51 protein-coding genes, 1 tRNA gene, 2 pseudogenes and 1 other annotated feature (1 of these 55 cut by a window edge) are annotated in these 56,821 nt (G+C 66.0%); of the genes and pseudogenes, 18 read left to right on the top strand and 36 right to left on the bottom strand.

All coding sequences use genetic code 11. The features are described 5' to 3' along the window. Positions 1-1,090 carry the 5' portion of an IS21/IS408/IS1162 family transposase gene (locus ACPXYO_RS08205; RefSeq protein ID WP_423918867.1) on the bottom strand. The gene continues 395 nt to the left of window position 1, outside the view, so only the first 1,090 of its 1,485 coding nucleotides appear in the window; its start codon is at positions 1,088-1,090; its stop codon lies beyond the left edge, outside the window. A gap of 324 nt (positions 1,091-1,414) precedes the next feature. On the opposite strand from ACPXYO_RS08205, the gene ACPXYO_RS08200 reads away from it, so the two are divergent. Beyond that, positions 1,415-1,627 (top strand): hypothetical protein, encoded by a 213-nt coding sequence (locus ACPXYO_RS08200; RefSeq protein WP_423918865.1) that lies wholly within the window; start codon positions 1,415-1,417, stop codon positions 1,625-1,627. A gap of 39 nt (positions 1,628-1,666) precedes the next feature. On the opposite strand, the gene ACPXYO_RS08195 is transcribed toward ACPXYO_RS08200, so the two are convergent. Then, the gene (locus tag ACPXYO_RS08195) at positions 1,667-1,846 is read right to left on the bottom strand and encodes a hypothetical protein (RefSeq protein WP_423918862.1); all 180 of its coding nucleotides are present in this window, start codon (positions 1,844-1,846) and stop codon (positions 1,667-1,669) included. 325 nt (positions 1,847-2,171) lie between these two features. Then, positions 2,172-3,212 (bottom strand): hypothetical protein, encoded by a 1,041-nt coding sequence (locus ACPXYO_RS08190; protein ID WP_423918860.1) that lies wholly within the window; start codon positions 3,210-3,212, stop codon positions 2,172-2,174. A gap of 175 nt (positions 3,213-3,387) precedes the next feature. On the opposite strand from ACPXYO_RS08190, the gene ACPXYO_RS08185 reads away from it, so the two are divergent. Further along, the gene (locus tag ACPXYO_RS08185) at positions 3,388-3,879 is read left to right on the top strand and encodes a DUF4429 domain-containing protein (RefSeq protein ID WP_423918857.1); all 492 of its coding nucleotides are present in this window, start codon (positions 3,388-3,390) and stop codon (positions 3,877-3,879) included. Positions 3,880-4,102: 223 nt separating this feature from the next. Here ACPXYO_RS08185 and ACPXYO_RS08180 read toward each other — a convergent pair whose 3' ends face one another. From ACPXYO_RS08180 to ACPXYO_RS08160, 5 genes are all read right to left on the bottom strand, one after another. Continuing rightward, a complete protein-coding gene (locus ACPXYO_RS08180) occupies positions 4,103-5,029 on the bottom strand; it encodes a transposase (RefSeq protein WP_423918855.1) in 927 nt (308 codons plus the stop codon). 98 nt (positions 5,030-5,127) lie between these two features. After that, positions 5,128-5,499, bottom strand: a complete 372-nt coding sequence (locus ACPXYO_RS08175) for an integrase core domain-containing protein (RefSeq protein ID WP_423918852.1) — start codon at positions 5,497-5,499, stop codon at positions 5,128-5,130. Then, positions 5,483-6,829 carry an IS30 family transposase gene (locus ACPXYO_RS08170; protein ID WP_423918849.1) on the bottom strand — a complete coding sequence of 449 codons (1,347 nt, stop codon included), beginning with the start codon at positions 6,827-6,829 and terminating at the stop codon, positions 5,483-5,485. Before ACPXYO_RS08170 ends, ACPXYO_RS08175 begins: the two co-directional genes overlap by 17 nt. Beyond that, a complete protein-coding gene (locus ACPXYO_RS08165) occupies positions 6,789-7,538 on the bottom strand; it encodes an IS3 family transposase (RefSeq protein ID WP_423918846.1) in 750 nt (249 codons plus the stop codon). Before ACPXYO_RS08165 ends, ACPXYO_RS08170 begins: the two co-directional genes overlap by 41 nt. Then, positions 7,452-7,580 (bottom strand) — a sequence feature (AL1L pseudoknot). Its footprint overlaps the gene before it by 87 nt. Continuing rightward, on the bottom strand, positions 7,538-7,858 hold the full coding sequence (locus tag ACPXYO_RS08160) for a transposase (protein ID WP_423918569.1): 321 nt from the start codon (positions 7,856-7,858) through the stop codon (positions 7,538-7,540). It overlaps the preceding feature by 43 nt. Before ACPXYO_RS08160 ends, ACPXYO_RS08165 begins: the two co-directional genes overlap by 1 nt. A 978-nt stretch (positions 7,859-8,836) precedes the next feature. Between ACPXYO_RS08160 and ACPXYO_RS08155 the strand changes: the two genes are divergently transcribed. Beyond that, positions 8,837-9,163 carry a hypothetical protein gene (locus tag ACPXYO_RS08155; protein ID WP_423918144.1) on the top strand — a complete coding sequence of 109 codons (327 nt, stop codon included), beginning with the start codon at positions 8,837-8,839 and terminating at the stop codon, positions 9,161-9,163. 20 nt (positions 9,164-9,183) lie between these two features. Beyond that, on the top strand, positions 9,184-10,230 hold the full coding sequence (locus ACPXYO_RS08150; RefSeq protein WP_423918844.1) for an integrase core domain-containing protein: 1,047 nt from the start codon (positions 9,184-9,186) through the stop codon (positions 10,228-10,230). A 180-nt stretch (positions 10,231-10,410) separates the two neighbouring features. Here ACPXYO_RS08150 and ACPXYO_RS08145 read toward each other — a convergent pair. Continuing rightward, positions 10,411-10,487, bottom strand: a tRNA-Met gene (locus tag ACPXYO_RS08145). A 114-nt stretch (positions 10,488-10,601) separates the two neighbouring features. Between ACPXYO_RS08145 and ACPXYO_RS08140 the strand changes: the two genes are divergently transcribed. Beyond that, complete coding sequence (locus ACPXYO_RS08140) at positions 10,602-10,889, top strand: helix-turn-helix domain-containing protein (protein WP_423915757.1); 288 nt, start codon at positions 10,602-10,604, stop codon at positions 10,887-10,889. 38 nt (positions 10,890-10,927) lie between these two features. On the opposite strand, the gene ACPXYO_RS08135 is transcribed toward ACPXYO_RS08140, so the two are convergent. The 3 genes from ACPXYO_RS08135 to ACPXYO_RS08125 are packed head-to-tail and all read right to left on the bottom strand — an operon-like array spanning position 10,928 to position 14,591. Continuing rightward, a complete protein-coding gene (locus ACPXYO_RS08135) occupies positions 10,928-11,257 on the bottom strand; it encodes a type II toxin-antitoxin system RelE/ParE family toxin (RefSeq protein WP_423918841.1) in 330 nt (109 codons plus the stop codon). A 12-nt stretch (positions 11,258-11,269) separates the two neighbouring features. Then, the gene (locus ACPXYO_RS08130) at positions 11,270-11,551 is read right to left on the bottom strand and encodes a type II toxin-antitoxin system ParD family antitoxin (protein WP_423918839.1); all 282 of its coding nucleotides are present in this window, start codon (positions 11,549-11,551) and stop codon (positions 11,270-11,272) included. Positions 11,552-11,597: 46 nt separating this feature from the next. Next, positions 11,598-14,591, bottom strand: a complete 2,994-nt coding sequence (locus ACPXYO_RS08125; RefSeq protein ID WP_423915763.1) for a UPF0182 family protein — start codon at positions 14,589-14,591, stop codon at positions 11,598-11,600. Between the two features lie 83 nt (positions 14,592-14,674). Here ACPXYO_RS08125 and purN point away from each other — a divergent pair, with 83 nt between their 5' ends. Continuing rightward, positions 14,675-15,382: a phosphoribosylglycinamide formyltransferase gene (purN, locus tag ACPXYO_RS08120; RefSeq protein ID WP_423918836.1), complete on the top strand. Its 708-nt coding sequence runs from the start codon at positions 14,675-14,677 to the stop codon at positions 15,380-15,382. Positions 15,383-15,386: 4 nt separating this feature from the next. Next, positions 15,387-16,943, top strand: coding sequence for a bifunctional phosphoribosylaminoimidazolecarboxamide formyltransferase/IMP cyclohydrolase (gene purH, locus ACPXYO_RS08115; RefSeq protein WP_423918833.1), 1,557 nt, complete (start codon positions 15,387-15,389; stop codon positions 16,941-16,943). A gap of 78 nt (positions 16,944-17,021) precedes the next feature. Here purH and ACPXYO_RS08110 read toward each other — a convergent pair whose 3' ends face one another. Then, positions 17,022-18,497: a PucR family transcriptional regulator gene (locus tag ACPXYO_RS08110; protein WP_423918830.1), complete on the bottom strand. Its 1,476-nt coding sequence runs from the start codon at positions 18,495-18,497 to the stop codon at positions 17,022-17,024. A gap of 110 nt (positions 18,498-18,607) precedes the next feature. Between ACPXYO_RS08110 and ACPXYO_RS08105 the strand changes: the two are divergent. The 6 genes and pseudogenes from ACPXYO_RS08105 (at position 18,608) to ald (ending at position 26,253) form a co-directional block, all read left to right on the top strand. Next, positions 18,608-19,681, top strand: a pseudogene (locus ACPXYO_RS08105) (DUF917 domain-containing protein). Further along, on the top strand, positions 19,671-21,224 hold the full coding sequence (locus ACPXYO_RS08100) for a hydantoinase/oxoprolinase N-terminal domain-containing protein (RefSeq protein ID WP_423918828.1): 1,554 nt from the start codon (positions 19,671-19,673) through the stop codon (positions 21,222-21,224). Before ACPXYO_RS08105 ends, ACPXYO_RS08100 begins: the two are co-directional and overlap by 11 nt. Positions 21,225-21,366: 142 nt before the next feature. Further along, the gene (locus ACPXYO_RS08095; RefSeq protein ID WP_423918825.1) at positions 21,367-22,452 is read left to right on the top strand and encodes a sugar ABC transporter substrate-binding protein; all 1,086 of its coding nucleotides are present in this window, start codon (positions 21,367-21,369) and stop codon (positions 22,450-22,452) included. A gap of 118 nt (positions 22,453-22,570) precedes the next feature. Further along, a complete protein-coding gene (locus tag ACPXYO_RS08090; RefSeq protein WP_423918823.1) occupies positions 22,571-24,079 on the top strand; it encodes a sugar ABC transporter ATP-binding protein in 1,509 nt (502 codons plus the stop codon). Next, positions 24,076-25,074 carry an ABC transporter permease gene (locus ACPXYO_RS08085; RefSeq protein ID WP_423918820.1) on the top strand — a complete coding sequence of 333 codons (999 nt, stop codon included), beginning with the start codon at positions 24,076-24,078 and terminating at the stop codon, positions 25,072-25,074. Before ACPXYO_RS08090 ends, ACPXYO_RS08085 begins: the two co-directional genes overlap by 4 nt. Before the next feature lie 66 nt (positions 25,075-25,140). Next, positions 25,141-26,253 (top strand): alanine dehydrogenase, encoded by a 1,113-nt coding sequence (gene ald / locus ACPXYO_RS08080; protein ID WP_423918817.1) that lies wholly within the window; start codon positions 25,141-25,143, stop codon positions 26,251-26,253. A 40-nt stretch (positions 26,254-26,293) separates the two neighbouring features. Here the strand turns inward: ald and ACPXYO_RS08075 are convergent, their stop codons facing one another. From ACPXYO_RS08075 to ACPXYO_RS08035, 9 genes are all read right to left on the bottom strand, one after another. Then, on the bottom strand, positions 26,294-27,022 hold the full coding sequence (locus tag ACPXYO_RS08075) for an aspartate/glutamate racemase family protein (protein ID WP_423918814.1): 729 nt from the start codon (positions 27,020-27,022) through the stop codon (positions 26,294-26,296). Positions 27,023-27,057: 35 nt separating this feature from the next. After that, positions 27,058-28,035, bottom strand: a complete 978-nt coding sequence (locus ACPXYO_RS08070; RefSeq protein ID WP_423918811.1) for an ABC transporter permease — start codon at positions 28,033-28,035, stop codon at positions 27,058-27,060. Further along, complete coding sequence (locus tag ACPXYO_RS08065) at positions 28,035-29,576, bottom strand: sugar ABC transporter ATP-binding protein (protein ID WP_423918808.1); 1,542 nt, start codon at positions 29,574-29,576, stop codon at positions 28,035-28,037. Before ACPXYO_RS08065 ends, ACPXYO_RS08070 begins: the two co-directional genes overlap by 1 nt. Continuing rightward, complete coding sequence (locus ACPXYO_RS08060) at positions 29,573-30,754, bottom strand: sugar ABC transporter substrate-binding protein (protein ID WP_423918806.1); 1,182 nt, start codon at positions 30,752-30,754, stop codon at positions 29,573-29,575. Before ACPXYO_RS08060 ends, ACPXYO_RS08065 begins: the two co-directional genes overlap by 4 nt. A 129-nt stretch (positions 30,755-30,883) precedes the next feature. After that, positions 30,884-32,011, bottom strand: coding sequence for an NAD(P)/FAD-dependent oxidoreductase (locus ACPXYO_RS08055; protein WP_423918804.1), 1,128 nt, complete (start codon positions 32,009-32,011; stop codon positions 30,884-30,886). Positions 32,012-32,019: 8 nt separating this feature from the next. Then, positions 32,020-33,606, bottom strand: coding sequence for a helix-turn-helix domain-containing protein (locus ACPXYO_RS08050; RefSeq protein WP_423918801.1), 1,587 nt, complete (start codon positions 33,604-33,606; stop codon positions 32,020-32,022). 8 nt (positions 33,607-33,614) lie between these two features. Next, positions 33,615-34,673 (bottom strand): dipeptidase, encoded by a 1,059-nt coding sequence (locus ACPXYO_RS08045; RefSeq protein ID WP_423918799.1) that lies wholly within the window; start codon positions 34,671-34,673, stop codon positions 33,615-33,617. Continuing rightward, positions 34,670-36,226: a hydantoinase/oxoprolinase N-terminal domain-containing protein gene (locus ACPXYO_RS08040; RefSeq protein ID WP_423918796.1), complete on the bottom strand. Its 1,557-nt coding sequence runs from the start codon at positions 36,224-36,226 to the stop codon at positions 34,670-34,672. Before ACPXYO_RS08040 ends, ACPXYO_RS08045 begins: the two co-directional genes overlap by 4 nt. Continuing rightward, positions 36,223-37,305, bottom strand: coding sequence for a DUF917 domain-containing protein (locus tag ACPXYO_RS08035; protein ID WP_423918793.1), 1,083 nt, complete (start codon positions 37,303-37,305; stop codon positions 36,223-36,225). Before ACPXYO_RS08035 ends, ACPXYO_RS08040 begins: the two co-directional genes overlap by 4 nt. Before the next feature lie 303 nt (positions 37,306-37,608). On the opposite strand from ACPXYO_RS08035, the gene ACPXYO_RS08030 reads away from it, so the two are divergent. Beyond that, a complete protein-coding gene (locus ACPXYO_RS08030) occupies positions 37,609-37,833 on the top strand; it encodes a hypothetical protein (RefSeq protein ID WP_423918790.1) in 225 nt (74 codons plus the stop codon). Then, the gene (locus ACPXYO_RS08025; RefSeq protein WP_423918787.1) at positions 37,830-38,231 is read left to right on the top strand and encodes a type II toxin-antitoxin system VapC family toxin; all 402 of its coding nucleotides are present in this window, start codon (positions 37,830-37,832) and stop codon (positions 38,229-38,231) included. Before ACPXYO_RS08030 ends, ACPXYO_RS08025 begins: the two co-directional genes overlap by 4 nt. Positions 38,232-38,249: 18 nt before the next feature. Here the strand turns inward: ACPXYO_RS08025 and ACPXYO_RS08020 are convergent, their stop codons facing one another. The 3 genes from ACPXYO_RS08020 to ACPXYO_RS08010 all read right to left on the bottom strand — a co-directional run bounded on the left by ACPXYO_RS08020 (position 38,250) and on the right by ACPXYO_RS08010 (position 40,585). After that, positions 38,250-39,254, bottom strand: coding sequence for a malate dehydrogenase (locus ACPXYO_RS08020; protein WP_423918784.1), 1,005 nt, complete (start codon positions 39,252-39,254; stop codon positions 38,250-38,252). 132 nt (positions 39,255-39,386) lie between these two features. Further along, entirely contained in the window at positions 39,387-40,232 is an 846-nt protein-coding gene (locus ACPXYO_RS08015) for a bifunctional 5,10-methylenetetrahydrofolate dehydrogenase/5,10-methenyltetrahydrofolate cyclohydrolase (RefSeq protein WP_423918782.1), read from the bottom strand. Between the two features lie 83 nt (positions 40,233-40,315). Beyond that, on the bottom strand, positions 40,316-40,585 hold the full coding sequence (locus ACPXYO_RS08010) for a hypothetical protein (RefSeq protein WP_423918779.1): 270 nt from the start codon (positions 40,583-40,585) through the stop codon (positions 40,316-40,318). Between the two features lie 86 nt (positions 40,586-40,671). Between ACPXYO_RS08010 and ACPXYO_RS08005 the strand changes: the two genes are divergently transcribed. Further along, the gene (locus tag ACPXYO_RS08005; RefSeq protein ID WP_423918777.1) at positions 40,672-40,977 is read left to right on the top strand and encodes a hypothetical protein; all 306 of its coding nucleotides are present in this window, start codon (positions 40,672-40,674) and stop codon (positions 40,975-40,977) included. Here the strand turns inward: ACPXYO_RS08005 and ACPXYO_RS08000 are convergent. Beyond that, positions 40,970-42,229: a geranylgeranyl reductase family protein gene (locus tag ACPXYO_RS08000; protein ID WP_423915796.1), complete on the bottom strand. Its 1,260-nt coding sequence runs from the start codon at positions 42,227-42,229 to the stop codon at positions 40,970-40,972. The two genes, ACPXYO_RS08005 and ACPXYO_RS08000, sit on opposite strands and share 8 nt — an antisense overlap. A gap of 33 nt (positions 42,230-42,262) precedes the next feature. Continuing rightward, the gene (locus ACPXYO_RS07995; RefSeq protein ID WP_423915797.1) at positions 42,263-43,249 is read right to left on the bottom strand and encodes a lysylphosphatidylglycerol synthase transmembrane domain-containing protein; all 987 of its coding nucleotides are present in this window, start codon (positions 43,247-43,249) and stop codon (positions 42,263-42,265) included. Positions 43,250-43,376: 127 nt separating this feature from the next. On the opposite strand from ACPXYO_RS07995, the gene ACPXYO_RS07990 reads away from it, so the two are divergent. Next, positions 43,377-43,715 carry a hypothetical protein gene (locus ACPXYO_RS07990; RefSeq protein ID WP_423915799.1) on the top strand — a complete coding sequence of 113 codons (339 nt, stop codon included), beginning with the start codon at positions 43,377-43,379 and terminating at the stop codon, positions 43,713-43,715. Between the two features lie 95 nt (positions 43,716-43,810). After that, entirely contained in the window at positions 43,811-45,016 is a 1,206-nt protein-coding gene (locus ACPXYO_RS07985) for a glycosyltransferase family 4 protein (RefSeq protein WP_423915801.1), read from the top strand. 142 nt (positions 45,017-45,158) lie between these two features. On the opposite strand, the gene sucD is transcribed toward ACPXYO_RS07985, so the two are convergent. The 9 genes and pseudogenes from sucD to ACPXYO_RS07940 all read right to left on the bottom strand — a co-directional run. Then, on the bottom strand, positions 45,159-46,043 hold the full coding sequence (gene sucD / locus ACPXYO_RS07980) for a succinate--CoA ligase subunit alpha (protein ID WP_423915803.1): 885 nt from the start codon (positions 46,041-46,043) through the stop codon (positions 45,159-45,161). A 13-nt stretch (positions 46,044-46,056) separates the two neighbouring features. Continuing rightward, complete coding sequence (gene sucC / locus ACPXYO_RS07975) at positions 46,057-47,205, bottom strand: ADP-forming succinate--CoA ligase subunit beta (protein WP_423915805.1); 1,149 nt, start codon at positions 47,203-47,205, stop codon at positions 46,057-46,059. 111 nt (positions 47,206-47,316) lie between these two features. Further along, positions 47,317-49,680 (bottom strand): ATP-dependent helicase, encoded by a 2,364-nt coding sequence (locus ACPXYO_RS07970; RefSeq protein WP_423915807.1) that lies wholly within the window; start codon positions 49,678-49,680, stop codon positions 47,317-47,319. Between the two features lie 69 nt (positions 49,681-49,749). After that, positions 49,750-50,958: a bifunctional glutamate N-acetyltransferase/amino-acid acetyltransferase ArgJ gene (gene argJ, locus ACPXYO_RS07965; protein WP_423915808.1), complete on the bottom strand. Its 1,209-nt coding sequence runs from the start codon at positions 50,956-50,958 to the stop codon at positions 49,750-49,752. Between the two features lie 112 nt (positions 50,959-51,070). Next, a complete protein-coding gene (locus ACPXYO_RS07960; protein ID WP_423915810.1) occupies positions 51,071-52,714 on the bottom strand; it encodes a thiamine pyrophosphate-dependent enzyme in 1,644 nt (547 codons plus the stop codon). An 18-nt stretch (positions 52,715-52,732) separates the two neighbouring features. Beyond that, positions 52,733-54,310, bottom strand: a complete 1,578-nt coding sequence (gene guaA, locus ACPXYO_RS07955; RefSeq protein ID WP_423915811.1) for a glutamine-hydrolyzing GMP synthase — start codon at positions 54,308-54,310, stop codon at positions 52,733-52,735. Between the two features lie 150 nt (positions 54,311-54,460). Beyond that, positions 54,461-56,107, bottom strand: coding sequence for a chaperonin GroEL (gene groL, locus ACPXYO_RS07950; protein ID WP_423915813.1), 1,647 nt, complete (start codon positions 56,105-56,107; stop codon positions 54,461-54,463). Between the two features lie 34 nt (positions 56,108-56,141). Then, positions 56,142-56,432: a co-chaperone GroES gene (groES, locus tag ACPXYO_RS07945; RefSeq protein ID WP_419554702.1), complete on the bottom strand. Its 291-nt coding sequence runs from the start codon at positions 56,430-56,432 to the stop codon at positions 56,142-56,144. Positions 56,433-56,589: 157 nt separating this feature from the next. Beyond that, positions 56,590-56,821 (bottom strand): annotated as a pseudogene (locus ACPXYO_RS07940) (tRNA (adenosine(37)-N6)-threonylcarbamoyltransferase complex transferase subunit TsaD); the annotation flags it as partial.

Raw genomic sequence — 56,821 nt, 5'->3', positions numbered from 1 at the left:
GGTGGCGGGCAACCTCGATTGGGCCTGACGGTGCGCAGTGGGTGACGACGACCTGGTCACCGTCGACACGCACCCACACCGTCTCATCGGCCAACGTGTGCGGGACCGAGCAGGTCACCGCGCCGAAGCTGACCGTGGAGCTCCAAGAGACTTTCCGGGTCTCCCCGAGCGCCGCCGTGTATGGGCGTTCGGGCAGCGCATGCAGCCGATGCCGTTCCTCGGTGAGCATCTCGACCGGCGGCCGCCGGGTCACCCGATGGACCCGCTCGTTCACCTCAGCGGTGAACGCCTCACAGGCCTCGACCAGCTCGGCCCAGCCGGCGTAGTCGCCGCGCAGGTTCGCGTCGGTTGGCACCAAGTCGGCCTTGGCGACCCGCACCGTCGCCTCTGACCCGCCCTTGGACTCAGGGTCCGCCGGCACACACGTCGCCACCGTGATCCCGTAGTGGCCGCCGACCGCAACGATCTCCCGATGGCGCACAGCGATCCCAGCGACGTGATCGATCGTGACCGTGCGCTCGTTGTCGGTGAGCCAATACGTCGCAGCGCCGCCAAAGGCTCCCATCGCCCGATCCACACAGGCGATCACCGTGGGCAGGGTGCGGTCCCAGGTCGCGACCGGCACCCGGAACCTCGACCACGCCAGCCACGCGCAAAACAGATTCGTCCGCCGCCCGGCGATGACCGGGCCCGCGCCCCAGTCCCACTGCGCCCACATGCCCGGCTCGGGGATCCACGGCCGATACACCCGCCGCCGACCCGCCCCGAAGCTCTTCTTCGCCTCCGCCACCGCTCGGCGCACCGTCCGGTCCGAACCCTCGAACCCCAACGCCTTCAACTTGGCGTGGCAACAATCGGCGCGGATCCTGCCACAGGAGCGCTCCACCCACTCCTCAATCTTCGGCAGCCACGGATCGATGATCCGTTCCCGCCGCACCGGGCCCGCACCCCGCAGCCGACCCTCGTCGCGCTTGGCCACATACGCGGCGACGGTGTGATGCGAACAACCGGCCAACTCGCCGGCATCCCGGAACGACCCAGTCAGGTCGAACGCCTCCAACATGTTCATGATCTCCTCGCAAGACTTCACTCGGTCCCCCCTGCTCGACAGTCACCGTTGTGGTGACCGGCCATTCGAGCAGGAGGAGCACCCCGCCGCGGTGCACCCCGACGGGCGACGGACTTCAACGCGGGCAGTCCTGTTGGCTGCCGCCGGGCAGAACCGTCGGCCGCCAGCGGGCAACTACATGGCCGCCACCGGGCAGAATCTCATGGCCGCCGACAGTCGAACGACGATAGATGTTTGGACACCTGCTTCTCGCTCTCATTCCTTGAGCGGGGCCTAAGTGAGCAGACGAAATTCGTGGGCACCGGGGTTGCCCAGCCGTGACGCTGGCGGGTAGACGTACATCACATGGTCAAGATCGACATCATCGCCCTGAAGGACATCATCGAGCAGTTCGACTTTGTGGATGATCCTGATGCTGCGGAGCGAGCGAAGACGGACCCGGCATTGGCAGCGGCTCTGGATTGGATGCGTCCTCACAACTGGCACGGCAGCGGACTCACACCGGATCAGGTGCTGCCGATCGCCACCGAGGCCCAGGCACGCCGGCCCGTGCGATGAGAACGAGGCTGCGCGGCCCGGAGTCGCGCACATGCTCAGCTAGCCCCGCTGGAAAATTCCCGCTTCGTAGAGAACCTCGGGGTCGTAACCGCCCTTGCGCCAGTTGCGCCATGCCTCAGCATGACGCTGTGATTCCTCTCCGACAACCGGCGCGATCGGAAACCACTTCGAATCCTCAGACTCCGGCGGCTCGTCAGGAACTGTCACATCAAAAGACACTATCCGCACCCCCAGAATGCCGTTCCGTGCCGGTCGAGCGCTGGACAATGGTGCGAATCGCCCACCACCAGCGCCCACGGCACCAGTCGCTGTGCAGCGTCAGTAGATCAGCAGGCAATTTGTCTTGTTGACATCGGTGACAGCACTGCCAGTCGTCGCCGACTCGAAACGCCGCCCGCGGCAAGCGCCGGCAGATGGCTTCTTGGCCATGGTGACCTCCTGTGCACTTCAGCGGGCGCACGAACCGACAGCTCGGTGTCTCGCACCTGAGGGAATTCGAGTGCTGCGGGTTGTCCGGCGGCAGCCATGCGCAAATCCGGCGGGTTCATTGGGGGGTGAAGGCAATCGTCCATTTGGCGTTTCCACGCGGCAGCGCGCTGTTCGACCAGGCAGCGGACACATAGATTTCGAGGGGACTGGGGCACTGTGAACCTTCGAATTCGGCTAGCTGCCATGTGCCGGACGCGATCTTGGGCGGGCCGTCGCCGGGCCGTGTCTGTGGTGGCTGGTAGTAGCACTGACGCGGGTTGCGATCCGTTTCGGGGCATCCGTAGGGGTCACCGAATGCGCACACTCTGTCCGTCAGGCTCTTGACCTGCACGAAGAATCCCTCGGGTGCCCAGTATTGATAGGAGAGCTCGCACTGGGGCGGACTTGGGTGTGCAGGGGGTCTGGATGACATGCACTTCTCATTGCCGACGAGGGAGACATGCACGCTGTAGGTGGCGTCCTCGTCGGTGACGGCATCCCACTCGACGGTGTAGAGGCAATATCCCCATCCGTCGAGGATGAGCGTTGTCGGCGAATTGTCATCTGTGGACCACGCCCGGCAGCGGTTCTCGACATCCCACAGCTGCGGCGGAAACCGGATCGGCTCTTCCGATTCGGCTTGGGTTTGTCCGCAGCTGTAACCCACAGCGATGCGCCGAGCGCATGTCCCGACTGCGTTGGCGGTTTCCCAGCGGTCGGCACCGGCGAGGCGTGTCATCGCGTACCGGGAGATTTTTGTTTCGGGTACTGCTGCGACACCGCCGACTACGAAACCGCCCGTCGCAGCAGTTTCGAGGCGTGCGATCTGTTCAGCAGGCATGGGATCGTCGCGTGGTCCCGCCAAGACGATGCAGTCGGTCGCCACAACGCCCGCGAGCGTGATGGCGCTGTACAAGTCTGACTGCGCTGCCGTGTCGGAAGCAGACACGATTGGCACCGCATCAGTGCAGTCCGATGTCGTGTAGCTAACCGGCGGCAGCACGACCTCAGGTTCGCTAGCAGCAGCAGGACTGGGAAACCACAAAGCAGCAGCCGTCACGGCTGCTGCCCCCAGTGCGGCGAGCAGCTTGCGCTCAGAACCGAAAATGCCATCCATGAAGAACTCGTCTAGCACCTACGACGACCTGTCGTGGGGCGGCACACAGCACTCAGACGAGCCGAATCGCCGGCTATGAGACTCGTCGGGCCGATCAGCGGACGGGCGCCATCACAATTCTGCGCGATCTACGGGCTGATAGCTTGCGGCGTCACGCTCACGAGGAACAATCGTGATGGAAACCCCGGACAGCACCGAGATGAGCGCCCGCGGGCATAACGGCACCATGCTGTTCGATGGAGCCTTCGTGACGATCCAACGCAAGGGCTTCTTGGCGCGATCAACCGTAGGCAAGGGAAACAAGCGCATACCCGTCAGCTCGATCGCCGCGATTCAGGTCAAGCCGCCGGGAGCCATGGTCAACGGCTTCGTCCAGCTGACCGTCGCAGGCGGAAACGAACGGCGCAGCAAACTCGGACGGCAGACCATCGACGCGATGAGCGACGAGAACTCAATTGTCGTCACGAAGAAACAGTTCAAGAGCTTCGAGCCTCTCATCAACGCAATCGAGAGCGCCATCACCCAAAATCAACGCAGCTTCATCTCCAACGACGCTCCCAACGCAACGGCTTCAGCAGCCGATGAGATCAAGAAACTGGCAGAGCTGCGCGAATCCGGAGCCCTCAGCGAAACCGAGTTCGAGACACTCAAGGCGCGCCTGATCTGACACGACCCACAGGTCACAGCAGCGTCCGAAGCTCTGATTGGCGAATCTGGATGGATTGCCAGTTCTGTCGCGCGCTCAGGGCCTTTGAGTGCAGACCATTGATCTTGGCGCACATGTCATCGAGCGGGGCGTTCGGGTGGGGGCGCACTTCATCGATCAGGACAAGCGGGTTGATGTGAAACAGCCGAGGATGACCGTGGTTGTCCCGTGTCAAGTTTCTTGCTCAGATTTCGGGGGTCTTGGTTTGAGTGTCGGGGGTTTGCTGGTGTGCGTCGAGGGGGCGGGCCCAGTCGAGGCTCTCGTGGGGTCGGATGCGGTTGTATTCGTCGATGAAGTCGGTGATGTGGGTGGTGAGGTCGATGCCGGTGGCGATGTCGTGGCGGTAGAGCCGTTCGTATTTCAGCGCTTCGAACCAGCGCTCGATCACTCCGTTGGTGTGGGGCGACCGGTGCCGGGTCCGCACGTGCGCGATGTGAGGCCGGGCGGCGAACCAGCGGGCGACGGCTGCTGATTTGGTGGCCGGGCCGTTGTCGGTCACGATCACGATCGGGGTGATCTCGCCGGTGTCGCCGTCGGTGCAGTCCTCGACGAGCTGATGTCCCAGCAGCTCGCCGGCGCGGGCCTCGGCAGCGTCGAATGCGGCGCACAGGTCCCCAGCGGTCTGGGTCGCGGTCACCGGGCAGGCCAACACGAGCTTGGAGACGTAGTCGACCACGCCGCCGAGCTGGCGGGTGCCCTCGGTTCCGGTCTCGAACTCGGAGAAATCAGCCTGCCATACCCGGTTCGGTCTCGACGGGACGTCAGCGAAGACAGCTCTGCGGGCCTTGGCCAGCTGGCGACGCTCGGCCTGGCAGCGGACCGGCCCCAGCAGCCCCCGGCGGGCCATTGCCCGTCCGGCCGATGATTGGGACCCGAACTCCCAGCCGGCATGGCGGCCCATCGCCCATATCTTGCGATGCCCCCAAGCCGGCCACTCCGCGGCCAGCTTCGCGACCGCCGGCTCGATCCGGTCCACGACCGGCGCCGGCCACGGCCCCTTGGGCGGGTCACCGGCGCGATGCTTGGCCAACCGGTGCTGATAGGTCCGCCGGGGCACGCCGATGAGAGCCGCGAACCTCGTGATGGGCATGCCCGCGCCAGTGCGGATCATCTCGAGGTCCTCGACGGGGGGAGATACTCCGCCCCTTTCCTCCACACCCGCAACTCCACATGGGCTTCGCCCAAAGCGGCCTTGAGCTCCTCGTTGAATCACCCCGGGTTCAGTAGAGACTCGGGTTGTTGAGTCACGGCCGGGGTGGCTGTGACGGTTTGACGGTAGTAGGCGGTTTCGTGTTCGGCGGGGGTGGTGTAGCTGCCGCGGCCGGGCAGCAGGGCGCTGTGGCTGCGTCGGTGGTTGTACCAGTCGACGTATTCGAGGGTGGCGAACTCGACGTCGCGCAGTCCTTGCCACGGTCCCCGGGGGTAGACGAGCTCCCATTTGAACAGGCCGTTGAAGCTCTCGATCATGGCGTTGTCATAGGAATCGCCTCGGGTTCCGACCGAGGCGACGATGTCGTTGTCGTCGAGGCGCTGGCTGTAGCGAATGGAAAGATATTGACCGGATTCAATCGGTCGTCGCAACACTGGTTTGTTGGAGGGAGCGTAGGTGTTCGTTGAGGGTTTCGGCGGGTGTGCGCCAGCCGAGGTTCTTGCGTGGCCGGGAGTTGATGATCGCGGCTACTGCTTCGAGCTCTTCGCTGCTCCATCGGGAGAGGTCGGTGCCTTTGGGGAAGTACTGGCGCAGCAGTCCGTTGGTGTTCTCGTTGGTGCCGCGCTGCCAGGGGCTGTGGGGGTCGGCGAAGAACACGGCGAGGCCGGTGTCGATCGTGAGCTGGGCGTGCTGGGCGAGCTCTTTGCCGCGATCCCAGGTGAGCGACCGTCGCAGCTGATCGGGCATCGACGCGAAGCTCGTCGCTAGTGCCTCACGCATCGACTCGGCGCCGTAGCCGCCCAGAGCGGGCCCGTTCTTGACGGGTTCCTGGGTGCCCCAGCCCTCCTTGCGCGGCAGGTGCACGAGCACGGTGAATCTGGTCGTTCGCTCCACAACGGTGCCGATAGCGGACCTGCCGACGCCGATGATCAAGTCGCCTTCCCAATGCCCGGGCACGGCCCGATCGTCGGCTTCGGGCGGCCGCTCGCTGATCATGGCCTCATCGGTGACATGGCCGCTGGCGCGCTGTTGCGCGCGGGCACGAGGAACCCGCAGCGCACGCCCGGTGCGCAGGCAAGCCACCAGTTCGCGCTTGAGAGCGCCGCGGCTCTCGACATAGAGCGCCTGGTAGATCGCCTCGGGAGAGATCCTCATCGTCTCATCGGCGGGAAAGTCGACCCGCAGCCGGTTCGAGATCTGCTCTGGGCTCCACGCTGTAGCCCACACTCGGTCCTGCCGACGAGGCCGGTTGCGCCCCTTCCACGTCGCTGTCGGCGGACCGACCACCGCCCCATCGGCGCTGTGAACCACGCCAGCGAGCCGGTCCTGGACATAATCGCGGAGCCGTTCATCGGCGACCAGTTTCGCAGTCTTGGGACGCCGGGCGGCCAGCTCCGCTTTCCACTGAGCGACACCGGCCCGGTACTCGAGCTTGCCGCCGCGGGTGGCTGCGTTGCGGCGCAGCTCACGAGAGACCGTCGACGGCGACCGTCCGATCACGCGTGCGATCGACCGAACCCCGCGGCCTTGCGCGCGCAGCACAGCGATCTCCTCGCGTTCCTGAAACGACAGATACCGGCCCGACGACGGACCCAGATCGATGCTCGGCATGCCACCACGCTCGCGGAACCAGCGCGACCCCACAGGACCCGACACACCGCACGCGACCGCGGCATCCTCGCTCGTGAGCCCCTTGGCGATCTCACACCAGAACGCCCGCTCAACATCCCGACGGATCGGCGGCCGACCCGGCGACCTCATCGCCGGCCGCCCCCTCAGCGTCACCAACCACCCCGCCTGCCTGCTCACCGCTCACCTCCACATCAAGGTGTTGCGACGACCGATTGAATCCGCCTTGCGACCCGCGGTCGCTGTGATGAGTCACCTCCTCGATGCTGTGGCCGTCGCGGCGGCGCCCCGAGATGGCCATCTCCAAGGCATCGAGCGCCAGCTCGGTGCGCAGCGACCACGACGCCTGCCAGCCCAGGACCCGGCGCGAATAGGCGTCGATCATGAACGACACGTACACCCAGCCGCTGCGGGTGCGCACGTAGGTGAGATCGGCGAGCCACAGCCGGTTCGGGGCCGGCACTGTGAAATCCCGGTTCACCAGGTCCGCGGGCCGGCAGGCGTCGGGGTCGCTGGTGGTGGTGCGCACCGTGGCGCCTCGGCGGGTCCCTTCGAGGCTCAGCTGGCGCATCAGCCGCTCCACAGTGCAGCGAGCCACCGTGATGCCCTCGACGCGGTTGAGGTGATCCCACACCTTGGCCGCCCCGTACGCGTCGTAATTGTCCCGGTGCACACGAGCGATCTCTCCGCACAACCAGGCGTCGCGCTGCGCCCGCGCCGACGGCGGCCGGCACCTGGCTGCGTAATAGGTGGACGGGGCGATCCCGACGCCGTGCTCGGCGAGCACAGCGCAGATCGGCTCGACCCCGAACCGGTCGCGATGGGCGTCGATGAACGCCACTATCGCTTCGACTGGCGGTCGAGCTCCGCCCCGAAGAAAGCCGACGCCGCCTTCAATATCTCGTTCGCTCGGCGCAGCTCACGGTTCTCGCCTTCGAGCTCTTTGATCCGAGCCCGCTCCGCTGAGGTCACCCCGGCCCGGGTCCCGCCGTCGATCTCAGCGCGGCGCACCCACAGCCGCACCGTCTCCGGGGTCGGGCCCAGCTTGTCGGCGACCGAGCAGATCGCCTCCCACTGCGACCCATAGCAGCGCTCGTTGTCGAGCACCATTCTCACCGCACGCTCACGCAGCTCGGCTGGATATCTCCCATTTCCTGGCATCGCTCCATCCTCTCAAGGAACAGAGCCTCCACCAAACCCGGTGTGATTCACCGAGCGATCTCAGTCCTCGCTCGGATCGTCCACCGCAACCTCGACATCACCCGCAAGCGAGAGCAAGCCGTCAAGGAAGCCAAGAGAGCCAGACGCGCTGGCAACCGAGAACGCCCCAAGACGCACGCGTCCACAGATTCCTGCACGCCCGAACCATCGACCCCGCCCGAGAACGACACCGACGATCCCAGCGCTGCCGAACCTCGCACAAGGCCCGGTTAAGTCACCTCACACGCCATGAACGAGGCAGACGGCCGCTGAGCCGTCTGCCTCTTCGCGTCCCCACACCGACAACGCAAGTCACGCGTCACGCGAACTGACCCACTCGGCGCGCACGAACGGCTCAACACCCGCCCCAACGCACAAAATCGGGCCCGACAGGCCCGACTTCATCGATACTGGCCAACGTCCATATCGGGTACTGGCCAACATCCCTTAGTGGGATGTTGGCCAGTCGCGTTGGCCCAGGTCAGAGGTGGTAAATCCTAGCCGACCCGTGAATCTCCACACGAAATCGAGCGAATCTCCACATTGGTCGCGAAGGGGCAAAACCCCTGGTCAGACCGTCGCGAGGCGCTCCGACGCGGAGCAGGAAGTGCACAATTGCGCGTTTCGGAGGCCGTCTTGGGGTCGAAATGGCCGTTTTCGGGGGTTCTGAGCGCTTCCGCGGCGGCCAGGGTTATGAGTTCTTTGGCTGGGCTGCTGTCTCCGAGTCGTGACGTTGGAGTTCGGCTGGGTTGCGAGTCGTCTCAATGGCGGCTGTGCGGCGTTCAGTGGCGCTCGGAAGGCCGTGTCCCGCCAAGGTCTGCTCGAAGTCGTCCAGAATGGGCCATCCTTCAATTTGTGTTGAGGCTGATTTCGTGTCGTTGTTTGGGGTTGTTTTCAGCCAGCATGGGAGGGTTCTCGATCGAGCCTTGAGGAGGCCCGTTGAGCTATCAGCCTGCCAAGAAGAGGAAGCGGTTTTTGGCGCCGCAGGAGAAGTACGAGATCTGGATGCAGCTCGTGCGCGGGGAGATCACGGTCGCGGAGGCGGCCGGGAGTGCCGGGGTGGATCGCTCGACGATCGCGAAGCTGCGCGAGGTCGCCCGGCAGGGCGCGCTCGATGCGTTGGCGGCGTCGCGTCCTGGGCGTCGGGACTCGGTGCGCGATGTGGAGCTGGAACAGGCTCGGGCCGAGGCGGAGCGTCTTCGTGCGGCGTTGGCGGAGATGGCGGTGCGGCTGACGCTGTTGGAGGGAAAAGGGCATTGGGGCTGAGCGGCCGGGTCCCTGCCAGGGTGGACGCGGCCGACAAGGCAGCACTGCTGGGCCTGGTCGGGCGCGCTGAGGCCGCGGGATGGAGCACCGGTGCTGCATGCGGGGGCTTGGAGCTGTCGGTGCGTCGGGTCCAGCGGTGGCGGCGCTGTGTCGCCGACGGCTCGGGCCTCGACGGCTCAGCGCCGGGCGGGAACCCGTCCCATGGGCTGACCCCGCACGAGGAAGACGAGATCGTGGCGGTGTTCGACGAATGGGCCGACATCGACCGGTCGCATCGCAAGCTCGCCCACCGCGGGTCGTGGCTGGGCCGCTTCTGGGCCGACCCGTCCACGGTGCGGCGTGTGCTGGAACGCCGTGACCTGCGCTTTCGCGGCCCCAAGCGCAGCCCGCGCGTTGCCCGGCGGCCGTGGCCGGCGTGGGCCGAGTCGGCCCCGAACCGGATCTGGACCTGCGACACGACCCACTGGCCGCGCGCCCAGGCAGCCACGACAGTGATCTGCGACGTGATCTCGCGCAAACCGATCGCCGACATCACCTCCCGGGACGAGACCAGCATCGAGGTCCAGGCCGTGTTCGGCCGGGCCCTGCGCTGGGAGGGCATCGAAGACGTCATCGACGAGCGCAACCCCGACGCACTGAGATGGGACCCCGACAGCGACGACATCCCGGTGCTGCTCGTGCTGTGCGACAACGGCCCCCAGACGGCCTCGGGATCGACACGGGAGTTCATGGCCCTGTGCTGGCTCGCCACCCACTACCGCCGGCCCGGCACACCCACCGACCAAGCCTGGACCCAGAGCCAGTTCGGGCACCTCAAAATCGAGCAGCCCCACCTGGAGCTGATCAGCGACATCGACGTGCTGCGCGCCGAGCTCGAACACCAGCGCAACCACTACAACACCGTCCGCCTTCACGCCGGCATCGGCTACCTCACCCCCGACCAGGAACACAACGGCCACGCCGACACGGTGCGCGCAGCCCGACGCCACGGCCTCGACCGCGCACGCGAACAACGCATCGCATACCATCACAACCGACAATCACAAGAACCCGACCATGCCGGCTAAACCCACCCAAAAAAGCGACATTAAGTCAGACACACGTCACCAAGACACGCGTCACGCGAGTTGCCCCACTCGGCGCGGTTGAGCGGTTCAACACCCGCCAGAACGCGCAAAAACGGGCCGAAACGGCCCGATTTCATGGATACTGGCCAACAAAAATACAAATATTGGCCAACAACTTCTTGGTGGCGGGGGCAGGATTTGAACCTGCGACCTTCGGGTTATGAGCCCGACGAGCTTCCAGACTGCTCCACCCCGCGGCGAGAGCAGCCACACTACCAGCGGCCTCCCGAAACCAGCAAGGCCATGAACTTCCTGCGCGCTTTGTCTATGGTGAATTAGCCATAAACTGAGCAGTTGCGAGGTGATGTCCGATGACACGCGCCTACGACGAAGTGGTCGCTGCGCGCCGAGAGCGCGTTGAGCCAGGCGCAGCAGCGCACAGCGAGGTGCTTGCGCAGGCGTACAACATCGCCATACAGGTCGTGGAACTGCGCGAGAAACATGGCCTGACCCAGGCCCAGTTGGCTGAGCGCTGCGGTGTGAACCAAGCTGACATCAGCCGGATCGAACGCGGTGCAACGAGCCCCACGGCACGAACCCTGCAGCGGATCGCTGACGCTCTCTACGCCGACGTTCGCATAGTGGCCCGACCGAGGTGAGATTGCGGTACAACAGGGTTCTGCCAGATCGCTCACCTTCACCTGCCTCCGCCAGACGGCGCGAGCGAGGCGGGAAGGTCGCGTCTGGCGTGAAGGACCCGCCACACGTCGACGAAAGATGGTCTGTCGACGTAGAACACGACATACGGGAAACGCTGGAGCGACCAACTCCGGAGTTCGGGAATCCCCAGCTCATGAGCCCACCGCGTTGAGCCGGACAGCGGATGGCTGCTGAGGTAGTCGAACGCTTGGTCGAGTTCCGAGATGAAGCGGTGAGCCACGCTCGCGCCAGCCTCGATTGCGTAGTAGTCAACAGCAAACCCAATATCCCGCGCTGCGGCAGCGTTGAGTTCGACCGCCTTTGCCATCGTCGGCGAGGTCTACACAGTGGCGTCGGCGACTGGTCCTGCGGCAGGCGGGTAGTTCGAGTTGGCGGCCTCACGAACTCGATCTCGCAGTGAGGCGAAGTATTCCTCGTCAGCCCGTCCCACGATTGGCCCTGCAGCACCATCAAGCAGCAACTCACGCAAGCGTGACCGATCCTGGTCGCGGCGGATCAGCTCGCGGACGTACTCGCTCGTCGAGCCATACCGGCCGCAGTTCACCTGGCCGTCGGCGAACGCCTTGAGTTCCACCGGAAGCGACACGTTCATCGTTGCCACACACGCATCATACCGCGGTGTTGGCAAACTCTGCCAAATGAGCGGCCTAGCCGGTGGCGGCTTGTTCGAGAATGCGGGCGGCCCTGGCGATCAGGCTCTCGGCTTCGTCAACGGCCGTCTGGTAGGCCGCCAGGTCGCCTTCGCGCAGCGCCGCATCGGCCCGGTTGAAGGCCGTCGCGGCCCGCTCGAGCAGGTTGCTCACCGTGTCGGTGTCCAGCGTCGGCTCTGGCTCGTCGTCGGCAGGCGCAGCTGCCGCCGGCTCGTCGGGGGCATCATCAGGCGTCACGGCCGGCGCCGCACCCGTCAGGCTCACCGTCTCATTGCCGATGTCGATGTCAACACCGCCGATGGCCTTCTCGAGTGCCCCCTCGAAGGTCTCTGAGATCACCACGTTCGAGCCGATGCCGGCAATCACCAGCTGCAGCTCGGGCACCGCCGTCGGCCCGGTCGCCGCAATGAACAGCGGCCGCACATACAGCAGCGAGTTCTCCACCGGGATCAGCAGCAGGTTGCCGGGCCGCACCACCGAGCCGTTCTGATTCAGCAGCGTCAGCCGCTCGGAGATCTCCTCCTCGGTCTGGATGTTCGAGTTGAACAGCGCCGGACCGTCGATCGGCTGATCAGACCGGATCTCGAACACCTCGATCTGGCCATAACGGTCCGGATCGTTGTGGACCACCATGAAACCTTCGAGGTTCTTACGAGAGTCGTCCTCGGAGAACGGCACGAACGGCCGGAAGATCACAAACGAGGCAGAGTCGTCCCCCGGCAATCGGAACAGCAAGTACTGCGGGGAAATCCGAGCCTCGACCGTCGCGATCACCTGCCCGGTCGTCTCGTCGCGCACCGTCTCGACCGTGGTCTGCCCGATCGAATCGCCCGGGTCCTGCGCAACCGCCCATGCCCCGGCTGCGTCGTAGAACTCCGACGGCTTGTCCAGGCGGTAACGGCCCCACGCATCGGTCTGCACCCGGAACAGGTCCTCCGGGTACCGGAAGTGCTCACGCAGCTCGGCCGGCGGCGAGCCATCGGCAAACAGCGCAGGGAACTGCTTGATATAGGACTGCACGATCGGATCGTCGTCATCCACAACATAGAACGTGACCGTCCCGTCGTGGGCGTCCACCACGGCCTTCACGGAGTTGCGCACGTAGTTCAGCGGCTGACGCAGATCGCTCCCCGGCGTCGCCGCCCGCGAATTAGTCCGCTGCGCATACGGGAACTGCGACGTGGTCGTGTAGGCGTCGAGCACCCACTTCACCTTCCCGTCGATGACAACCGGATAGGGGTCGTTGTCGTAGGACAGGAACGGGGCCAGCAGCCGCACCCGGTCGGAGATGTCGCGGTTGTAGAGAATCCGGCTGTCGCCGGTGATCTCGCCCGAGACCAGCAGGTTCGGCTCGGCGAAGCGCATCGCAAACGCCAGCCGCCGCAGGAAACCGCCGATGCCCACTCCGTCGGAGCCGTCATATCGAGTCGTCTTGGTGCGGTCGTCATCGTCCTGGAAGTCGACCTCGGCACGCCGGGCGCCCACGATGGCGTAGCCCGGCAGGTCCTCGCCCACATACAGCCCGGGCTCGTCCAGCTCCAGGGCCTCAGCACCCGGAGAAATCACGTTCGGGATGTCGCCCAGTGCGTACGCCGGCCGGCCGTTGGAGTCCACCGTATTGGCCGGCGCCGCCGCCACGCCGTAGCCGTGGGTGTAGGCGACGTGCTCGGTCTCCCACGTGTCGGTCGGCAGCTCGGTGGGCCGCAGCTCACGGGCCGCCAGCACGATCTGGGTGACCTTGCCATCGATTTCGTACCGGTCCACGTCGATGTCGCGGAAGTCGTAGAAGCTCTTGATGCCCTGGGTCTGCTGGAACGTGTCCTGCATGACGGCCGGGTCCAGCAGCCGCACGTTGCGCACCGTTTCGAAGTTGTTCTCGATGTCGGTGGCGGTCAGCTCCGGTGTGAAGTTGAACTCACGCGGCGTCACGTCGTCGAGCCCGAGTGCTATGCGGGTCATCTCGATATTGCGCTCGATGTAGAGGGCCTCCCGGGTGGACTCCGAGGGCTCCACCTGGAAGCGCTGGACGATGGCCGGATACGCCGCTCCCGCCAAGCCGGCAACGACCACCCACAACGCCACCGCGATGACCGGGTAGGTGAAGCCGCGCCGCCAGATGTTCACGATCAGCAGCAAGAAGCTGAAGATGCTGATGATCATGAGCAGCTGCAGGACGGGCAGCTGCGCGTTCACGTCTGTGTAGGTGGCACCGTCCACGAAGCCCCGCGTCGACAGCGTCAGCTCGAATCTGTCGAAGTAGTACCCGACGGCCTTGATGAGCGCCAGCAGACCTAGCAGCAGCGACAGGTGTGCCTTCACTTGCGGTATGACCCGGCTGCCTGCGGGGGCCTGAACCCGGATTGCCCCGTTCAAGTAGTGCCAGATCGTGGTGAAGATGAACGTGACCAGCACGGCCGCGAAGGCCCAGCCGATCAGGAAGTTGAAGAACGGCAGGCGGAAGATGTAGAAGCCGACGTCGCGGCCGAACTGCGGGTCAGTGAGGCCGAATTCGGTGCTGTTGATGAAGAACAGCCACGCTTGCCACTGGCCCGAGACGCCCGAGCCGACCATGAAGGCCAGGATCAGTGCGACGGCGATGCGGATGAGGCCGCGGCGCCGGCGGCTCATCTGGCGCCAGCGGGCGGCGATGTCCTCGGGCGGGCCTGGAGGGGCCGACTTGGCGGCCATGCGCTCGGCGATGAACAGGTTCACCCACAGCAGGACGAAGAAGATCGCTGTGAACAGCAGGCCGAGGCCGATCTTGGCCCACAGCACTTTCCACCACACCGAGGCGAAGCCCAAGCTGTCGAACCACAGGTAGTCGGTGTAGAAGCCCGCCAGGCCGCGAATGGACAGCAGCAGGATCAGCCCGGCGCCGATGACGATGCCGATGATCAGGCGGAAACGGTTGATGTTGCGACGGCGCGGCACCCGCCGAGGCTGCTGGGGCTGCTCGGACGCGGGAGGCGGCATGTCCTCGGGGGGACGCATACGGCAGCGAGGCTACTGGGGCGCGTGGGCGCCGCAGCCAGCGGACCGCGCTGTCGGCGGGCGAGGCGCGTAGGTTCGGCGGGGTGCGCCTGGCGGCATTGGTTTCGGGAACCGGCTCGATCCTCGAAGCGATGCTGGGCTGCGGGCTGCCGGTGGGCTTGGTGGCGGCCGATCGGGCGTGCCGTGGGCTGAGGATTGCAACCGATGCCGGGATCGAAACGGTGCTGGTGGAGCGTGAGTATTGGATGGTCGAGGTGGCTGGGCGATCCGGCGGGGCTGGTGCGGGCGGCGAGTCGGGTGGATCGGGCCGGCGGCGATTCGACCGGGACGGTTACAGCTGCGAGCTGGCGGCTGCGCTGGCCGGACGAGACGTGGACGTGGTGGCGATGGCCGGCTTCGGCACTGTGCTGGATGGATCGTTCTTCGAGTGGGGCGGCGGGCGTTACCGGGGGCGGGTGCTGAACACGCACCCGTCGCTGCTGCCGGCGTTTCCGGGCTGGTATGCGGTGCGCGACGCCCTGGCTGCGGGGGCCACCGAGTCGGGCTGCACGGTGCATGTCGCGATTTCAGAGGTGGATGCGGGCCCGGTGCTGGCGCAGCGTGCAGTGCCAGTGCTGGCAGGCGACGATGAGACCACACTGCACGAGCGGATCAAGACCGTGGAGCGAGAGCTGTACCCGGCGACGATTGCGGCGTTCTTGGAGCGCTGCGAGACCGATGAGGGCGCTGCACTGGTCGGAGGTTTGACTGGCGGCAGACTGGCAGCCATTACAGGATTCAGGAGGGACTGACCCGATGAGGGCGTTGATCTCGGTGTGGGACAAGACCGGCGTGGTGGACTTCGCGACTCGGCTGTCGGGGCTTGGCTGGGAGATTGTGTCGAGCGGCGGGACCGCTGGGGCACTGGCCGATGCGGGTGTGCCGGTGCTGGCGGTGGAAGACGTGACCGGCAGCCCCGAGATGCTCGACGGTCGGGTGAAGACGCTGCACCCGCGGATCCACGGCGGGATCCTGGCGGACCGGTCGAAGCCTGCCCATCTGGCGTCATTGGATGAGCACGGCATTGCGGCCATCGACCTGGTGGTGTGCAACCTGTACCCGTTCCGGTCCGATCCGGGTCCGGAGCTGATCGACATCGGCGGACCGGCGATGGTGCGGGCCGCCGCCAAGAACCACGGCGACGACGCCGGTGGTGTCGGTGTGGTGGTTGACCCGGCCGATTACGAGCCGGTGCTGGCCGAGCTGGCTGAGCTGGGTGCGTTGAGCCCCGCGACCCGGCGGCGGTTGGCGCGGGGCGCCTTTGCACATACGGCTGCGTACGACGCGGCGATTGTCAGCTGGCTGGACGAGCCGGCCGACGACGCGGAATCCGAGACCACCGATCCGGGGGGCGCTCCCCTGCCGCCCACCGTGCATCTGGCGCTGGAGCGGGTCGACGAGTGCCGCTACGGCGAGAACCCGCACCACCTCGGAGCCCGGTATCGCCCGGTCGGCGAGCTGACCTGGTGGGACCACGCCTTCCAACACCGCGGGCTGGCGCTGAGCTATCTGAATTTCTTCGACGCCGATGCGGCTTGGCGAATCGTGCACGACCTGGGCGATGCCGAGGACTGCCCGGCTGTGGTCATTGTGAAGCACGCCAACCCGTGCGGTGCGGCCGCCGGCGACGATCTTGCCGACACCTACCAGCGGGCGTACGACTGCGATGCCCGCTCGGCGTTCGGAGGCATCGTGGCGTTCAACCGGGTGGTCGACCTGGACACGGTCGAACGCCTGGAAGCCGCGGCACAGGCCGACTTGGTGATCGCGCCCGGGTACGAGGACGGTGTGATCGAGCGCATCGCGGCGAAACGACGCAACACCCGCGTGCTGGAGGGGCCTCGGCCTGACGCCGCAGGCATCTCGCTGCGGCAGATCAACGGCGGCTGGTTGGCGCAGTCGCCGCATGCCTTCGCCTCAGCGCCCGAGGACTGGCAGGTGGTGACCCAACGCCGGCCGACCGAGCAGGAGCTGGCCGACGCCCGCTTCGCCTGGCGAGTGTGCGGGCATGTCACGTCGAACGCCATCGTGCTGGCGCGTGACCGCACGGCGTGGGGCATCGGTGCCGGCCAGCAGAACCGGGTGGAGTCAGGCCAGCTCGCCGCCTCAAAGGCCGACGGGCGTGCCGCGGGCGGCGCCTGCGCCAGCGACGCCTTCTACCCGTTCCCCGACGGCGTCGAAGCCGCCGCCGAAGCCGGCGTGGCGGTAGTGGTGCAGCCCGGCGGCGCCCTGCGAGACGACGACGTCATCGCCCGAGCCAACCAACTCGGCCTCGCCATGCTCTTCACCGGCGAGCGTCAGTTCCGGCATTGACGCCAACGGGTGCCGGAGCCATCAAACACAGCCGGCACTAGCGCATCGGCGTTGCTGCGCTGCGAGTCAGTGTGAGCCCTAGCTCACCCGCATGGCGCGGGTGCCGAGTTCTACGAGGAGCCTCTGCTCAGGATCGGCGAGGTCAACCTCGAGGGCATCCAATATGCGATTGATGCGGTACCGGACGGTGTTTCGGTGCACGTGCAGTCGATGAGCGGTCAGCTTGACGTTCTGACCCGAGTCCAAGTACGTCCGCAGCGTGCGAACCGCCTCGCCGATCTTGTTTTCGCCTAGTTCGGCCAGCGGTGCAAGCAGCTCATCGATCGTCGCCCGGACATCGTCAACCTCGTACCACCGGATGAGTGCCCGGGCGAAGCCGAGCCGGTCGAAGTGGTGGAGCTGGTTGGTGATGCCTCCCGCTTTCGCGGCCCGGAGCGCCGAGAACGCCTCGTCGGCTGTGTTGCGAAGCCCGGCGGCGCCGCCCTGCACGGATCCGACTCCGGCGGACCATTCCAGACTCGGTTCGACCTCTTCCAGTTGTGCGAGCCCCGAGCGCAGCCGGGCATCGAAGATCTCAGCGTGCCGGGGATTGTGGCGGTGCTCACTCATGATCAGCAGGACTGACGCATTCGTCCCCGCGGACGTCCACGAGTCGTCGCCGGCAATGACTTTGTCGATAAGCACCCGGGCGGCACGCAGCTGGCGCCGGTAGTTGTCGGCCGCATCGTGACCGCCGACAGCAAGATTGTGGAGATCAACATGGGCTCCGAGGTGGTGCCCCTCCACCGCGAAGCCGCTCCGGCGAAGCCTCGCAAGGGCTTCCGCGCTCGTGCTGGCGTCGCTCAGAAGGAATTCGTTGAGGAGCTCCCCGCGGGACCGCACGGGAAAGTTGGCTTGTTCGAAATCCCGTCGCAGGGTCTCCTCGATGGCACGGCCGGCATAGGTCAACGCGGCGCGGGCGATGACGTCTGTTGTTCTCGTATGGAGCGTGAGGAAAATGGGCCGCCCCGAGCCGGTGTCGAGAGGCACGGCTGTGACGTTGAGACGCTCGAATTCGAGGGTTACGTCGCAGTCCAATGCCGCCGACAAGTGGCCAAGCAGCTGGGAGAGATCCTCGGTGCCAGGATCGTGGGAGTCGACGATTCGGCAGAGATTCTCCAAGCGAGTGACCGCTTCGCGGTGCCCACCGACATTGACGTCTCGCACGTGCACGGCGATCGCCGCCACGTCGGCACCCGGAGCAAGCGCCACGAGCCCAAGATTCCGTCGTTCGGCAGCCCGCATCGCCGTGGCCGACGGCGCATCAGCCTGTCCCGATAGCGCAATGCCGGCGACGCCCTCAGGGGCCTGTCCCAAGCCCAGGTCGAAGCGGTACGAGGAAGCCTCAGCGGAAAGCGCTGGTGCCAGCACCAACAGCGCGCCCTCGTTCGCCGCCCCTATGGCGTCATAGCTGTCGATCATCTGAAGAGATCCCACGTCTCGGTCCAGCGCTGCCGCCGATGCCTGCAGGACGCTGATCGACGGATTGTGGTTCACCAGCTCTCCGAGGCGCATGTCCGTGAACCTATGTGTTCTGTGCGCTTAGCACAAGTAATAGCAAATTTCTTCATTAATGCACCAAGAATTGGGCGAACCGTCAAGGTATCGAAGTTACGGTCGGGGTGATGCTGGAAATTGGTCCCCGCGAGCTCGAATGGTTGTCTCTGGGTGCTGCCGTGTTCGGCAGCGGGGGCGGCGGGGATCCCCTGCTGGGCTTCCACATGGCGTCTCAGGCCATTGCGCGGACAGGGCCAGTTCAGCTGCTCGACCTCGACGAACTCTCCGAAGAGCAGCTGATCCTGCCGATCTGCATGATGGGCGCGACGACGGTGATGGTCGAGAAGTTTGGATCGGGATCCGAAGCGCTCAGACTCCAGGAAGCCATCGAGACAAGAACCGGCACCGAGGCCGCTGCCATCTGCTGCCTGGAGCTTGGAGGCCTCAACGGCGTTGTCCCCTTCGCGTGGGCTGCTTGGGCCGGGCTCCCAGTTGTCGACGCCGATCTGATGGGTCGAGCCTTCCCGGAGCTTCAGATGACGACGGCGGCACTAGCGGGAGTGTCGGTGAGTCCGGCCGCGATGACCGATGAACGGGGCAACGTGGTGACGTTGTCGACCACGACTGCGAAGTGGACCGAGGACCTCGCGCGCTCGGTGTGCACCGCGATGGGAGCCGAGGCGACGATCTGCCTCTACCCGATGACTGTCGGCACGGCAAAGGAAGCCACGGTTAGGAACTCGATCACCCTCGCCATCTCGGCTGGTCGAGTGATGCTGGAAGCATCCGACGATCCGGTCAGGGCCTTGTGCGAACACCTCGGCGGCCTAGCGCTCATCGAGGGAAAAGTCGTCGACGTAGACCGTCGTACCACCGAAGGATTCGCTCGCGGGTCGGCAACCATTGAGGGCGTCGGAGCGTGCACCGGCCGAATGGCCCGGCTCGAGTTCCAGAACGAGAACACCGTGCTCATCGAGGACGGCAAGGTGCTGGCCAGCGTTCCCGACATCATCACCGCAGTCGACCTGCACACAGCTCGCCCCATCGTCACCGAGCTGCTGCGGTACGGCTAGCTGGTCACTGTCGTCGGTTTGCCGATCAATGAGCTCTGGCGGACGCCGGAAGCCCTCGCTGTCGCCGGACCTCGGGCCTTCGACTACGCGTTCGATTACCGCCCACTGGAGAAGCTCAATGCGCGGTGAGTATCGCATCGGGGTCGACGTGGGCGGCACCAATACCGACGCTGTTCTGCTCGACGACGAGTTGCAGTTGGTGGCCAAGGTCAAGACGCCGACGACCGAAGACGTCGACGAGGGATTGGCCACTGCGATCCAGATGGTGCTGTCGGCCAACGGCGTGATCCCGGCGTCGATCTCCCGGGTGATGCTCGGGACTACGCACGCAACGAACGCCGTTCTCCGGCGTCGCGACCTGGCTTCGGTGACGGTCATCCGGATCGGCGGTCCCGCTACCCGGTCGGTGCCGCCGCTGTCCACCTGGCCGGCCGATCTCCGCACCGTCGTCTCCGCCGGCGAGGTCATCGTGGACGGCGGCTTCGAGTTCGACGGCCGCGAGCACGTCCCCTTCGACGAACCTGGGCTGAGGCGATTCCTCGAGGAACTTCCCGAGCGTCCGGAAGCCTGCGCGATCACCAGCATCTTCTCGCCCGTCTCCGCCGAACATGAGCACATCGCGGCCGCCGTCGCGGCCGATGTGCTCGGCGAGGACACGCCGATCTCGTTGAGCTGCGACATCGGCTCCATCGGCATCCTGGAACGAGAAAACGCGTGCGTGCTGAATGCAGCTCTGCGACGCGTCGCACGGCAGATCGTCGACGGTCTCAGCGCAGCGCTCCGCGACCAAGCCATCGAGGCCACGCCGTACTTCGCCCAGAACGACGGGACGTTGATGGCGCTCGAGCGGGTGCTGGAGTTTCCGGTGTTGACGGTGGGCAGCGGCCCAGCCAACTCCATGCGCGGGGCTGCGTACCTGACGGGCCTGCGCGAAGCCATTGTCGTGGATGTCGGCGGCACGTCGACCGATGTCGGCGTGCTGGCGAACGGGTTCCCGCGAGAGTCGGCGATCCCGGTGGAGATCGGCGGTGTGCAGACGAACTCTCGCATGCCTGACCTGCTGTCGATCGCACTCGGTGGCGGGACGCGAGTGCGTACAGACGGCGGCGATCTCGTGATCGGCCCGGACAGCGTGGGGTATCAGCTGACATCTGAGGCGTTGTGCTTCGGTGGCCCGGTGCTCACCCTCAGCGACATGGCGGTCCGGTCCGGCCGAGCGACCATGGGACACCATCCGGTCGACGAGGTCAGTGGGCTGCGGGCCGTCGAGGCCATCGCACGCATCGACCAAATGTTCGAAGACTCGATCGACCGGATGAAGCTCACTCGTTCCGAGCAACCGGTCATCGCCGTCGGCGGCGGCAGTGTGTTGCTGCCGGACTCGCTCGCCGGCGTGAGCGAAGTTCATCGGCCCGAAAACTACGAAGTCGCGAATGCGATCGGCGCCGCGATCGCTCCCATCAGCGCCGAGGTGGACCAGCTGTTGGTCCTCGGCCCCGGCGGTCGCGACGAGGTCATTAAGCGCGCCAGAGACGCAGCCATCGGATCCGCCATCGCCTTGGGGGCCGAGCCCGAACGGACCGAAGTCGTGGCACTGGAAGAACTGACGATGGCTTATCTGAAGGACGACGTCTTGAGATTGCGAGTCAAAGCTGCGGGACCGCTGCAGTAAGTCGATCCGTCTCGCCGGCGGACCGTGTGAGAGGCGCTCCACAACGAGACAAACACACCAGAGGTGTGAGGAAGGGGAATCAGCAATGAGATGGACAAAGAGGCGGCTGTCGCCGCGAATAGGCGCACTCCTCTGTGTGTTCGTGTTGACAGTTGCTGCATGCGGCGGAGACGACACGCCGTCGGCCGAGGACGAAGTCGAATCCACTGACGCCGCTGCGCAACAGACCCAAAGCACGGCTGAGACGACCGCAGTCGAAGAGGGACCGGACGAGCCCACTCCCGAGCCGGCAGCCGAAGAGAGCGAGCAGGTCACCTCGACCGAAGGCCTCCGTATCGCCTACTTGTCAGGCAGCTCGGCGAACACCTGGTATGCGAGCTCGCGTGAGCAGATGCAGCGAATCGCAGATGAGAACGGCATCGAGATGGTCGAATTCGATGCCGCGTTCGACCCAGCGGCTCAGACTGCTCAGCTCCAGGACGTGATCGCTTCAGGCGAGTACGACGGGGTGATCGTGGCGGCCGTCAACGGCCCCGGCCTCATACCCGACATCGAGGACGCTCTGGCCCAAGGCATTCAAGTCGTCGTGCTGAACACAGTCGTGGGTGATGACCTGGCAGAGGGCGCCCCGCAGGTCGAAGGGATAGCAGCGTCTTCACTCGCGCCGCCTGTAGAGAACGGCGAGCGCATGGGCGAGCTGACCGTGCAGGCGTGCGAGGGGATCGACCCGTGCCGGGTCGTGTACCTCTACGGCATCAAGGGATTCCCTCTCGATGTGGCACTGAAAGAGGGGTTCGACAACGTCCTGGCTCGCAACCCGAGCGTGAACATCGTGGCGGAGGGCGAAGGTCAGTACCTCGGACCTGAAGGCGGCATCAACGCGATTCAGGACATCCTGATCGCACAACCCGCATTTGACGTGGTCATGGGAGCCGACCAGTCGATCCAAGGCGTCGAGATCGTGCTCGGAGACGAAGACATGGACGACGTGAAGCTCATCGGACTCGGAGGGTCGATCACCGGTCTGCAGGCCGTGGCCGAAGGGCGCTGGTTTGGCGTGGTCTTCGGAGCGCCGGGATCCGAAGGCGCCAATGCCATGAACGCCATGATCTTGGCTCTGACCGAAGGCACGTTCTCGGGAGGAATCAATCCCCTAGCGAACGTGACGGACAACGGTCTGGTCACCGCTGAGAATGTGGACCAGTTCACAGGACAGTGGGACGGTTGATCTCTTGAACGGATCGGGCGGGATGCGGTCATTCACGACACCGGAGCGCGCGCATCCCGCCCGATCCCGCCCGCGCGGGTCGCACTCGACGGTCCGGCCTCCATCAAGTCAGGACAAGATGCCGGAGGCACACGTCGAGCTGCGCGCCGTGTCGAAGCTGTTCGGGGCGACGACAGCAGTCGACGACGTGTCGCTCTCGATCGACCGCGGGTCGGTGCATGCACTGGTCGGCGAGAACGGCGCGGGCAAGTCCACCGTTGGCAAGATCATCGCCGGCGTTCACCGTCCCGACGTAGGAAGCATCCTCGTCGACGGGCAGCGTGTGATATTCCGATCTCCCCGCGACGCCTTGGCACAGGGCATCACGATGGTGGCCCAGGAGTTGTCGCTGGTACCCGCACGCAACGTCCGGGACAATGTCTTCCTCGGCGGCGAGCCGTCCCGAGCCGGCTTCGTGCGAACGCGTGAGCAACGGCGACGCTTCGATTCGATCATCGAGCGAGTCGGATTTGACGTCCCGCTTGACGCACTCGTCATGGATCTCACAGTGGCAGAGCAACAGAAAGTCGAGATCCTTCGTGCTCTGGGGCGCAATGCGAACCTGATCATCATGGATGAGCCAACTGCTCGGCTATCCACTGACGAGGCCCAGACGTTGCTTTCGATAGTCGCCCGCCTTTCGCGAGAGGGCACGACGGTGATACTCGTATCGCACTTCCTCGACCAAGTTCTTGAGGCAGCTGACGCGGTGTCGGTGCTGCGCGACGGCGCACTTGTCAGCAGCAGGCCTGCGAGGGAGGAGACAGAACTGACGCTTGTCGAAGCGATGATCGGCAGGACGCTCGACACCAGCTTTCCGCCCAAGTCAGTTCCGCCACCCGATGCACCGATCGTGCTTGATGTTCGTGGGCTCCGATGCGGCGGAACAGGGCCGGAGATCGACTTGACGGTGCGGGCGGGGGAGATTGTCGGTCTTGCCGGTCTGGTGGGTTCGGGAAGATCAGAGATCGCCCGGGCCATCTACGGTGCGGATCGCCGCGCCGAAGGCGAGGTCACCGCGTGCGGAAGACTCGTCAAGCGCCGATCGACGCGCAACTCCATACGCGCCGGCATGGGATTGATTCCCGAGTCGCGCAAGGATCAGGGTTTGCTTCTGGGACGTTCGATCCGAGACAACGTGGCGCTGCCCCATCTCGACGTCCTGAGCCGACTGGGCTGGATGCGACGACAGCCCGAGAACCAAGCCGTCACCAAAGCGACCGAGGTGGTGGACATCCGGTCGTCGTCGATCGAACAGGCCGTGATGGAACTGTCGGGGGGCAATCAGCAAAAGAGCCTGTTCGCTCGCTGGTTCCTCAACTCGAGGTCAGTGCTCATCGCAGACGAACCGACCCGGGGTATCGACGTCGGTGCGAAGCGGGCCATCTACAACCTGATCACCGACGCCGCTTCGGCGGGCTTGGCGGTGCTGTTCGTCTCGTCCGAGCTCGACGAGGTGATGGGGCTTGCGCACCGTGTCCTCGTCGTGCGAGATCAGCAGATCGTGCTGGAACTTGCAGGCGATGAACTCGACGAGACCCGCATTCTCGGAGCCGCCTTCGCGACTACGGCCGGGGAGACCCGATGACAGACGTCTCCGCATCCAGACTGGCGGCCGTATCGATGTTCGATGCCGGGACCCGGCGGGTGCGCGTGCTGCTCACTCGCTACGGAATCCTGTGGGTGACCATCGCTCTGTTCGGGATCCTGGGAGTGACGACGGACGGATTCCTGCGGGGCGCGAACCTCCGCAATGTCCTCGACCAGCAGTCACTGATCCTGATAGCGGCCTCCTTCGCCACCCTGACCATCATCGGCGGCGGCTTCGATATCTCCCAGGCGGCAGTCTTCGTCACTTCCGCCATCGTCGCTATCCAAGCGCTGAACGCGTCCCACTCCATCTTGATCGGCGTCTTGGCAGGGGTGGGTTTCGGGGTAGGGGCCGGCGTGTTCAACGCCGTGGTGGTGGCCTACGCCCGAATCGGCTCGTTTATCGCGACGCTCGCCACATCGTTCATATGGTTCGGCGCCGGGTTCCTGATCAGCGACCGCTCCATATTGCGTCCCGAGACTCGAGCGTGGTCGGACTTGGCACGCGAGCGCATATTCGGTCTCACCGCTGCCACGTGGTTCAGCATCGCCGTAGTCGGATTGGCGTGGCTCGTGCTCAGCCGGACCAAGTTCGGTCGCTACGTCTACGCGACTGGCGGGAATGCCGAAGCAGCGTTGCTTTCCGGCGTCAATACGCGTCTCACCACTTCGGCGACATTCGTCATGTCGGGTGCCGCAGCAGGGCTCGCGGGCACGCTCAATGCAGCCCGGTCCGGCAGTGCGTTGCCGTCGGACGACTTCAGCTTCGTCTTCGCCGTCATTGCCGCCATCGTCGTAGGCGGAACATCCATCGCCGGCGGTGAGGGCGCCGTGTGGCGAACGGTGCTCGGGGCGTTGTTCATCGCCTTCATGGTCAATGGCTTCAACATCCACCAGGTCGACCCGATCTGGCAGCGGGTCATACAAGGCGTCGTCATCCTGGTGGCAGTCGGTCTTGACGCCTGGGCTCGACGGGCGCGCACAACCGGGTGACCTGAGCGGACTCCCGACCGGTGCTCCCGAATCTTCTTGCACTGTGTAGATCATGGAGGTGATCACGTGATCGTTGGGTTGCCCCGAGAAACGAAGTCCGGCGAACAACGAGTCGGGCTGACGCCCGATGCCGTGGGCGAGCTGGTGCGTCACCGTCATGGAGTGATCGTCGAGTCCGGGGCGGGTACAGGCATTGGATCCGCGGATTCCGACTATGAAGCTGCGGGAGCCGAGATCGCCCCCGTGGCTCAAGATGTGTGGAGAGCTGCTGAGCTAGTGGTCAAGGTGAAGGAGCCACAGCCGTCAGAACGGAAGCTTCTCCGCCCCGATCAGATCCTGTTCGCGTACCTGCATCTCGCTCCCGATCCAGAGCAGGCCGCGGATCTGCTGGCGTCGGGAGCGGCATGCGTCGCCTATGAAACCGTCAGCGATGCGCGTGGCGGTCTGCCTCTGCTCGCGCCGATGTCGAGAGTGGCCGGCCGCTTGGCCGTTCAGGCAGGCGCATGGGCGCTGGAGAAAGCGCACGGAGGTGCGGGAGTCCTCATCGGCGGCGTGCCTGGCGTGCCACCGGCACGGGTGGTGATCATCGGTGGCGGGGTAGTTGGCGAGAACGCTGCAGAAATCGCCATTGGCATGGGCGCCGATGTGCGAGTGCTCGACATCGACCCTGAGGTGCTCGGCCATCTTGACCAGCGCTTCGGCACTGGGGTGGTGACGGTTATGTCGACACGTGCGGTGCTGAAGTCGGAGGTGATCGGCGCCGACTTGGTCATCGGCGCTGTGCTGCTGACCGGAGCCCGTGCCCCCAGTCTCGTGACAGTCGAGATGATCCGCAAGATGCGTGCCGGTTCGGTTGTGGTGGATGTAGCCATCGATCAGGGCGGCTGCATTGAGACCTCACGACCGACCACCCACGCCGAACCGACGTTCATCCACGATGGGGTCGTCCACTACTGCGTGGCCAACATGCCAGGCGCGGTTCCGCTGACCGCCACACGCGCGCTCAGTGATGTCACGCTGCCGCGGGTGCTGTCCATCGCTGATCAAGGGCTCGACGTCCTGCGTGCCGATCCACACCTTCGGGACGGCCTCAACGTGTACAAGGGTCGAATCACCGAGCCGCGCGTGGCCGCCGCCATCGGTGTCCCCTACACCGATCCCCTCGTCGCTCTCGACTGACGGACCGATGATCCGAGGTCTCGCGCAGCTTGCCTGCCAGCTACGCGCCCGCGGCGCCGGTTCGCGCCTTGTCGGGCGGCGGCATGTAGGTGCGCCGGCTCGGCTTCAGCCCCATGGACTGCAACGTGAGCAGGAGCCCAAGCGAGGCACCAGTCGGATCGACGACGGGCACCCGCACCCGTTCTGACTCAAGGCGAGACTGCAGCGCAGCCGCAACGTCCAGCATCCCGGTGCAGCCAAGCACCAGCACATCGGCACCGCGATCGAGAGCGCTATGTGACGCCGCCGTGAGGCTGTCGAGCAGCGCATCGCCGTCATGCAGTTCGAGCACCGGCGTGTCGATCACTTCAACGGACGCCATTCGATCCCGGATGCCCATGCGCGTCGCGAGCCCCGAAATCATCGGCACGACGTTCTCCAGAACGGTGACCACTGAGAACCGTTCCCCCAGGTTGAGCGCCGTCGCAACGGCAGGCTCGAATCCGCCGACGACCGGGATATCCACAAGCTCTCGCGCCGCTGGAACGGCAGGATCGCCGAAGCACGTAATGAAAACGGCGTCGGCCCCCGCCGCGGCTGCCCGCATCGTCTCCGAGACGATTCCCGGGCCGGCCAAGGCCTCGTCGTAGAACGACTCGATCGAGGCCGGGCCGCTTGTCAGACACGAAACCTCGATCTCGATGTCCGGCCCCAAGAAGCTACGTGCCTCTTGGGCGATGAGTTCGTTGAACGAATCGGAGGTGATGGGAACGATGATGTGGATGTTCATGGCAAGTCCTTTCGATTGAGTCAAGAATTCCGTCTTCAGGTCCGGCGCGATCGCGACCAGGCATCGGCAGACACCGCGACGAGAATCACGACGCCTTGGATGACTCGCTGCCAGATCGGGTCGACTTGGTGCAGGTTGAAGCCATTGACCATGAAGGCGATGAAGAACGCGCCGAGCAGGGTCCGCCACACGGCACCGGTGCCGCCTGCGATCGAAGTGCCGCCGACGACAATGGCGGCGATCACGCCGAAGACGAAGCTGAAGTCGTCCGATGGCGTCGCGCTGATGGTTCTCGAGGCCGCAACGACACCCGCCAGCCCAGCAGCGAGTCCGGACAAAGCGAACACCGACACGACAATGTGCCGCGTCCGGACGCCGGCAAGCCGTGCAGCCTCTGCATTGCCGCCAGTGGCGTACACATGACGGCCGAAACGGGTGCCTGCGAGGGCGAACCACGCCACAGCAACCACCGCTAGCGAGATCCAAGTCGCGGTCGTCAGGTTCAGCACGCGCGTCCGCGCAATGCTCCGGAAGCTCTCGGTGACCGGCCGCAGAATGCTGCGCTCGCTGACGATGTAGCCCAGGCCGAACACGATGAATGACGTGGCGAGCGTCGTGATGAACGAGTTGATCCTGGCGAACGCCACGATCGAGCCATTGGCGAGACCCACCGCGAGACCGAACGCGCATCCGGCGAGGAGCGCTATCAGGACCGAGTCCGTGGCGTTCTCCACTCGCAGTGCGACCAGCGGCGACACGACTGCCACAGCGGCAATGGACACGTCGAACCCGCCGGCGATCATCGTGAGCGTCGCGACCGACGCCGCGATCAGCAGCGTGGCTTGCTGGTCCAGCACGTTGCGAAGATTCGGTCCGGTCAGGAACCCATCGGTCGTCGCCGCCAGCACGACGAACAGCGCGAGCGTCACCCAGACGATGCCGAATCGACCCAGCACGCCGAGGTAGCGTCCGGCACTGGGAGCCGGTGCCCGCGGGGCCGCCGATTCGGCCACTAGCTCACTCCGTTCGACGTTGCTTCGCCGAAGGCATGACGCAGCAACTCGGTCTCGTCGAGGTCTGGATGCGTGAACTCGGCGACGAACTGGCCGTCGCGCATCACGAGGATGCGATGGCACAGACCCACCAATTCCTCCAACTCGGAGGAGACCACGAGCACAGCAAGACCCTCTGAGGCAGCCGTGGCGATGAGGTCGTAGATGGCGCGCTTGGAGCCGACGTCGACACCTCGCGTCGGTTCATCAGCGATCAGCACCCTGAGCCCCGGCACCAGCCAGCGAGCGAAGAGGCTCTTCTGCTGGTTCCCGCCCGACAGAAGACGGACAGGGGACTCCATACCGCCGTCGCGCACGCCGGCACCGGAATTTGCGGCCCGGACAAGTCGACGTTCGGCGCTGAGATTGACGACCCCCGCCGTGGCGAACCGGCGCAGGTGCGGCAGGCTCACGTTCTCCCGGACGCTTCTCTCCATCAGCAGGCCGTGGTCCTTGCGGGATTCCGGAATGAGACCCACGCCTGCCCGAATCGCTCGATCGGGCCGTGCTGGTCGAAGACCACGTCCGTCGACCGAGACGTCGCCGCTGGCGAGGGGATCTGCTCCATAGACGGCTCTGAGAAGCTCCGTTCGGCCCGAGCCGACCAGCCCTGCGACCCCGACGATCTCGCCAGCGGCCACATCGAGATCGAGCCCTGCTGTGCTCTGCGATGAGCCCGAGCACCGCAGTCCCCTCACACACAGGGCCGGGGTTCCTTGCTCGTCGGGAAGCGGCGGCTTCGGCGGGAAGCTGGCGTCGAGCTCGCGACCGATCATGGCTTCGACCAAAGAGTCAGCCGTCTCCGACGACGGTGTCGAGGTACGCACCACTCGCCCATCGCGCATGATCGTCACTGCATCGGCGAGTTCGAGCACTTCGTCGAGGAAGTGCGAGATGAACAACACGGTGATGTCCTGGTCGCGCAGCGAGCGCACCAGCCGGTGAAGCTGGCTGCGCTCGGCGGTCGAGAGGCGGGCCGACGGCTCATCCATCACCACCAATTCGGTGCGACGGGCTACGGCACGCAAGATCTCCGTTCGCTGCTGGTCAGCCACGCTGAGCTCGCCGACCCTCGCCGCGGGATCGAGGAGGATGCCGGTGCGGTCGGCCAGCTCCCGAAACCGTCTCAACGACACTGAGCGACGCACGCATCCCCACCTCGTCGCCTCGACGCCGAGGAACACGTTGTCCACGACGGTTCGATCCGGGACGAGCGCCAGCTCCTGGGCAATGGTGGTGATGCCGGCGTCGAAGGCATGCCGCGGCGATCGGAACCGAACTGCCCGGCCATCCACGTTGAGCGAGCCGCTGTCGGCGGCATACAGCCCAGAGATGATCTTGCCGACCGTCGACTTGCCTGCGCCGTTCTCGCCGACGAGGGCGTGGATCGAGCCGCGGTGGACGGCGAGGTTTGCGCCGTCCACCGCCTGCGTCGATCCGAACCGCTTGGAGACGTCCTTCAGCTCAACGTGGACGGGTCCGGGAATCGCCCGGGAGATCACCCATCCCACTCCGCGGTGAACTGGTCGACGTTGGCCGAGGTGACCAGGCCCTCATCGAGAAAGCCTGCGTTCGGGTCCACGCCGCCAGTGATGGTGCCGTCGGCCAATGCAGCGATCATCGCTTCCATGGCGAGGCGGCCTTCGCTCGCGGGCGCATAGAACACCGTCGCGAACCAGCGTCCATCTCTCACGCCTTCAACTGCCGGCGAGGAGCCGCCGAGGCCGATGAGGGCGACGTCACCGAGCATCCCCTCTTCAGTGAGCACCAATTCGACGCCTTGCAGCGACTGGTCGGCACCGACGACGACATCGAATTCGGGCTGCACTTGAAGGATGTCCTGGATCGCATTGATCCCTCGCTCCGGCCCGAGGTACTGGCCTTCGCCTTCGGCCACCACCTGGATGCTGGGATGGTCAACGACGACACTGTCGAATCCTTGCCGGAGCGCAACGTCTAGCGGAATGCCCCGGATGCCGAAGAAGTAAACGACCCGGCACGGGTCTAGCCCTTCACATGCCTGGATGGTGAGCCGTCCGGCCCGCTCACCGGTCACGACCGGGGGCGCGAGCACCGAGGCTGCAATGCCGTCCACTTGGGGTTCGTTGGTGGAAAGGTCGGCACCGACGATCTGGTTGAACAGCACGACCTGCATCCCGCCCGCCAGCGCCGCCTCCACGTCGGGCACGAGACCCGGCCCGTTAAGCGCTACCAGGATGATGCCGTCGTATTTGCCGCTGGCGATGACGTCCTGGAGCTGGGTGGTTTGGAGCTCAGCGTTGAACTGCGCATCGAACTCGACAATTTCGATGTTGTTCTCATCCGCGAGACGCTGCATCTCGCCGACGGAGGCCAACAAGAACGTGTTGGCCGAACTCGCAGAGAGGTACGCGATCCGGCGTGGCTCGGGAGGAGGCTCGTCCTCCGCAGGCTCTTCGGGCGCAACAGTGTCCGCAGGGCTTTCGTCGTCCGGCTCGGCGGCTGCTGGGCCGTCGTCTGCGCCCACGTCGGGCTCATCGTCGCTGGCATCTCCGGTGTCGGAAGAGGCAGCGGCGGGCTGCGCAGTTGCCGCAGTGCCTTCCGTCGTCTCGCTGTCGTCGTCGCCGTCTGCGCACGCTGCAGCCAAGAGCGTGAACGCGAGCACGGCGCCGAGCAGTTTCATCAAGTGGCGTGCCTTCATCGGATCCCCTTTGGGCCTGGTGTTCAGGCCTATGGAGGCGACCGTAAGGACGTGCTCATTACCCCTCAATGGGCAGATCGCTGTGATTGCAGGGTCTTGCGGTGCAGTTCGTGCACGCAAGTGTTCGCACTATCGAGTGGTGGCGAACCGCTCCGGGTTCAGCTGCGGCGAGAGCTTGGCCCGGGCCTCGTCGGGAGTCTCGTCGCCGATGAGATCGGCCGTCAGCCGTGCGATGGCTGGAGCGGTCTGGATTCCGGTTCCGCCCTGGCCAGCGCACCAGAAGAACCCTGCAACGGCAGCGTCGAACCCGACGACCGGGATGCGGTCGGGCGCAAACGTCCGCAGCCCGGCCCACGTCGAACGGACCGAGCGCACGGCCAGCAACGTCGCCTGGTTGATGGCCTCGATGCCGGTGGCCACGTCAATCTCGCGCGGCCGGGCATCGCAGGGTCGATCGAGGTGTTCATCGGCTGGCGACCCCAGCAACTGGCCCGGGCCTTCGGGCTTGAAGTAGAAGGTCTCGTCGGCCGAGATGACGAGCGGCCACTCATCGCATTCGTAGTGCGTCCCGAACGTGAAGATCGTCCTGCGCAGGGGCCGCATGCCGAGCGCGGGCGCGCCCGCCAGAGCAGCTACTTCGTCAGCCCACGCGCCGGCTGCATTCACGACGACTGTGCAGCTGAGCACACCGTCGTCCGTCTCCACCTGCCAGCCATCGTCGCCCCCGGCGAGACCGCGCACGCAGTGCTGGCGCAGGATGGCGGCCCCACGGTCTCGGGCGCCTCGCACGTACGCCTGATGGAGCGCCGCAACGTCGATGTCGAAGCCTCCGAACTCAAGGACGGCCCCGGCCAGCCACTCCGCGTCGAGGGCGCCGCAGATCTCGGTTGCCTGTTGGATGTCGAGCGCCTCGCAAGCGGTCGACGTCGTCACGTTGGCTTCCAGGCGCTCGACGAGGTGGTCCTCGTGCCCGGTGGGAGCTACCCACAGCACATTGCGCGGCAACAGGACGTCGCTGTCCGCGAGGCCATTGGCGTTGGAGTCAAGGAAGGACCGTGACGCTGCACTCAGCAGCCGGTTGGTGTCCTCGCCGTAGGAGGCCAGGAATTGAGCAGCGGAACGTCCGGTGCTGTGCGCCGTCATCGTCGATTCGCGTTCGACAACGGCAACCTCGTGACCGCGCCCTGCGAGTTCGAAGGCCGCAGAAACGCCGGCAATGCCTCCACCCACGATGACGACGTCAAACCGTCGGTTCACCGGGGCCACTACTGCTGGGACCGATCGAGTCGGTGCTTGCGCATGACGAGCTGCAGCGCCAGCCGCTGGTCCGGGTCGTTCAAGTTGACGTGCAGGGCTTCGGAAATGCGGTCGATCCGCTTCATCACCGTGTTGCGGTGGACGCCGAGCATGCCGGCCGCGTTGGTCGCCGATGACTGGCAGTCGAGATACACCTCCAAGGTGCGCAGCAGGGTCTCGTCGACATCCGTTGCCTCCAGCGGGGACAAGAACGCATCCACCACGCGCCCGAAGTCGGCCGAGCCGTACCAGCCGAGCATGATCCGCTGGATGCCGAGCTCGTCGATGTGCCTGACCGCGACACGCCGTCCGCCGGCACCTGCCAAAGTGGCTGCCTGGCGGGCATCGGTGAGGCTCGCCCGCAGACCAGGCAGACCCGTCGACGGTCGCCCGACACCGGCGTGCACCATGACATCTGCCATGCCGGCGATGAGCTGCCCGATGGCTTCGCGCAGCCGCCGCGCCATTCCTCGATAGTCCTCGACCGGCGGTTCAGCGCGGGAACTCACCCAGCTCGACCAGCCGTCGGTTCGTTCGATGAGCGGACCGTCGACTCCGCACGAGCGCAGCAGCTCGCCAAAGGTGTCGGTGTTGACCAGCACCCAGGCGGCATCGACACCGCCGGAGACCTCGACGTGGAAGGCGGTCACCCATCCCGCAGCCGACCATCCGGCTGTGGCCATCTGCGCCAGAACGGTCTCGTCGGGCAGTTCCCCGCCGCCCACGACTTCGTTGAGCAGCGCCAACCGGTGGCGGGCGTCGCGCTCCATGACAAGGCGATCCCGCACGAGGTGGGCTCCGACCGCCCATGAGGCCACGCCGAGCATGTCGAGACCCGTGCCCATGATCGCTTCGTCGGCTTCGTCGAGCACGCAGACAAGCCAGAACCGGGCAGGTTCTCCGGGGACCACGATGACGGGACAGGTCATGCCCGGGGTTCCGCTACCGCCCACGCGGGGCGAACTGAAGGGTCGGTGCCGTAGCGCCCCGGTCTCGACGAACATGTCCGGACCCGCAACGATCGCACCGGTGGCCTCGACCAGCGAACAGGGGCGGCCGATCACGTCCGCTACAAGGGCGAGGGTGTCGGGCACCGTGTCCACATCGATCAGGCCACTCAGCAGCCTGGACACCATCGCCGCTTGGTGCACGGTGGGCTGCAGTAGCAATTCGCGTGCGGCGGCGGCCATGGCGAGCACGTCGGGCGCAGCGGCCTCGATGAGCACGGTTTCGAAACGGTCCGCTAGCCGGCGCGTGGCGAGCCCAGGCGATGCCACGGCGTTGAGCGCCACGAGTCCGGCACCATCGCCATCGCGCACCGCACGCAGGGCGATGTCCAACGCGTAGGAATTCGGCGCCAGCGAGCTCGCGTTCAGGGCGATCAGGAGTCCGGCCGACATAGGCGTGTCCATGTCGCAGCGCTCAACCACCGCCACGTCAGTGACGACACGGTCGAGGCCTCGGCCGCCCGAGACGACGCGACAATCGCCGAACACACCCGCGGCGAGCAGTTGCCGCAGGGTCAGTGGTCGAGCTCGCGAGTTGGAATGCAACACACCGGCTCCTACACGCAGGCAGCCTCGGCGGTTCTATTCTCCGCGACTTCGGGCGCTTGGTGTGACGGCAGGCTGTTCAGGACGAAATCGATCCAATTGCCTCCGGCGACGCACCCAGCGACTACCGGACCGAGCTTGGCGGACAGGATTTCCACCAGGGGCCCGAGATCAGATGGCGACCGCATTCCGTCCAACAACGGCAGGCAATCGGGGTCGACCAGTCCGGCGCCCAGAATCGGGTCGATCGTGTGCAGCAGGTCGTCGATGAAGTCCGGTCCCAGACCCACGGCCGAGTCCCCGACGACGCCGATGGCATGAGAGATGTGGGACAGGTAATCGGCCACAGTCGGCGACTCATGAGCGAGGAAGCCGCCGAAGGCGTTGATGCCGATGATGCCGCCGGAGGCTGCGATCTGATGCATCTGGGCGTCGGTGACGTTGCGAGGGTGAGGGCACAGGGCGTGGCAAGACGAATGGGTCGCAACGAATGGACGGATGGCGATGTCGGCGACATGCCTCACACCGGCCGCCGACAAGTGGCTGACGTCGACCACCATTCCCAGTCGCTCCATTTCCGCCACGGCGTCGATGCCGAGCGCTGTCAGTCCCGCACCGGTTGCCGCCTCGCCGACGCCGTCGGCCATCATCGTGCGACGATTCCACGTCAGCGACATGCAGCGAACACCCAGCCGGTAGAAGGTCGCGAGGAACGCGAGGTCGGCGCCCAGCGGTTCCGAGCCTTCGATGGCCAGCAGCAGCGCTATCCGATTCGACGCCAGTGCCTGCTCAAGTTCGTCTCGGGTTTCCACGATCGCGACGTCGGCGGCGTGAACGTCGGCGAGATGCCGCGCCTCTTCCAGCAGGAGCAACGCACGCCGCAGGGCACCCTCACCCACGTGCTGGTTCTCGGTGAAGATCGGGAGGAACTGCAGGTCGATCCCGCCGCCACGCAATTCGGGTAGCCAGTAGTCCCCGAAGGGGTCAACATGGCCGCGCTCTCGCTGATGCAGGACGGCAAGCAGCAAGTCGTTGTGCGAATCGGCGACGCGAATCCCGCCCAGGCTCACGCTGCGAGCGGCCCGACCGCCTTGACGATGACCCTGCAGCCTCCGCCCGGCACGTAGGTCATCGGAATCTCCACGACGCTCGTGATGCGCACATCGGATGCGTTGGCGCCGGCGCGAATCGCTGCGTCCGTCGCTTCTTCGGTGGCGCTGCGCAGGCAGTCCTCACGGCTGGACGCGTCATAGCTGTAGACCTTGTCGATCGACCCGGCAGCCTCGGCGATCGCCGCTCCGAACGCATTCGCCACAGAGTAATGCGGCGGCCAGACGACCTCGCTGATCCCATCAAGCTGTGCCGAAACCAGGTGAGCTCCGCCGCCGACCGCCATCAGCGGCAACGGTGTACTGGACGCCTTCATGCGCTCGCACAGCACCTGAACTCTCTCGTCAACCCAGGCGATGGCGGCCTCGCAGACCGACTTCTTCACGCCGTTCAGGAATGCCGGATCGCCGAATCCGGTGAGACGGCCTACTGCCAGTGACACATCGGACAGCGTCAGCGTCGTCCCGCCCATGCACAGTGCGTCGCTGATGACGCGGTACCCCACCGAGTCGGGTCCAACCGCGACGCCATCGACGTCCTGGCGCACGATGGTGCCGCCCCCGAGCCCGACCGAGATCAGGTCAGGCATGCGAAAGTTGGTGCGAACGCCGCCGACTTCGACCGCTGCTGTGGACTCCCGGGGAAAGCCGTTGATGAGAATGCCGATGTCTGTGGACGTCCCGCCGACATCGATCACCAGAGCATCGGACAGGCCGGCCAGCGCGCATGCTCCACGCATCGAATTTGTCGGCCCCGAACCCACCGTGAGCACCGGGTACCTGTCGGCTTCCTCGACGGTCATCAACGTTCCGTCGTTCTGAGTCAAGAAGCTCTCGACGTCGAGTCCGAGCCCCATGAGGGTGTCCCGAAAACCATTCACGACCCGTCGTGCCACGGTGAGCAACGAGGCGTTGAGAATCGTGGCGTTCTCACGTTCCAGCAGTCCCAGTGACCCGACCGTGTGGCTGAGGGACACGGGCATGTCATCCCCGCACTCCTCCGCGATGAGCTCCGCCGCCCGGAGTTCGTGATCGGTGCAGGCAGGGCTGAATGCGCACGAGACGGCGACTGCGGACACATCGCCTGCGCAGGAGCTTGCAAACCGCCGGATCGCGTCTTCGTCCAGCGCTGCGATGGGCGAGCCGTCGTACTCGAATCCGCCCTCGCTGATCTCGCTGCGTCCGATCACGATGTCGCGCAGGTCTTCGGGCCAGTTGGCGCTCGGTCGCACGCCCAGCGAGGAGGGCGCCGCGAGGCGGAGCACACCGACGCGATCAAGATCGCGGCGCCGGATGATTGCGTTCGTGGGGTGCGTCGTGCCCAGCATCGCCTTGCCGAGCTGCGCGGCGTCGTCGAGCTGATCGATGACGGCCGTCATCGCGGCGACGATGCCGTCGATGGGTTCCGGAGTCGTCGCGGTCTTTGTCTCGGCGACGATGCGGCCCGCTCCGTCAACCACGACCGCGTCGGTGTTGGTGCCCCCGACGTCCACGCCGAGCCGCAAGTCCTTCATCGCACTCGCTCCCGGAAATCGACGTAGTCGATGTCGTATCCGAAGGCTCTCGGCCCGACGAGTTCCAGCATCCCGTCGCGGTGCCATTCGGGCGCACACGGCATCGCGAGGACGTTGAGGCGCTGTCCGTACGCCAGGCCTTCGGTAGTGATGGGATCGGCCGACTCGTAGTCGAGCAGGCACAACAGGTCCGGCACCGTGACCACGGCGGCGCCGTCTTCGAAGGCAATGAGGTTCTCGTTCTGGATCTCGACGCGCAGAGTTCGGCTGGGATCGTCGAGGTGCTCGAGCACGACCGTGCCCCGTGCGAAACCCTCGGTGGTGCGCCGATCGATGTCGATGACCTTGCCGCTGAACACGAGCGCTGCATCGGTGTAGTCGAGGAGTTCGTCCCAGGCTCTGTCTGTTCCGAGCTTCACCTGGGCGAGGCGCTTGCCGACCTCGGTGCAGTAGCTCAACGACCTGTGAATTCCGGCCCGCCGTACGTCTGCCACCGTCATCGGGTAGCAGCTGATTGCATCAGCAAGGCCGAGCTGAATGACGGCGGCACGTGCCAACGACTCCGCTATCTGGTTCGTGTTCGCCTCGAACACGCACATGTTGCCCTTCTCGTCCGCAATGGACATGGGAGCTGCCAGCAGGCCGTGCAGTGTGAAGACCGTCATCTCGATCTGCGGAAAGGCTCTGCGCATCCCGTCGGCGTCGACGACCGGCAATCCCATCTCGACCGCTGTAGCGATCGGAACCAGCGTGTTGACGCCCCCGACCTCGATAGGCATAAGGGCAACGGGGTCTTCGCCCAGGTACGCAGCGAGTGCCCGAATCCCTGATCGGAACTCGGTGCCCGCCGGGATCTTCTCCAAGATGACGGTGGGGGCGCCGATGATGGCGGTCGTCAGCACCCGTCCGTCATCAGGCAGTTCATCGACAGTCACTACCCGGGCCGGTCCGTGATCTGCGATCGCCTGCTTGACCAAGAGCTTGCCGACATATGGATCGCCCCCGCCGCCGGTGCCCAGCAGCGTGGCTCCCAGCGCGAGGTCGTCGATGTCGTCGAGGGTCAGCTCTCTCACGCACATCCTTCCGCCGGGAGGTCTCGACTGCTTGACCAGCGAATGTATGTGGCCGGCGCGTACGCCATCGATGGGCACATCGCAACCCCAGGCTCTTGCTAGAGCGCACTCTGCCCTCCACAGGCGAGCTTCTCGCAAAGCCGGGACGCACCTATTCGGAAATCCATGATGGGCGCCACTGTCGGACGCGTCACACTTGTCCGATGGATTTCAGCGTCTTTCAGGCTCAGATTGCCGAACTCGATGCAGGCATGATGCATGAAGTATTCATGCTAGTTTCATGCAATGGCGAATATTCAGGTGCGAAACATGCCGGATGAACTTCACGAGCGCCTGCGCCGCTGCGCACAGCAGCGCAACTGTTCGATGAGTGCGATGGTGCTCCAGGCCATCGAACGCGAACTCGAGCGGTCGGACTGGCTGGAGCGTCGGGCGACGCGGCCAAAGTTCGACCTTGGCATCAGCGCCGCCGACGTGATAGCTGAGGTGCGCCGAGAACGCGACGAAGAACTCGAACGTCGCTACGTCACATGACTCGATACGTTGTGGACGCATCGGTGGCAGTTGAGTACCTGATGCAATCGCCCGTCGGAGCAGCGCTTGCCAGCACGCTCGACTCGGCTTCTATTGACGCTCCAGAAATGCTTGATCCCGAAGTCGTGTCAGCCCTGCGCCGACACGTCAACGCAGGGTTGCTGACCGACGCACAAGCTGAGCTATTGATCGATGACCTCGCGTCGTGGCCCATCAATCGCATTTCGCATCGGTTTCTCACGAGCTCGGCGTGGAAGCACAGACAAAACGTCTCCGCTTACGACGCCATGTATGTGGCCACAGCCGAAACTGTCGATGCTCCACTGATTACAGCGGACGGCAAACTAGCCCGGGCGCCGAACCTTGGGATTGCCGTTCACTACGTCTCGTTGACGTGAACGGTGGAGCGGGCGAAATCAGCCCAGGAGGCCCATTTCGGCGACGGTGTCGCGCTCTTCGACGAGCTCGGCCCAGGAGGCTTCGATGCGGGCGCGGCTGAACTCGTCGAGCTCGAGTCCGGTCACCACGTGGTACTGGCCGGCTGACACCGTTACCGGGTACGACGTGATGATCCCGTCGGGAGCGCCGTAGTCGTCGGTGGACGGGATGGCCATCGACACCCAGTCGCCGCCGGGCGTGTCCGACGCCCAGTCGCGCATGTGATCCACGGCGGCAGACGCTGCCGAGGCAGCCGACGATGCGCCACGGGCATTGATGATGGCCGCGCCGCGCTGCTGCACCGTCGGGATGAAGTCGTCCTCCAGCCACGCCTGGTCGTCGACCAGCGCCGCTGCATTGTGACCGCCCACCTCGGCGTGGAAGATGTCCGGGTACTGCGTGGCGGAGTGGTTCCCCCAGATCGTCATGCGGGTCACGTCGTTGACGGACATGCCGGCCTTGCCGGCCAGCTGTGCTATGGCCCGGTTGTGATCGAGGCGGGTCATGGCCGTGAACTGCCCGTCGGCAATGCTGAGCGCGTTGCGCATGGCGATCAGGCAGTTGGTGTTGGCAGGGTTGCCCACCACCAACACCCGCACGCTCGGGTTCGCAGCGTCGCTGAGCGCCTTTCCCTGCACGGTGAAGATGCCACCGTTGGCTTGGAGCAGGTCGCTGCGCTCCATGCCCGCCTTGCGAGGCATCGAGCCCACCAGCAGCGCGTAGTCGGCACCCTCGAACGCCTCGTTCGGGTCTGAGGTGCCCTTGCACACGGCCAGCAGCGGGAAGGCGCAGTCGTCGAGCTCCATCATCACGCCGTCGAGCGCACCCATCGCGGGCGGGATCTCCAGCATCCGCAGCTCAACCGGCTGGTCGGGGCCGAGCATCGCTCCCGAGGCGATCCGGAACAGCAGGCTGTAGCCGATCTGGCCCGCAGCTCCTGTCACGGCAACCCGGACTGGATTCTTGACGGCTGGATCGTTCACTGCACTCTCCTGGGTCGGCAAACCGGGAACCCGTCCGGGCTGCGGGCGTTTCTAGCGCAGCAGCGTGGCAACCGCACCCGCGTCACATCGGCTTCTCATTTGCAGCACCAGCGAGCTGGGTGCGGACGTGTCTCAGCCGATCTCAGCCGCTGCGTCGACCGTGTTGACGAGCAGCATCGCCCGTGTCATCGGACCGACGCCGCCGAGACGAGGAGTCACCCAGCCAGCGATCTCACCGACCGATTCGTCCACGTCAGAGAGGATCCGGCGGCCCTCGCGCGAAATCCCGCCGCCGACCACCGCCGCACCCGGCTTCACCATGTCGGGCGTGATGAGGCCGGGCACGCCGGCCGCCGCAACGATGATGTCGGCCTGGCGGGTGTAGGCGCCGAGATCGGCCACCCCTGTATGCACGACGGTGACGGCCGCGTTGGCGTTCGGGCGCTTGAGCGCCAGGAGCAGCGCCATCGGGCGTCCGATGGTGAGGCCTCGGCCCACGACCACCACGTGGCGTCCCTCTATCTGCACGCCGTAGTGCTCGAGCAGCACCTGGATGCCACGGGGCGTGCACGGCAGCGGACCGTCGGCGCCCATCACCAACCTGCCCAGGTTCACCGGATGCAGGCCGTCGGCGTCTTTGTCGGGATCGATGGCGAGCAGCGCCGCTTCCTCGTCGAGGTGGCGCGGGAGGGGCAGCTGCACGATGTAGGCGTGCACCATCGGGTCGGCGTTGAATTGTTCGATGACGGCGTTGAGCTCGGCTCGGGTGACGTCGGCCGGGAGGTGCTCGTGCACCGAGTCAATGCCGACCTCAGCACAGTCGCGGATCTTGGCGCCGACGTAGCTTTGCGACGCCGGGTCGTCACCGACCAGGATCGTGCCAAGCCCGGGTTCCAATCGCTGGGCGGTGATCCTGGCTCGCAAGCTGTCCTTGATCTGATCGGCCAGCGCCTGACCGTCCAAGAGCACTGCCGTCACGGCGTGCACAGTAGTGGCACGCCAGCAAACGCACGGGCCTCAAGTGGCGCTATTTGACTCTGGGTCAGAGAACGGTCTCTGGCTCAGCTTCGGTGATGACGTGCCAGCAGCTCTGTCGCCGACGAACGCACTTCTGCCTCGGTCCATCCTGCCGATGTGGCTTCTGCAACCATCCGCAGGGTTTCAACAGCCAACGTCGACGGGCCTCCCGTCGTGTCAAGCGCCTCCAACAGCTCGGCCTGCAACTTGTATACCGACGCTTGCCTCGTCGTGAGCCATGTCTCGATGATGCCGACGTCGGACCTATGCAGCGACGACGACTGCGTGGTCGAATTCGCGAGCGCCCGGGCCATGAACAGGATTGTACGTGCCGGCTGTCGCCGGTCTTGATCGAAAATTCTTTCCGATGTAACGGGATCGCTGAGGCAGTCTGCTGCCGATGGACAGCAGACGATTCACTTCGGCAGCTGAACTGCGAGCAGTCTTCAACGCAATCGTCCTGCCGCGGGCTGAGCGCGGTGAACTCCAGGAACTGGTGCTGTCAAGCGCTCAAGCTGGACCTGCATCTCGTCAACCGCCGGGCACGGTGAGCGAACTCGTCGGGTATTGCGAAGCGGGTCTGCGAGTGGCCGTAGCGCATCGATTTGTCACCCCCGACGGCGAGGTGGCGGCCTCCGGCAGGCCCGATCCCAAGGAGGTACGAATGGACGGAGAGCTGCTTGTATTGGACCGGCGGGCTACTTGATCACCATCGGTGACTGAGTGCTGCGGTTGCGGGCGGTGCGGCGCTTGTGGAGGCGACGCAGCGCAGGCGACGCTGCCGCTAGCGCTCGGTCGGCGGCGGCCAGTACCCGGCCTGCGGTGCCGGGGGTTTCGTTGTCGATGAGGTTGCCCATCACCTGCAGGGTGAGGCGGGCGATCGCATCGGTGCCGACCGCGAGACGCAGACCGGTTCGCAGGATGCGCGGGTGCCCGATGAGGAACGAGAATCGTCGGCCCGTGCGCAGGAACGCGTCGAACTTCTCGGCGACAATGCGGTCGTAGGTGTCGGCAACCGCTGCCGGGTCGACTGTGAACAGGTCGGCGGCGAGGATGCCGGTCTCGAGGCCATAGTCGATGCCCTCGCCGTTCATCGGGTTGATCAGCCCAGCCGCGTCGCCGATGGCCACCCAGCCGGGGCCGTGCCGCTTCGTGGCGCTCATCGGCAGTCGCCAGGCACGTGGGCGTTCCAGGTACGGGCCGAGCTGCCAGCTGTCGGCCACCAGGTCGCGGTAGCTGTCGCAGAGCCGGTTCAGGTTGAGCTTCGCGAAGCCCTTCATGGTGTTGAGCGCACCGACGCCGATGTTGACCGTGCCGTCGCCGGCTGGGAACAGCCAGCCGTAGCCGGGCACCGCGGTGCCGTCGGAGTCACGCAGCGTCAGGCACGCTTCGAGGTATTCGTCGGCGTGGCGGGGCGTCTCGGCGTAGGTGCGGATGGCGAGACCGAACGGCTCGGCGGGGTCGCGCAGCGCGCCGAGCATGCGGGCGGCCTGGCCTTGAGCACCGGCAGCGAGCACGACGAGATCGGCGGTCCAGCGCTCCCCCCCGGCGGTGACCCCCACCGCACGGCCGTCCTCGACGATCGGCAGCGCCTCGGTGCCGAAGCACAGCTCGGCACCTGCCGCAGCGGCGCCTTCACACAGAGCGCTGTCGAGACGGCGCCGGGGCCATACGGCGCCGTACGGGCCGAACTGCCCGTTCGCGGGCCAGTCCAGCTCGCGCACACGCCGCCCGGCGATCATCCGCAGCCCCGCAATGCGATGCGCTTCGTCCAGCGAAACGCCGAGCTCGTCGAGCGCTGCGACCGCACGGGGCGTCAGGCCGTCGCCGCAGACCTTGTCGCGACCCGGCGGTGCCTTCTCGAACGCAGTCACCTTGATACCGGCGCCCGCGGCACGCATGGCCGCCGCCGCACCGGCGGGACCAGCCCCGATCACGATCATGTCCCGGTGCGGCACCGCTACAGCCTGCCGACCCAGACGCCGGATCGCTCAACGGGGAGCTTCTGGCGGACTCGCTCGGCCCGCCGCGGCGGCGATGGGCAGCAACACGAGCTCATGGGCGAATTCCAACACTCGCACGGCGATGGCGAACGCGGCCGCGTCGCCGATGCCGAAGCGGTCGGCCAGCATCGCCGCCACGACGACTTCCCGCACGCCAAGTCCCGCCGGCGTGATGCCGACCATGCCAACGAGCACGCCGGCTGCCGTTGCGCCGGCGACTAGCCAGACATCGCCGGTACCGGCTCCGACCACGGCAAGGGCCAGCAGCACCGTTGCCACGAGCCGCAGCGCCACCGAGGAGCCGTACATCAACGTCGCCTGCCAGACCGTCGACGGTTGCGCGCTGAGCGCGTCGGGAGGGATGCGGTCAGCGATCGGTCGCAGGAGCACGACACGGCGCATGAACCGGTCGACGCGCCGCCACCACGTGCTGGCACCCGCGAGCGTCCACGGCAGCGTCGCCAGGCCGACTGCTGCGCCGGCTCCGATCACGATGCGCACAAGCCAGCCGCCGGCTGTGCCCAGCCAGTCGCTCGGGGCCCACAGCGCCGCGAATACGGCGGCCCAGCCGACGAGGGTGGCGGTCTCGACCACAACTGAGGCCCCCGCGGCCGCCCGGTTGACACCCAACGGGGCAGCCAGGGAGGCACGGGCTGCAATGGGGACCAGGCCAGTGGGCAGGTAGCGGGTGGCTTGGGACAGCATCCAGATGCGAAGCGCGGGCTGGCACGCCAGCGATGTGCCGTAGCCGCCGATCAGCTCGCGCCACCCGGTCGCCAGCAGCAGCGTCGCCGCGAATGACGCGGCGATCGCCCCGATCAGCCAGCCGGCCTCGACGCTCAGGTCGATCTGGCGAAGGTCGTCCCAGTTCCGGACGGCCAGCCAGACAATCACTGCAGCGGTCGCCAGCCCGAGCGCCCACCGCACGGCCGTGCCAACTGTCCGCTGCGCCTTGGGTCCGGTCCGATCGTTCACGACGGTGGGCCCTCAAGGCCATCCGCATGGCCCCCCACCAGCATCCCGCTGAGCGTACTGAGGCCTCGAGAGGTCACCCGCTAGAGCATGACGCAACCGACGAACGCTTCGCCGCGAGACTGATCATGTGCGTCCCCTGCCTGCAGCACCACCTGCGAACGTGCCGCCTCAGGAACTCGGCGGGTGGTCGAAGTTCGGCAGGCTCTCCGCGTGGGCGCTCTGGAGCGCTTTCGTGTGGTGGTGGTCGTCTGCAGTGGTGTGGATGGGCCTCATTGGGGATTGGGACGATCCGCACCCGCCGAACCCGATCGCCGCTTGGTCCGTCGCGCTGATTTCTATGGCAGCGATCGTCGCGATCGGGTGGAGCCTGCGCGTCCGCGCCGTGCGCTATGCCGGGCTGGCGTCGCTGCCAGTGCAGCTCGTTTGGTGGGCATTCATGATCCCCAACGCGGGAATTGCGAACTGAGGTCTCAGTCGCTCGCGCTCACGGGTCACACGGTATTGACAGCGCCTCCAGGCACCACGCCGCCGGGCCAGCAGGAACTTTGCGAGACTGGGACGGTGAGAGTCGTACTGGTGACCCCCGGGTTCCCGACTTCGCTCAACGATCACCACAAGCCCTTCCTGGCCCACCACGCGCAAGCACTCGCCGCTGCGGGAGCCGACGTGACCGTGGTGTGCCCGGCTCATCCCGATGCACCACGTCGCCACGACGTGGGTGGCATCGAGGTGCGCCGGGTTCGGTTCGCTCCTTCCCGAGTCCAGGCCCGGGTGGCACTCGGCGAGAGCTACCGCGTCTTCTCCGGCTTGTCGGCACTGTGGGTCATCCCAATGATCGCCAGGCTCACCCTGGCCACCGCGCGCCAGGCCCGCCGTCGCTCGAAGGCCGGGGATGCAGTGATTCACGGCCATTGGTGGTTCCCTTGCGGTCTCGTTGCCGTCGCTGCCGCCGCAGCTGGTCGGCGAGCCGTCAGCGTGGTGCATGTACACGGCTCCGACGCCGCGGTCACCACCAACGCAGTGCACCGATGGCTGGCTCGCCGGGTGCTGCGCCGGGCCAGCGCCGTAGTCACCGTCTCAGAAGATCTGCGCAGCTGGGCAGAATCGCTGGTGCAGCGATCCCACGGACCGCACCCACCGCCCAGTACCGAACTAGGGGGCCGCAGAACCGGGCCGCTGCTTCAAGTGGTGTCCATGCCCGTCAGGACCGAGCGACTCGGATCGCCCACGCTGCCGCCCACCGACGGCCCCATAGTCGCTGTTGGCCGCCTGATGGCAGAAAAGGGCTTGGACGTGCTGATCGAGGCCGTGGCGCTGATGCCGACCGCCGAACGGCCCGAAGTCGTCATTGTCGGTGACGGCCCCGACCGGACTCTGCTCGAAGCGTTGGCTCTGCGACGCAGTGTGACAGTCCAGTTCGTCGGCGCGGTGGCCCCCAGCGAGGTCGGCCAGTGGTATCAGCGAGCCCGCCTGGTGTGCGTGCCAAGCCGCCGCGAGGGCTTCGGCATGGTGGTCGCCGAAGCGCTCGCCGCAGGACGCCCCGTCGTGGCAACCGCAGTCGGGGCCGCACCCAACTTCATTGCCGATGGAACAAACGGCCACCTCGTCGCCCCCGGCGACCCCAAAGCACTGTCCGCTGCCTTGACCCAAGCAATGCAGTCAGACCCCGGTCTCTCAACCGCGAGCCAGGACGAGCTGGCACCGTTCAGCCCACAAGCACACGCTGCAACCCTGCTGGATCTCTACGCCACGCTGAGTCAGAAGTAGAAGACGAAAGCCAAAGAACCGGGACCGCAAGGGGTCGGCGGGGCCGCCAGCCTGCGCTGTTGGGACCTGCTGGATCTCCCTGCGCAGGGGGGCGGTCCCGCTGGCCCCGGGAAGCGCTCGCGCTGCACCCGGAGACGGTGCGCTACAGCTCGGCGACGATCTCCTCCATCAACTCGCCAGCCTCAGTCGGATTGAGCCCAACCCGAACGCCGGCATCGCGCAAAGCATCCATCTTCGCCGCAGCAGTCCCCTTGCCCCCCGAGACGATGGCGCCAGCGTGCCCCATCTTCTTCCCCGGCGGAGCAGTCACACCGGCGATGTAGCTCGACACCGGCTTGGTCATGTTGTGCTTGATGAACTCGGCGGCTTCTTCCTCGGCCGAGCCGCCGATCTCGCCGATCATCATGACGGCCTTGGTTTCAGGATCGGCCTCAAATGCTTCGAGGCAGTCGATGAACGAGGTGCCCGGCACGGGGTCGCCGCCGATGCCCACGCAGGTGGTGACGCCGATGTCCTTTTGCTGCAGCTCGTACAGCGCCTGGTAGGTCAGCGTGCCCGAGCGGCTCACGATCCCGACCGGGCCGCCCGCCTTGGCGATATGCCCCGCGGTGATGCCGATGTTGCACTCCCCGGGCGTGATGATCCCGGGACAGTTCGGCCCCAGCAGCCGGACGTGGGGGTAGTCGCGCCGCAGCATGTTGAAGAAGCGGGCCTCGTCGTGTGCCGGAACGCCCTCAGTGATGCAAGCGACGAAGCTGATGCCTGCCTCGGCGGCATCGAGCACGGCATCGAGTACGCGAGGAGCGGGAATGAAGATGCACGAGGCATTAGCGCCGGTCGCTGCGACCGCTTCGGTGCAGTTGGCGAACACCGGCACACCTTCGACGTCGGTGCCGGCCTTGCGAGGATTGGTACCCGCCACGACGTTCGTGCCGTAGTCGCGGTTCAGCATGCCGTAGTAGCGCCCTTGGGAGCCCGTGAGGCCCTGGTAGACGACCTTGGTGTCTTTGTCGACGAAGATGCTCATCTGAAGCTCCCGTTCAGCTCGCAGCCGCGGCCAGCGCGACGGCTCGACGGGCAGCGTCGAGCATGGTCGGTTCCATCATCAGCTTCTGGTTGAGATAGGGGGCGAGGATCTCGCGACCCTCTGCGGCGTTGGTGCCGTCGAGGCGCAGCACGATCGGCGCCTCGATCTCAACGGCCTCGAGTGCCCCGATGATCCCGTTGGCCACTTCCTCGCCACGGGTGATGCCGCCGAAGATGTTGATGAAGATGGCTCGCACGTCGGGGTCGTTGTTGATCACCTCGAGTGCGTTGGCCATCACCTGAGCATTCGCACCGCCGCCGATGTCCAGGAAGTTGGCGGGGCGCCCGCCCACCTGGTTCACGACGTCGACGGTGCTCATTGCCAGTCCGGCGCCGTTGGCGATGACGCCGACGCTTCCGGCCAGGCCGACGTACTGCAGGCCCTTGGCGTGCGCGGCTTCCTCGCGTTCGTCACGCGGCTGCGTCTCGTCGTACTGGGCATAGTCCGGATGGCGGAACACTGCGTTCGCATCCAGCGTGACCTTGGCGTCCAGGACGTGGACCCGGTTGTCGGGCGTGAGGATGAGCGGGTTGATCTCGACGAGGTCGGCGTCGCCTTCGGTGTAGGCCGTGTAGAGCTTTTGCAGGATCTCGACGGCCTGATCGGTGGCGACCGGGTTGAGGTTGGCACCCTCGACCCAGGCCCGAGCGGCCTGCGCGGTGAGTCCCTCGGCAGGATCCACCAACACCTTGCTGATGGCGTCGGGGTTCTCGGCCGCAACGGTCTCGATCTCCACGCCGCCCTCGGCGGACAGCATCCCGAGGTGCTTCTTGGCCGAGCGATCCAGCGTGAAGCTGGCGTAGTACTCCTCGGAGATGTCGGACGCCTGTTCGATCCACAGCCGCCGCACGATGTGGCCGTTGATGTCGAGCCCCAGGATGTTGCCGGCATGGGTTCGCACATCGTCGACGGTGGCGGCGAACTTGACGCCGCCCGCCTTGCCGCGCCCGCCGGTGTGCACCTGTGCCTTGACCATCACCGGCGTACCCAGGCGCTGCGCAGCGGCTACTGCTTCGTCGACGCTGAAGGCAACTTCGCCGTCGGATACCGGCATGTCATAGCTCTTGAAGAACTGCTTGCCCTGATACTCGAAGAGATCCACGGCGGGGAGCATAGGAGGGGAGGCTTGTCGCCCGCTGCGGAGGCGGCAGGGCCCTCTGCTCCGGGAATCCAGCAGGTTCCAACCTCGCAGAGTTCCCTGCCGCCTCCGCAGCTAGTTCGTCTGTGCCGGGCCGCTGGTGTGCTGGCGGCGCAGGTTGGCGAAGCTGGCGACGAGGGTCTTGGTGCCGGCGTCGGCGAAGTGGACGGTGACCTCCCAGTCGTCGCCGTCGGGCCGCACCTCTTGGACGACGCCGGCTCCAAACTTGGCGTGCAGGACGTCGTCGCCCACGCCGTAGTCGAGCCCTTCCGACGGTGCCGGCCTGGGCTCCCCCATCCGGGCAGCAACCCGGCGGCGAGCCTCTTCCCGCCGAGACTCGCGGCCCTTCGAGGTGCTGTCATCGCGGCGGGCAGGGTCGGTCCGCTGCTGGCGTTGGGCGGCCAGTTCGGCTTCGTCGAGCTGGCTGTGTTCGGTGGGCTCGCTGGCACGGCGATTGGCGCCCCAGTCGCTCGTGACGGGCCGCCACGAGCTGCCGAGACGCTGCGTGTCGTCCGAGCGGTCGTCAATCAAGTCGGGCGGTATCTCGGCGAGGAAGCGACTGGGCGGGTTGTAGCTGGTTTGGCCATGCAGCATCCGGCTCCACGAGTGGGTGAGGTACAGCTGCTCGCGGGCCCGGGTGATGCCGACGTAGGCCAGCCGGCGCTCCTCTTCCAGCTCGTAGGGGTCGGTCATCGAACGGTGGTGCGGGAAGACGCCGTCCTCCATGCCGGTGACGAACACGACGTCGAACTCGAGTCCCTTGGCGGAATGCAAGGTCATCAGGGCCACCTGTGAGGCGTCGCTCATCTCATCGACATCGCTGACCAGTGACACCTGCTCCAAGAACTCGTCGCACGACTCGAACTCTGCGGCGGCACCTGCGAGCTCTTCGAGATGCTCCAGCCGCCCTTCGGCCTCGATGGTGCCTTCATCGGTCAGCGCCTGCACATAGCCCGATTCGGTCAGCGCCACTTCGAGCACGGCAGCCGGGCCGTCGGGGATGCGGGCGACGGCCCGGCCCATCAGCTCGCGGAACCGGAGCAAGCCGTTGCGGGCAGTGCCTCGCACGCCGAGCGATTCGAACCGGTCGATGACTTCTGCCAACGACGTGCCGCCCCGCGCCGCCGCATCGTCCAGCTTGGCGATGGTGCGGTCGCCGATGCCACGTGCAGGCAGGTTCACGACCCGCTTGAGCGACACCTCGTCGGATGGGTTGACGGCCGCCCGCAGGAACGCCAGCGCGTCCTTGATCTCTCGCCGGTCGTAGAACCGGGTGCCGCCGATGATCTGGTACGGAACGTCGTTGGCGACCAGCTCTTCTTCGATCACCCGCGACTGCGCGTTGGATCGGTAGAAGACCGCTGCGTCGCTCCAGTCGATCTGACCTTCGCTGTGCAGGCGTCTCAGCTCGCTGCAGACGTACCGGGCTTCATCCGCCTCGTCGGTGCCGCGGTACCGAATCGGCCTCGCCCCGCCGGATTGATCGGTCCACAGGTTCTTGGTCGGCCGTCCCAGGTTGTTGCGGATGACCGCGTTAGCGGCGTCCAAGATCACCTGGCTCGAACGGTAGTTCTGATCCAGCACGTAGGTCGAGCTGTCGCTGAAGGTGGCGCCGAACTCCAAGATGTTGGTGATGTCCGCGCCCCGGAACGCGTAGATCGACTGGTCGGAATCGCCGACGACGAAGACATTCTGCAGGGGGCCGCTGAGCAGCCCGATCAGCCGCACCTGCGCCAGGTTCGTGTCCTGGTACTCGTCGACGAGGATGTGCTCGAAGCGCTGCCGGTAGTGCTCGGCCACGTCGTCATGAGCGCCGAGCAGTTCCACACCGAGCATCAGCAGATCGTCGAAGTCCATGGCACCGGCGCGCCGCATTCGCTTCTGGTACTCGGAATAGATCCGGGCCACGTCGCGAGCAAACGGTCCGCCGCCATCGGGGGCCTCGGCCAGCTCAGCTGCCTGCGGCGGGGTGATGAGGCGGTTCTTCAAGGTGGAGATGGCTGCATGAACAGCGCGTTCGTTGAAGCGCTTGGGGTCCAGATCGAGGTCGCGTACCACGTAGCGAGTGAGCCGCCGCGAGTCAGCCTGGTCGTAGATGCTGAACGTGGCGGGGTAGCCGAGCACGTCGGCATGGCTGCGCAGGATCCGGGCGCAGGCGCTGTGGAACGTGGAGATCCACATCCGGTGCGCCACCTGGCCGACGAGACCGCCGATGCGCTCGCGCATCTCCCCCGCCGCCTTGTTGGTGAAGGTGATCGCCAGCAGGCCGAGCGGGCTGAGGTGACGGTGTGCCAACAGGTACGCGATGCGGTGGCTCAACACCCGGGTCTTGCCCGACCCAGCCCCGGCTACTACGAGCGCCGGGCCGTCGCCGTGCAGAACAGCGGCCCGCTGGCCGGCATTCAGCGGAGCCAGGATCGGGTCGTCGTCTGCGCTCATGGCTGGCAACCGCGGTTCGCGTGGCGCCCGTAAGCAGGGTTCGGCGCAGGTTGGCTCATGCGGGTCGCTTCACGTTGTGTAGTCGGCGTTGATGCGGACGTACTGGTCGGTGAGATCACAGCCGTAGACCGTGAACGACCCGCCCACGTCCGACGTCTGGATGCCCAGGTCCACCGAGATCAGCACTTCGTCGGACGCCAGGTAGGCCTCGAGTTCGGCGAGCGCCTCGGGAGTTGCGGGCGTGGGATACACCTCCTGGTTGCCGAAGCGGATCACCACATTGTCCTGGTGGATGTCGGTCTCGTCGCTGCACTTGCCGACAGCCATCGCGACCCGGCCCCAGTTGGGATCGCGGCCATGCACAGCGGTCTTCACCAGCGGCGAGTTCACGATGGCCTTGGCGACCCGCTTGGCCTGCGGGTCGTCACGGGCTTCGTTCACGGTCACCACGATGAGTGTCTCGGCGCCCTCGCCGTCAAAGGCGAGCTGACGGGTCAGATCCAAACTGACGGCACCGAGGGCAGACTCCAGTTCGGCCTCGTCGACCGCTCCGGCTGCACCGTTCGCCAGCATCACCACCATGTCGCTGGTGGACGTGTCGGTGTCCACGCTGAGCGCGTTGAACGTCACGTCGCACACGCGGCGCAGCATGGCGTCAAGCCGGTCCGGGGCTATCTCGGCATCGGTGGTTATCACCGAGATCATCGTGGCCATGTCGGGCTCGATCATGCCTGAGCCCTTGGCGATGCCGATCACGGTGGCAGCACCAGCCGATGCGCTGGCGGTCTTGGGATGTGTGTCGGTGGTCATGATCGCCGTGGCTGCCGCAGTGGCGTCCTGCGACGTCAGTGCCCCCTCCCGCGCTGCAACCAGATGGTCGAAGTAGACATCAACCTTGCCTTCGGGGTAGTGCACGCCGATGAGACCCGTGGAACCCACCAGCACCTGGTCGGGCTGGCAGCCCACGAGTTCGGCAACGCGCCGCGCCAGATTCGCTGCGTCTCGCTCGCCCTGCTCTCCGGTCGCCACGTTGGAGTTCTTCGACACCACCACGACCGCCTGCGACCGCCCGTCGGCGACGTTGGCCTGGCTGAGGCGCACGCTGGCACCGGCAAACAGGCTCTTGGTGAACACACCCGCCGCAGCGGCCACCCCATCAGCCGCCAAGACCATCACATCGTCGGTGTCGTCTTTCATGCCCATGTTGCCGACATGGCAGCCGAACCCGGCCGGCAAGTCGACCGTCGCGCCCGGATCCGGAAGCTCTGCAGACACCATGTTGAACCCTCGTTGCACGCATCTCCACGGCCTGCCCGCGGCTGTGGGGCCAAGGTAGTTGCGGTTGCGCCGAGAGCCTCAGGCAATTCACCCGGCGGACACGGGATAGGTGCTATTGACTGGGTTGCTGGCCCCGGACGCGGGGCAAGACGATGTACGGCCAGGGGAATGGCACCTCGCCGAACGGCACCTCGATCACTGTCGGCCCGTCCGAGCCAAGAGCTTCACGCAGGCGGGTGCGCAGCTCGTCGGGCGTGCTGGCGGACAGCCCTCGGACACCGAAGGAATCGGCCAGCTTCACAAAATCCGGACTCGTGAGGTCGCTGGCGATGACGCGGCCGTCGTAGCGCTCGTGCTGTATGCGACGAACGTTGCCGTAGGCGTGATCGTTGAACACGATCGTCGTGAGCGGAATCTGGTGGTGTACGGCGGTCGCCAACTCGCTGATGGTGAACAGCGCTCCCCCGTCGCCGACGATCGACACCACCGGAATGTCGGGCCGCGCATGTGCCGCACCGAGCGCTGTTGCGAACCCGTATCCCAGCGTGCCTTGGTAACCGGCGCTGATGTAGGTCCTCGGGCGGTACACCTCGAACCCGAACCAAGCCACATAACCGCACTGAGTCATCTCGTCGACGAAGATGCCCTCGGGTGGCAGTTCCGCCCGGATTGCACCGAGCCAGCCGTACTGGGGCGCAAGTGCCTCAGCGCAGACGGCTTCGACTTCGGCTTTGGTGTCAGCGATCATGGCGCGCCACGCAAAGCGATCGGCCGGTGCGTCCCCCAGTGCGTCGGCGAGCAGCGGCAACGCGTCGGCGAGATCGGCATGGATGCCCACCGTGGGCGGCCCAACGCGGCCGATCTCTTCGGCATCGATGTCGATGTGGACGATCTTGAGGTCGTCGTCGACACCCCAGGTGGACTGGTGCATGGCGAGCCGAGTGCCCAGCCCGATCACCACGTCGATCTGCGGCCAGAGCCGGTGACCGGTCGGCATGGTGATGCTCAAGGGGTGGTGCGACGACACCACGCCGCGCCCACTTCGAAACGTCACAACAGGGGCCGACAGCCGCTCGGACAGCCGGCAGATCTCGGTTGAGAACGACTGGGCGCCGCCCCCGACGACGATCATCGGTCGCTCGGCCGCGGCAACGAGCTGAGCTGCCTCGGAGATGGCCGCCGGATCGGGCGCTGGACCCGCGACTGCGGGGGTGGCGAGGCTGCCGGCAGGTGTTGGGGCAGCGGCGCTCCACACGTCGGTCGGGACTTCCACGCCGACCGGTCCTCGACGTCCCGAGCGAAGTGCCGCGAACGCGTTCTGCAGCACCGCGTGAGCTGTCGCGCCGTCAGCGATGCGCTCAGACTGTTTGGTGAGCCGCTGCAGCACGCCGAGCTGATCTGGGATCTCGTGCAGAGCGCCAAGCCCTTTGCCGATTGCGGCCGAAGGGATTTCGCTGACCAGCGCTAATACCGGGGCGTTGGTGGCGTACGCAGTGCTCAGCGCGGCGGTCGTGTTGAGCAGGCCGGGCCCTGGCACGACGCAGAACGCCTGCGGCTCGCCGGTTGCCATGGCAGCGCCCAGCGCCATGTAAGCAGCGCCCTGCTCATGGCGGGTGTGGATCGGGGCCAAGGCGTCGCGACGGTCGTAGAGCACGTCGAAGAACGGGTCGTTTTGCACTCCGGGCAGGCAGTACAGGTCGGTGATGCCGTTCGCGATGAGCGTCTCGACCGCCAAGCTCGCAACTGACTGCGTCACTCGCCTAGTCCCATTCGCCTATTCCCACTCAATCGTGCCGGGCGGCTTGGAGGTGATGTCGTAGACCACCCGGTTCACGCCAGACACCTCGTTGACAATCCTCGATGAAATCGTCTCGAGCAGATCGTGAGGCAAGCGGGCCCAGTCGGCGGTCATCGCATCCTCGCTCGTGACCGCCCGCACGATGATGGGCTTGGCATACGTGCGCTCGTCGCCCATCACGCCGACGCTGCGGATGTCTGCCAGCACGGCGAACGCCTGCCACACCTCACCGTCCAGACCTGCTGTCGCAATCTCCTCGCGCACGATGACGTCAGCGGCTCGCACGGTTTCGACAGCCTCGGGCGTGACTTCGCCCACGATCCGCACGCCGAGGCCCGGCCCTGGGAACGGCTGGCGCTGGACGATCTCGGGCGGCAGGCCCAGCTCGGCGCCTACGGCACGCACCTCGTCCTTGAAGAGGTTGCGCAGCGGCTCGACCAGCTCGAAGGTCATGTCTTCGGGCAGCCCGCCGACGTTGTGATGGCTCTTGATCTTCGCGGCGGTGGGCGAGCCAGACTCGATCACGTCGGGATACAGGGTTCCCTGCACCAGAAACCCGGCGTCGCTGATGCCGCCTGCGGCCCGTTCGAAGATGCGCACGAACTTCTCGCCGATGATCTTGCGCTTGTCCTCGGGATCGGTCACCCCGGCAAGCGCTTCGAAGAACTCGTCTGCGGCGCGTTCGTGGATCAGCTCGATGCCCTGCGTGCGCCGGAACGTCTCGGTGACCTGCTCGCCTTCGCCTGCTCGCATGAGTCCCGTGTCCACGAAAACGCAGGTGAGCTGGCTGCCGATGGCCCGCTGCGTCAGCGCCGCCGCCACGGCACTGTCCACGCCACCCGACAATCCGCAGATGGCACGGGCACTGCCGACTTGGGCACGGATGGCTTCGACGCTCTCGGCGATGACATTCGTCATCGTCCATTCGGAGTTGACCTGGCACACCTCGTGCAAGAACCGCTCGAGCTGAGCCTGCCCACCAGGTGTGTGATGAACCTCCGGGTGGTACTGCACTCCGTAGAAGCGACGCTCGAAGTCCTCGATCACGGCGGCGGGACTGTCCGGCGTCGATGCCGTGACCACGAATCCCGCAGGCGGCTCCGTCACCGCATCAAAGTGCGACATCCACACTGATTCCGACGAAAGTGCTCCAGGGGACGAGCCACCCAGCAGCTCCGACGCCGCGTCGGTTCGGCCGAGCATCGTGCGCCCGTACTCGCCCCGACCACTGCGGTCCACCCGCCCGCCGAGGTCGCTAGCCAGCAGCTGCGATCCGTAGCAGATGCCCAGGATCGGCACGCCCAGCTCGTAGACGTCTGGGTCGATGCCAGGTGCCCCTTCGACGTGCACCGAAGCCGGTCCGCCGCTGAAGATGATCGCCGCTGGCGAGCGTTCAGCCAGCTCGGCAGCGGTTGACGTGTGAGGAACGATCTCGGAATAGACCTGCGCCTCGCGCACCCGCCGCGCAATCAGCTGCGCGTACTGCGCGCCGAAATCCACCACGAGGACCGTTGGGTGGGCGACCGAGCTGGCCGCCGGCGAGTGTGGGGGCATAAGACCGGCGCCGCAGCTGCGCCACGTTCGGGAAAACAACGAGGGTAGCGCTGGGCCCAGGGTGCCCTGCGGGATTCGGCATCCAGAAATGACGCAGGGCCGACGAGTTCGCCGGCCCTGTGCGTGAGTTGTAAGGAGCTGCAGCGGGAGCTACATCATCCCGCCCATGCCACCCATGCCACCCATGGCAGCAGCAGCGGCAGCAGCGGCTGCGGGGTCAGCCTCCTCGGGCTTGTCGGTCACCAGCGTCTCGGTCGTGAGCAGCAGGGCCGCGATCGACGCCGCGTTCTGCAGCGCCGCACGGACCACCTTCGCCGGGTCGATCACACCGGCGGCAACCAGGTCTTCGAACTTGCCGGTTTCGGCATTGAAGCCCGTGTTGCCATCGGCCTGCTCGATCTGCTGGACGATCACGGCGCCCTCATAGCCGGCATTGTGTGCAATCTGACGGCTGGGGCTTTCGAGCGCCCGGTGCACCATGCGGGCCCCGGTGGCTTCATCGCCATCGAGGTCCAGCGCTGCGACAGCGGCACGAGCCCGCAGCAGCACGGTGCCGCCACCAGGCACGATGCCTTCTTCGATGGCGGCACGGGTCGCCGACACGGCGTCCTCGATGCGGTGCTTCTTTTCCTTGAGTTCGACCTCGGTGGCCGCGCCGACCTGGATCACCGCCACGCCGCCAGCCAGCTTCGCCAGCCGTTCCTGCAGCTTCTCGCGATCCCAATCGGAGTCGGTGTCGTCGATCTCGCGCTTGATCTGCACCACACGACCCTCGATGTCGCCGGACTCGCCGCCGCCGTCCACGATGGTGGTTTCGTCCTTGGTGATGATCACCTTGCGGGCGGTGCCGAGCAGGTCAACCGTGGTGTTCTCCAGCTTCAGGCCCACCTCCTCAGAGATGACCTCACCGCCGGTGAGGATGGCCATGTCGGCCAGCATCGCCTTACGGCGCTCGCCGAAGCCAGGGGCCTTTATCGCCGCCGATGAGAACGTGCCGCGGATCTTGTTGACCACCAGCGTTGCCAGCGCTTCGCCCTCGACATCCTCGGCGATGATCACAAGGGCCTTTCCTGCCTGCATCACCTTCTCGAGCACGGGGACCAGCTCGGTCACCGAGCCGATCTTGCCGTTCACGAACAGCAGGTAGGGATCGTCGAAGACGGCCTCCTGACGGTCGGGATCGGTCACGAAGTAGGGCGACAGGAAGCCCTTGTCGAACTGCATGCCCTCGGTGAATTCGAGGTCTACGCCGAACGTGTTGGATTCCTCGACCGAGATGACGCCGTCCTTGCCGACCCTGTCGAACGCCTCGGCGAGCGTCTCGCCAATCGTGCTGTCCGCAGACGAGATGCCAGCCACGCTGGCGATCTTGTCCTTGTCATCGGACACGTCGATGGCCATGGCGCCCATGGAGTCGACGGCTGCAGCAACAGCGGCCTCGATGCCCCGCTTGAGCTCCATCGGGTTGGCGCCGGCTGCCACGTTGCGCAAGCCCTCGCGCACCATTGCATGGGCCAGCACCGTCGCGGTGGTCGTGCCGTCGCCAGCGACGTCGTTGGTCTTGGTGGCGACCTCCTTCACCAGCTGAGCACCCATGTTCTCGAACGGGTCGCTGAGCTCGATCTCACGGGCGATGCTCACGCCGTCATTGGTGATCGTCGGCGCCCCGAATGACTTCTCGAGCACGACGTTGCGGCCCTTGGGGCCCAGCGTCACCCTGACAGCGTCAGCCAGCTTGTTGACACCAGCTTCGAGGCCGCGGCGGGCCTCCTCGCTGAACTTCAGAATCTTCGGCATGTGTCGGTTCTCTTTCTTGTCGTCGCGTAATGAGTTAGGCGACGACGGCCAGGACGTCGCGAGCGCTCAGGATGAGCAGGTCCTCGCCGGCCACGGTGATCTCGGTGCCGCCGTACTTGCTGTAGACGACGGTGTCGCCGACGCCGACGTCCATCTGGATGATCTCGCCCGAATGGTCGGAACGCTTGCCGGGGCCGACCGCAAGTACCTCGCCCTGCTGCGGCTTTTCCTTGGCGGTGTCGGGGATGACGAGCCCGCTGGCGGTGGTCTCTTCAGCGTCGCTGGGACGCACGACGATTCGGTCCTCAAGTGGCTTCAGGTTCATGGTCGGATGTGCCTCCTGTGGCTCATGACGGGTCCAATTGGACTGCCCGGCAGCACTTAGCACTCTCACCGGGCGAGTGCTAACGATACGAGCCCAAGGAACGGGCCACAACCTCCCAGACACCCGATTTCAATGGGTCTGAAGGCGGTGTCGCTGCTCAGTCCCCGAAGTCGATCCGCAGGTTTGGATCGGCGCCGCTGTCGAGGGCTGACGGGCCGTCGCTGGCCAGTCGATACCAGGCGGTCGCGGCGATCATCGCTGCGTTGTCAGTGCACATCGCACGGCTGGGCAGGTAAGCGTTGAGGCCGTCTTCCATGCAGATGTCGAGCGTGCGTTCGCGCAGAGCGCTGTTGGCCGCCACGCCTCCGGCCAGGCAGATGCCCGCGGCA

Source organism: Candidatus Poriferisodalis sp. (genome assembly GCF_965237655.1).
Classification (GTDB): domain Bacteria; phylum Actinomycetota; class Acidimicrobiia; order Acidimicrobiales; family Poriferisodalaceae; genus Poriferisodalis.
The sequence above is the reverse complement of the archived record's forward strand: the minus strand, read 5'-3'. Positions and strand labels throughout refer to the sequence as shown.

What these genes read in the sequence shown, in the direction of transcription:
- ACPXYO_RS08090 (WP_423918823.1), top strand. Translation starts at nt 22,571, where the DNA reads ATGCCGGAGGCACACGTCGAGCTGCGCGCCGTGTCGAAGCTGTTCGGG.
- ACPXYO_RS08190 (WP_423918860.1), bottom strand. Translation starts at nt 3,212, where the DNA reads ATGGATGGCATTTTCGGTTCTGAGCGCAAGCTGCTCGCCGCACTGGGG.
- argJ (WP_423915808.1), bottom strand. Translation starts at nt 50,958, where the DNA reads ATGGTGTCTGCAGAGCTTCCGGATCCGGGCGCGACGGTCGACTTGCCG.
- ACPXYO_RS08040 (WP_423918796.1), bottom strand. Translation starts at nt 36,226, where the DNA reads ATGAAGGACTTGCGGCTCGGCGTGGACGTCGGGGGCACCAACACCGAC.
- ACPXYO_RS08075 (WP_423918814.1), bottom strand. Translation starts at nt 27,022, where the DNA reads ATGAACATCCACATCATCGTTCCCATCACCTCCGATTCGTTCAACGAA.
- ACPXYO_RS08200 (WP_423918865.1), top strand. Translation starts at nt 1,415, where the DNA reads ATGGTCAAGATCGACATCATCGCCCTGAAGGACATCATCGAGCAGTTC.
- sucD (WP_423915803.1), bottom strand. Translation starts at nt 46,043, where the DNA reads ATGAGCATCTTCGTCGACAAAGACACCAAGGTCGTCTACCAGGGCCTC.
- ACPXYO_RS08085 (WP_423918820.1), top strand. Translation starts at nt 24,076, where the DNA reads ATGACAGACGTCTCCGCATCCAGACTGGCGGCCGTATCGATGTTCGAT.
- ACPXYO_RS08170 (WP_423918849.1), bottom strand. Translation starts at nt 6,829, where the DNA reads ATGAGGTCGCCGGGTCGGCCGCCGATCCGTCGGGATGTTGAGCGGGCG.
- ACPXYO_RS08125 (WP_423915763.1), bottom strand. Translation starts at nt 14,591, where the DNA reads ATGCGTCCCCCCGAGGACATGCCGCCTCCCGCGTCCGAGCAGCCCCAG.
- ACPXYO_RS08110 (WP_423918830.1), bottom strand. Translation starts at nt 18,497, where the DNA reads ATGCGCCTCGGAGAGCTGGTGAACCACAATCCGTCGATCAGCGTCCTG.
- ACPXYO_RS08140 (WP_423915757.1), top strand. Translation starts at nt 10,602, where the DNA reads ATGACACGCGCCTACGACGAAGTGGTCGCTGCGCGCCGAGAGCGCGTT.
- ACPXYO_RS08035 (WP_423918793.1), bottom strand. Translation starts at nt 37,305, where the DNA reads ATGTGCGTGAGAGAGCTGACCCTCGACGACATCGACGACCTCGCGCTG.
- ACPXYO_RS08030 (WP_423918790.1), top strand. Translation starts at nt 37,609, where the DNA reads ATGCCGGATGAACTTCACGAGCGCCTGCGCCGCTGCGCACAGCAGCGC.
- purH (WP_423918833.1), top strand. Translation starts at nt 15,387, where the DNA reads ATGAGGGCGTTGATCTCGGTGTGGGACAAGACCGGCGTGGTGGACTTC.
- ACPXYO_RS08160 (WP_423918569.1), bottom strand. Translation starts at nt 7,858, where the DNA reads ATGCCAGGAAATGGGAGATATCCAGCCGAGCTGCGTGAGCGTGCGGTG.
- groES (WP_419554702.1), bottom strand. Translation starts at nt 56,432, where the DNA reads ATGAACCTGAAGCCACTTGAGGACCGAATCGTCGTGCGTCCCAGCGAC.
- guaA (WP_423915811.1), bottom strand. Translation starts at nt 54,310, where the DNA reads ATGCCCCCACACTCGCCGGCGGCCAGCTCGGTCGCCCACCCAACGGTC.
- ACPXYO_RS07970 (WP_423915807.1), bottom strand. Translation starts at nt 49,680, where the DNA reads ATGAGCGCAGACGACGACCCGATCCTGGCTCCGCTGAATGCCGGCCAG.
- ACPXYO_RS08135 (WP_423918841.1), bottom strand. Translation starts at nt 11,257, where the DNA reads ATGGCAAAGGCGGTCGAACTCAACGCTGCCGCAGCGCGGGATATTGGG.
- ACPXYO_RS08185 (WP_423918857.1), top strand. Translation starts at nt 3,388, where the DNA reads ATGGAAACCCCGGACAGCACCGAGATGAGCGCCCGCGGGCATAACGGC.
- ACPXYO_RS08005 (WP_423918777.1), top strand. Translation starts at nt 40,672, where the DNA reads ATGGACAGCAGACGATTCACTTCGGCAGCTGAACTGCGAGCAGTCTTC.
- ACPXYO_RS08010 (WP_423918779.1), bottom strand. Translation starts at nt 40,585, where the DNA reads ATGGCCCGGGCGCTCGCGAATTCGACCACGCAGTCGTCGTCGCTGCAT.
- ACPXYO_RS08180 (WP_423918855.1), bottom strand. Translation starts at nt 5,029, where the DNA reads ATGATCCGCACTGGCGCGGGCATGCCCATCACGAGGTTCGCGGCTCTC.
- ACPXYO_RS08060 (WP_423918806.1), bottom strand. Translation starts at nt 30,754, where the DNA reads ATGAAGGCACGCCACTTGATGAAACTGCTCGGCGCCGTGCTCGCGTTC.
- ACPXYO_RS08025 (WP_423918787.1), top strand. Translation starts at nt 37,830, where the DNA reads ATGACTCGATACGTTGTGGACGCATCGGTGGCAGTTGAGTACCTGATG.
- ACPXYO_RS08100 (WP_423918828.1), top strand. Translation starts at nt 19,671, where the DNA reads ATGCGCGGTGAGTATCGCATCGGGGTCGACGTGGGCGGCACCAATACC.
- groL (WP_423915813.1), bottom strand. Translation starts at nt 56,107, where the DNA reads ATGCCGAAGATTCTGAAGTTCAGCGAGGAGGCCCGCCGCGGCCTCGAA.